Here is a 57,671-nt window from a genome sequence, read left to right as displayed (position 1 = left end):
AACACGGCAACGTGGGGAATGTCCGGCAGGATCTGGCGGGCCACCTCAATACCGTCGATGTTTGCAGGGTTGTGCAATGGTGCCAGCGGGATCAGGTCGCGGATCATTGACACAACCTGATCATTAATCAGCTCCGGGGCCGAGAACACCATGCCGCCGTGGACGACGCGGTGGCCAACTGCGGCGATGTCAACCTGGGTTGGGCCACAACCTAAATCATTCAGCATTCGCATGGACGTTTCCAAACCAACAGTGTGGTTTGCGATAGGCTGTTGCACAGCATGCTTTTCGCCGTTGACCTTGACCGTCAGGCGCCCCTGGGGTTCACCGATCTGCTCCACAACACCAGAAACAAACGGGGCATCTGAAGCAGTTGCTGCAGGGTCGACGATCTGGAACTTAATCGACGACGACCCCGAGTTAATTACCAGTGCATACGCCATTAGTTGGAACCTCCAGCCTGAATTGCGGTAATCGCAACGGTGTTGACAATATCCGGGACAGTAGCACCGCGGGACAGGTCATTGACCGGCTTATTCAGGCCCTGCAAGATCGGGCCCACCGCCAGCGCACCACCGGTACGCTGCGCCGTTTTATAGCCGATGTTGCCCGCCTCCAGGTCAGGGAACACGAACACATTCGCATGCCCTGCAACAGGAGATTCAGGCATCTTGCGCGCCGCAACTCCTGGGTCGCAGGCGGCGTCGAACTGCAGTGGGCCGTCCACAGCCAGCTCAGGGTTCAGCTCGCGGGCTTTCTCCAGAGCGGCAACGGAACGCTCTACGTCTGGGCCCGCACCGGAACTACCCGTGGAGTAGGACAAGATAGCAACCTTGGGATCAATCCCGAACTGTGAGGCGGTACGCGCAGACACCACAGCGATCTCGCCGAGCTGTTCTGCCGTAGGATTCGGGTTCACCGCACAGTCACCAAATGCCCACAGGCGGTCGCGCATGACCATCAGGAAGATCGACGACACCACTGAGGCCTCCGGAGTAGTCTTGATCACCTGCAGCGCTGGGCGCAGGGTGGCAGCAGTCGTGTTAACGGCACCGGAAACCATGCCGTCGGCGAGGCCTTCCTGCACCATCATCACTCCGAAGTAAGAAACGTCCTCAACAGCCTTGCGCGCATCTACTTCAGAAATGCCCTTGTGCTGACGCAGTTCATAGAACTTCGCAGCGAACTGGTCCAGTAGCTCAGAATTCTTGTAGTCCAGCAGTGTCGCGGCAGACAGATCCAAGCCGAGGTCGTCGGCCCGCGCCTGCATCGACGCAGGATCGCCGAGGATGGTGAGTGTGGCGATCCCCTGGCGTAGCAGCTGATCAGCGGCAGTAAGAATGCGATCATCTTCGCCCTCCGGCAGAACAATGTGAGAGCCTACAGCCTTCGCGCGTTCCAGCAGCTGGGCTTGAAACACGGGCTCAGAAATCACGGTGGGGGCCTTGATAGCTAGTGCGTTAGCAAAGCGGGCTTCGTCGTTAAGCTCGTGCTCGGTGACGGTATCCGCAACAACAGCGCCCAACTCAGCCACACGCTGTGCGGCAAGATTCGAGCGACGCTGATCACCGTCAGTCACCATGATCAGCGGAATGCCTAGGGCCGCAGCAACATCGCCGTCGAAAGTGAGGCTGCCGGTACCCACCACCAGTGCGGGGCCATCAGCCAGGGGCTTCGCCGCGTAAATGTCACCCACAGAATCGTTGTAATCGTACAGACGGATCAGGTTCAAATCGTGCTGCTGAGCAAGAGCTTCGAGGTTGATGCCCTCAAAGTTGCGGTTAATGACGGTGATCAGTGCTGATCGCTTATCTGCCATGGGCCTTACCTTTACCTTTCGTCGGTGTTCGTCTCGTCGGTGTTCGTCTCGTCGGTGTTCGTCGCGCTTGCAGGTTCATCGCCCCAGTCTAGCGGGATTCGGGGCACCTGACAGCCCAAAATAAGGTCACATTCCGCCATTGACGCAGTACCCTATACACTAGTCTGCGTAAATCCGATTTAGAACACATTAGCGTAAAGAAAGTAAAGGAATTACATGAATACTCCGCTTCGCGTTGCAGTCGTCGGCTCCGGCCCAGCCGGCATTTACGCCTCCGACCTGCTCACTAAGTCCGATGTCGACGTACAGGTTGACCTGTTTGAGCGCATGCCCGCCCCGTTCGGCCTGATCCGCTATGGTGTCGCGCCTGACCACCCTCGCATTAAGGGCATTATCAAGAGCCTGCACAACGTGTTGGACCGCGAAGAGATCTGCCTGATTGGCAATGTGAACGTCGGCCAGGATGTCACCGTGGATGAGCTGCGAGAGTTTTATGATGCCATCGTGTTTGCCACTGGCGCTACCGCCGACAAGGACCTGCCAATCCCAGGCGCGGACCTGGACGGCCACTTTGGGGCCGGCGAGTTTGTTGGTTTCTACGACGGCAACCCTGACTTCACCCGCGACTGGGACCTGTCTGCAGAAAAAGTTGCCGTAGTGGGTGTGGGCAACGTTGCCCTGGATATTTCGCGTATTCTGGCAAAGACCGCCGATGAGCTGAAGGTCACCGAGATCCCAGACAACGTCTACGACAACCTGGCTAAAAACGCCGCGAAAGAAGTCCACATCTTTGGCCGCCGTGGCCCAGCGCAGGCGAAGTTCACTCCACAGGAGCTCAAAGAGCTGGACCAGTCCGACACCATCGAGGTCATTGTCGATCCGGAAGACATTGATTACGACGAGGCCAGCGTGAAGGCCCGCCGCGAAACCAAGGCAACCGACCTAGTGTGCCAGGTACTGGAGGGCTACGCCATGCGCGACCCGAAGGAAGCACCACACAAGATTTATATCCACTTCTTCGAATCCCCCGTAGAGATCCTCGGCGAAGACGGCAAGGTTGTCGGTTTCAAGACCGAGCGCACCGAGCTTGACGGCAACGGTGGCGTGAAGGGGACCGGCAAGTACAACACCTGGGACGTACAGGCTGTGTACCGTGCGGTAGGTTACCGCCCGCAGGGTGTCGAAGGTGTGCCTTTTGACGAACAGAATTCTGTTATGCCCAACGACAATGGCCACGTGCTGACCGAACCAGGGGGCGAGATCGTTCCCGGTCTGTACACCACCGGCTGGATCAAGCGCGGACCCGTTGGCCTGATTGGCAACACCAAGTCCGACGCAAAGGACACCACCGCGATGCTTCTCAACGATTACCACGCCGGCAAGCTCGCCACGGCGCAAAAGCGCGACCCGCAGGACATCCTCGACTTCTTAGAGGAGCGCGAGATCCCCATTACCACGTGGGATGGCTGGTACAGCCTGGATGCGGCCGAGCGCAAGCTGGGTGAAGCAGAGGGACGTGAGCGGAAGAAGATTGTTGAGTGGGCGGAAATGGTCAAACACGCTCACCCCAAGGGCTAAGCGTGCGATCTTATCGCAACCATAGGGCAAACCAAATGCGTACAGGGTATCGTTGAGCATATGAAAACAATGCTGTCTGTCCTCCGCCTAGCGGACCTCTCCCCTTTCGAAATTCATTCCATGTACAAGCTGCGCGTCGACGTTTTCGTCCACGAGCAGAAAACTCCGTACGCAGAAATTGATGATGCCGACGCACACCAGGACACCCGCCACGTCCTAGCCTGGCGTCCCGACGGTCCCCACACCGAGGTGATGGGTGTTGCGCGCATCTTCCCTAGCGACGCTGAAATGGTCTTCGGCCGTCTCGTCGTCAAGCCCGAATACCGCGGCACAGGCCTCGCGGGCAAGGTGGTTCGTAGCGCACTGAAGTACGCCTATGAGAATTATCCAGGAAAGGACATCACGCTCGAGGCACAGGCGAAGCTGACGGATTATTACGCGGACTTCGGATTTGAAGCCGAAGGCGAACAGTACGAGGACACGGGAGCACCTCACCAGAAGATGCGCTTGACCTCGGCGAAACTTGCGCAGTACATTCTGAAAAACCCCGTGAAGTAGCCGAAAATCAAGGCCCGACTGTGATCACGCGGTCGGCAGCCTCCGCCCGTTGCCGCGCCTGCCCGATGGTGTCAGCGGTGGACACGACGATCCCCATGCGCCGCCCAGGGTAGGCGTTCGGCTTGCCGAAGAGCCGCACCTCTGTTTCTGGAACGGCCAATGCGGTGGACACTCCGAGGTAGCTGACGGTGTCGAGGCTTTCCGACGAATGCACAAACCGTGCTGCCCCCGGCGAGGTCAGTGTCACATCAATCGGCAAGCCCATGATGGCCCGCGCGTGCAGATCAAACTCGGAGAAGCGTTGCGTGGAGGTGGTCAGCGCACCTGTGTCGTGGGGGCGCGGGGTGACGGAAGAAAAGTAGACGTCATCACCTGCCACGAAAAGTTCAACACCGTACACGCCGCGCCCACCCAGCGCGTTAGTGATCCGTGCGGCCATGGACCGAGCATTATCCATTGCGCCTTCACTCATTGGCGCTGGCTGCCAGAATTCCACCAGCCGGCCAAGGGAATGTCGCTTGCCGATCGGCTCGCAGAACCAGGTAGCTAACTCACCTGTATTTGGATCAATGGAGCGGACGGCCAAGATAGTGACTTCGTAATCAAAGTTCACAAAACGCTCCACCACCACCTGCGGATCTATTGAGTGCGGCTCAAAAGCATCATGCCACGCCCGTTCAATCTCTTCGGGAGCTTCAACTAAGGTATGTCCACGGCCCGAGGTAGAGATCGCCGGTTTCACAATGCACGGAAACCCTAGTTCCTCTGCCGCGTCCTGCGCCTCTTCCACGGTTGCTGCGAAGCGGTAGGCGGTCGTCGGCAAGCCCAATTCTTCGGACGCAACCCGACGGATCCCTTCGCGCGACAACGTCAGTTCGCAGGCTTTAGCCGTAGGCACGACAACTGCGCGGCCATCCTCCTCTGCGCGACGCAGAGCTTCAGTTGCCACCGTCTCAATCTCCGGCACGATGAAATCCGGCTGCACCTTGTCAATCAGCATTTCCACCTGCTGCGGGTCACAAATATCCGCGATATAAGAGTAGTGCGCGGATTGGTGGGCGGGAGCGTGCTCGTACCGGTCCACGGCGTGGACTTCCAGACCGAGCCGCTGGAAAGACAACGTCAGTTCCTTGCCTATTTCACCGCTGCCCAACAACAAAACCTTCGTGGCGTTATTGGTCATGGGGGTACCAAGAGATGGGTTGCGCATACCCAGCATTATCCCATAGACACCTGAAAGCGCCGCCCGGCCCCCGGCTATCGCGGGGTCAGGCGGGTACCGTCGATAAGCTCAACCGCGTAGGCGGGAGGGCATTACGCTTCTCGACGCTGCGACAATCCTAACGCTTCATCACATCGCGGCGCACGATCGTTTGATCGCGTCCAGGGCCCACACCGATATAACTAATCGGGGCACCGGAAAGCTCCTCGAGGCGCAGCACGTAATCCTGGGCTTTCTGTGGCAGCTCCTCGAACGTGCGGCAGCCGGTAATGTCTTCCTCCCAGGCCGGCATGGTTTCAAAAATGGGTTCCGCGTGGTGGAAATCGGTCTGGGTCAGGGGCATGTCGTCGAAACGCTTGCCGTCCACGTCGTAGGCCACGCAGATCGGGATCTCACCGATGCCAGTGAGCACATCCAACTTGGTCAGGAAATAGTCGGTAAAACCGTTCACACGCGACGCGTAGCGGGCAATCACACTGTCATACCAGCCGCAGCGGCGCTTACGGCCGGTGTTCACGCCCACCTCGCCGCCGGTAGTTTGCAGGTACTCGCCCCACTTATCAAACAATTCGGTGGGGAACGGGCCCGCACCCACGCGCGTGGTATACGCCTTAATGATGCCCAGGCTGGTTGTAATCTTGGTCGGGCCAATACCCGCGCCCACACACGCACCACCGGCAGTGGGGTTTGAGGAGGTGACAAACGGGTAGGTGCCGTGGTCCACGTCCAGCATGGTTGCCTGGCCGCCTTCCATGAGCACGTGTTTACCTTCGTCGAGAGCCTTGTTCAGGACGTACTCGGAGTCAATCACCATCGGTTTTAAGCGATCGGCGTAGCCCAGGAAGTACTGCACCATTTTCTCGGCTTCGATAGCTTTGCGGTTATACATCTTCACCAGCATCTGGTTTTTCACGTCCAGTGCGGATTCGATCTTCTGGCGCAGGATAGACTCGTCGAAAATATCCTGCACACGCAGGCCCACGCGGCCCACCTTGTCAGAATATGCCGGGCCAATACCACGGCCGGTGGTGCCGATCGCCCGCTTGCCGAGGAAGCGCTCCTGCACGCGGTCCAACGTCTGGTGGTACGGCGCCACCAGGTGTGCGTTCGCCGAGATACGCAGGCGGGATGCGTCCGCACCGCGCGACTCCAGCCCGTCAATCTCTTCGAAGAGTGCCTCTAGGTTGATCACCACACCGTTGCCTAAAATCGGGGTGGCATTTTCACTGAGCACGCCTGCCGGCAGCAGCTTCAGCTCATACTTTTCGCCGCCGACAACCACGGTGTGCCCAGCGTTATTACCACCGTTAGGCTTTACCACATAGTCGACCAGTCCGCCCAGGATGTCCGTTGCTTTACCTTTGCCTTCGTCGCCCCACTGGGCGCCCACGATGACAATTGCAGCCATGGTGATCACTTCCGATCTACTCAGTACTTGTGCCGGGATTATTGTACCCGGCGCGCTAGGATCTACCGACATGCGCCTGATCTTGCTTTCTTGTGGAGTTCCGCTCCGCCCGGACACGGAAGACATCGAAACCGTCGAGCTTCCCGAGGTCCCGTCGCGCGCAGATCTTCGTTTCTTGGACGCGCTTGCCGACGACATCCTGCCGCACGATCCTACTCCCTCCCTTGATGAGATCGCCGCACAACCCGATGTGGCGCATATGGGCACCCCGCAGCTGGCACCCCAACCTATTGAGGATCCGGTCCGCGTAATCGTGCACGGTACGGACGCGGCCCTGTCGGCTGTTCTCACCCGCATGATGCGTGCCGACTACATGTGGATGCAGGTCGCCTACCTCCCTACCGATGTCTCCTCAGCCGCAGCCATCAACTGGGGGCTGACCGAGAGTAATGCGTGGGAAGTTGCGGTACGTGGCGCGGTGAAACCTGTGCCCACCATCCGCACAGACACTTCCTCTGTGGTGGCTGGTTCAGCAACCCTTACCCGCTTTTCGCGTGACGACGACGGCCCTGCCGCCGGTGGTATCGGCGAATATATTGGGGAAATTGTGGTGGATTCCCAGGTGTTGCTCCACCGGGTTGATGAGGGCGATTCTGCACGCCACTTCGGCCAATTCGGCGCGCGCTTGGTTCCCATGACTGATGCGCCGGGGATTGTGGCTGCTCCCTTGGTCACGCCGCGGGTCAGCGAGGGCCGGGCGTCGTCACGCAATCCACGCCAACTGCAGACCTGGCTGACTACGCCCGGTCTGCGCTGGTGGGCGCGGAGTCAGGCGGTAGCGACTAACCAGGTGGATGGCTCCCGCATGCTTACCGGGCGTGCGGTGCAGTCGGGCGGGCTGGATATTTTGATCACGATTGATGGGGTGGACCATCCGCGGCCGGTTAAACGCGTGACGTTTTACCGCCATCTTCGTGATACGCAGGCGGTTCGACCGTAACCCCAAAATGGCTCGCGTGACCGATATCACATTAGGTATTTTTTCTTTAAAATGGGCAGCCGGATCACAGCTTGCCTTACACTTTAAATGGTTATAAACCACTCTTTATGCAATACATTTCAGCAGGTCAAAAGATTGTCATCACGTGATTTCTGGCAATGGTACCGAAATTAAGGGAACTATGCAGCAAACTTTATGGACACTCGCTCAACTTGGCTTTAAGCCACAACCGCAATTCGCGAACCTACCTACAGTGGATGATGTTCCGCCACGCACTCCGAACTTATGGAGGCGGTGCGAGCGGAGAAAAATTTTCAACATTAGTTACAAGGAGTTATTACATGACTAACCCAAACAACCAGACCTACCGCATCGAAGACCTAGCTACGGCAACCGCTTACGACAACTCGGGCGACAAGCTCGGCTCCGTCAAGGATGTCTATATCAACGACGCAACTGGTCAGCCAGACTTCGTCGACGTTAACCACGGCCTGTTCAACATGAGCGACTCCATCGTTCCGCTGCGTGGCCACTCCCTGCGCGACGGTGAACTACACCTCGCTTTCTCCAAGGATCGCATCAAGGATGCCCCAGAAATCGGTGAGAACGGTCACCTGACCAACGAGGACCAGGACGCGGTCTACCGCCACTACGGCCTGGAAAACGTTGAGACCACCGCACGTTACGCTGACAACGCCGCAGGCGTGGCTGCTGGCGCCCCAGGCGCAGTTGACCACGAGCGCCGCGAAGCTGTTAGCAACGATGACGCAACCATGATTCGCTCCGAGGAGCGCCTCAACGTTGACAAGACCCGCGAAGAGACCGGACGAGTCTCCCTGCGCAAGTTCGTTGAGCACGGCACCGAGACCGTGGAGGTCCCAGTGGAGCGCGAAGAGGTCCGCGTCGAGCGCAAACCAATCTCCGCTGCTGAGGCAGCAAACCTCCGCGGCCAGGACCTGGGTGGCGACGAGGCATCTGTGACCCTGCACGAAGACCGCGTCAATGTGACCAAGGAATCCGTTCCCGTTGAGAAGGTTTCCCTGGACAAGGACGTTGTTCGTGACACTGAGACTGTTACCGAGGATGTTGCTAAGGAGCGCATCGAGGCTGAGCACACTGATGGTGTGAACAACCGCGACCCTCGCTAAGCCCCACTTTCCCGAAACGCCCCCGGCACTGGCTTAGAACCAGCCCTCCCGGGGGCTTTCCCCTACCCAAGCACGCATGTCTTAGAGTCGCGAAAATCACTAAAATGGGTTTCCCTGGGTTTCCCCACGCCTTTGAAGGAGAAAATATGGACAACACTCACGAGATTGATGTTCTTCTGGATGCCACAGCTTTCGATGCCAATGGCGATAAGCTAGGCGCCGTTAATGACGTTTTTCTTAATGACCGCGATGGTCAGCCGGATTTTGTTGATGTCAGCCACGGCCTGTTCGGCCGCAATAATTCGATCGTTCCGCTGCGCGGGCATACCATCCGCGACGGTGAACTCCACCTCGCCTTCGAGAAAGATCGGATTAAAGACGCACCTGAGCTTGGCGAGGACGGCCACCTCTCAGCTACTGACCGCGACAGCTTCTACCGCCACTACCAGGTGAACACCCTCGAGGACGTGACCCGCTATAAAGACGCCCGCCCAGCGCAGTCCCGCACTGGCGAGAAGCGTGGCGTAGGTGGCACGATTTTAGACGACAGCCACGCTGATGCGGATCGCGAGCGCGTCGAAGCTGGTGCCGCTGAGGATCACGAGCAAGACAGCGACCACGTACACCCCACCGAAAGGCTGCTATGAGCACTCCCTCCTCCATCGAGCAACTGACCAACGCCACCGTCTACGACGCTAACGGTGACAAGCTTGGTGCCATCAGCGACGTATTCGTCAACGACGCATCCGGCCGCCCCGATTTCATCGAAGTCAACCATGGTTTATTTGGCATGAACAGCTCGATTGTTCCGTTGGCTGGCCACTTCCTCGACGGCACCGATCTCACCGTCCCGTTCACCAAGGACCGCATCCAAGACGCACCACATATCGACGACCCGTCCGCGCTGACCGACGACGACAAAGTTGCGTTCTTCCGCCACTACGGTTTAACAAACCTCGGTGAAACCACAGACCGCCCAGCACGTGAGACGGAGGATCGTGGTCACGCAACTGAGCGCTCAACCCTGATCCGTTCAGAAGAACGCCTCCATGTTGACACGCAGCGCTACCCCACCGAGCGCGTGGTGCTGCGTAAGTACATCGTTGAGGAGACCCAAAACATCGAAGTGACGGTGCGGCGCGAGGAAGTCCGCGTTGAGCGCGAACCAATCACCGACAGCTCCGGTTACATCAGCGCTGTGGACCGCGCCGAGCTTGACGACGACGCCCGCCGCCAACTCGATGACGGTGCCGCCTCACTGGTGCTGTTCGAAGAGCGTGTGCGGGTGGAAAAGGACCTTGTTCCGGTTGAGCGCGTTACTTTACGCAAAGAGGTCGTGCGTGACACCACCACCGTCACTGAAGATGTGGCGAAGGAGCGCATCGACACTGATGGTGAAGAGCACGTCACGCGCTAACCTACCGCTGAGCACCTACAGCACTAGAGTCGAGCCACGCCAGCATCCGGTACAGCAGCTGTGTCGCACCCGGCATAAAGCCTGCACCGTGGTGGTATGAGGCATCCATCGTGGTAACAACCAATTCCGCGGCAAAGGTAGCGGCATCGTGATACAGCAAAACATTAGGATGACCGTCAACAGCGAGATAGCCGGTACCCCATGGGTCTATACCAAGCTCACTGGCCGGATCAGTATCCACCGGCACCAACACCACTAGCGCAGTAGCACCCTCTGGGGGTGCAAGTACGCCGTGGTAGTGCCAGTGCACGGAACGCTGCGAGAGGTAATCACGCCACAGCGGATGATCCTGGTTCACACTGCGCCGACCTACGTCCTCACCAGTGCGCCATGACCAAAAGTTTGTGCCACGTGGGATCTCCGTGGTCCCTGGTAGCCATTCATTGACGTGTGCGATGCCATCAATGAACACTTTGCGCCCCGGCTTCTGGAGATAGTTCACAATCTGCGGATGCTTCTCCGCAATCACCCCGGGGTGGCAGCGCGCTGCTACATACACCGCATCAAACTCACTGAAGTCTCCCTCATATGCCGGCCAATACACTGGCTGAACTTCGCGCGCCTGCACGACAGGGTCGTGCGCGGTGGCCAGATGAAAATAGGAACCGGTGTGTATAAAAGCGATGCGGCCTGTACTTGTGCGCACACCTGAGGCGGTGGGGGCGTCGTCGGCAAGCGCATGCTCATCGGCGAGCACCATATTGGTGCTGCTTGTAGTGCCCCCGGCCAAGTAGGTATTGATCTGCGCGCGTAAATCATGGGTGGACTTATCCTCATACTGAAAAGAGCCCAAGTCATTACCAGCGTGGACAATCACCTCGCCTGCACCGAGGCGATAAGAGACATCAACCGGCATTCTGTGCTCACCAATACCAGTAATCACAGAGGCGTTCTCGGGCAGATCAGCCAAATAGGCGTGGGCATAAAACCCCGCCACGCCGATACGTTGCAGCTCCTCGAAGCAATGATGCCCCGGCACACCGGTGCGCAACAACACATCCTTACGCTCGACGCCCTCCCAGATTGGGTGGGGCTCGACCGCGCTGAGCCACACATCCTTGACACCTTTGAACTGCAAGGCACGGATTTGCGGGAGCTTATCGACGAACACCTGGCGCGGATGCCCATTAACCAGCAGGCGCCCACCATTGTTGACCCAGGAGGTGAGCTTTTCTGCGTTGCGCTTTAGTTCAATTTGGTCGCAGCCCCCGCTGATAATCAGCCCTGCAACATTGCTCAAATCAGTTGCTGCGAGATCATACACATTGATCGGGGCACTGGTGTTGCTGCCGCCTTTGGTGTTGTCGGCGTTGACTGGCCGGTTGACAACTTCTCTTACTACCATCGGATTACTGCGCTACCAGATCGTAGTTCGCGCTGCCATTGTTGATATCGGTGCGCAAAATCAACTCAATATCTTCCTCGCTCAAGTCATAGTTGAAAATCCAGGAGATATTTTCACGCATCATCTTTGGCAAATCCACCTCATACTCACCTGGATAGGCCAACGCGGCCACATAGTTCCAGTACAGCGGGGACTCGGCCGAGGGAACCTGCCAACGGTACACACCAAGCGGGGCGCGGTAGACGCGGCGTTCTTTCACCGCGGTGACCTCGGACAAACGCGGATCATTATAAAGATCATCCGGGACAGCCTCATCGAAAGCAGACAGGAAGATAATTTCCGGATCCCAGTCCAAGATCTGCTCCGCAGACACAACACCATCTTGAGAAACAGCTGAGCTGGCCATGTTTTCTACCCCGGCAAGGCCAAACACGTGCTGCGCATAGTGCTTCTCGGTATCAACTTTGATGGCCTCGTCGGAATAGCTCATCTGCAAGCCGCGCACCTTGGGCTTACCTAAACTTTCAACCTGTTCAGAAACCGCCTCCTGCTCCTCATGCATCCAGGAAATCAGGCGCTCACTGCGGTCCTCCTTGCCCAGAACTTCACCGAACAGCGTAATCCACGTCTCCAGATCTTCCTGGGTGCCGTACTCCAAACCCAGGGTGGGGATACCAGCGTTATCCAACGGCGCAATGATGTCTTCAGAGCGGTCACCCCACTGAATGAACACATCTGGATCCTGCGACAGAATCGTTTCCATATTCGGTGTGAACTGCCGGTCTGACACCACCGGGGTGGAAACTGAAGCGGGGAAGATCTGCGAGATGATTCCCTCCTGATTCGCCTTTAAAAGCGATTCATTGATCCCCACAATGCGGTCCCAGGAACCATCGACGGCGGCAATGATCGTCGGAGCTGGAATAACGGCCGAGGCGATACGCTCCACCGGGGTTTCAATAGTGATCTCTTCACCTCGCTGATCGGTGACAGTGATCGTCCCCTTAGCCTGGGTGGTCTCAGTAGTGGTTGAACTCTCGTTGGAACAACCGGTAAGCAGCAAAGCAGAACCAACAACGCTTGCAATCAGCTTGTTGAGTTTCATTATTCTCCTTTAGTGATCAAAAGCTGTGAAGCTTTAGGAATCGTTCAGCCACGCAAGCATGCGCAGCATTAACTGTGTGGCCCCAGGCATAAAACCGAGCCCATGATGGAAAGAGGCATCTAACGTAGTCACAATGACTTCGGCCGCGTAAGTGGAATTGTCGTAGAACGCCAGCACATTGTCGTGGCCAGGAATCGCCAGATAGGACGTACCCCAAGGATCCACACCGGGGCCGGTCGGCTCATCCAGCTCCACCAACTTCAACAGCGGAACCGCACCGGCAGGAGGGGTGAGAACACCGTGATAATGCCAGTGCATCGCCTTGTTTGAAAGATAGTTGCGCCACATCGGATGGTCCTCATTGCAGTTGCGGATACCCACATCCTCACCAAGGCGCCAGCCCCAGAAATTACAACCGCGCGGCTCATCGTGGACGCCGGGCAACCAAGCATTAATCTCGGCCACACCATCAACAAACACTTTCGTGTCCGGTCTATCCAAGGCGGCAGCAAGCAGCGCGCCTCGCTCCGCCATCACCGTCGGATGGTTACGCGAAGCAATATAGATACTGTCAAACTCGCTGAAGTCACCACCATTGTCAGCATATTCAGGAAGATAGACATCTGTGACGTCATAGGCCTGCAAAGCAGGATCAGCCAGCGTAGTCAGATGATAGTTAGATCCCGTGTGAACGAAAGCAATAGTGCGTTTAGCCATGGTTTCCTCCTGGTTCTACTCCTGCGAGGTAGTCAAAGATCCGTCGTGGCCATCCCGCAATGGTGGTGCCAGGTTCGTTGAAAATCACCAGGTCCAGGCCATTGTGCACAATGACTTCACCGCTGCCTAAGGAATACGAAACATCCACCGGCAACTGGTACGGGCCAATGCCAGTAATCGTGGTGGCCTGATCCGGCAGATCAACTAAGTAGGCACGTGAATAAAAACCGGCGACACCAATCTTGCGCAACTGCTCAAAACTGTGTTGACCAGGCACACCGGTGCGGTAGAAGGCGTCTTTACTATCTACACCCTCCCACATCGGATGGGGGTTAACCGTGCTGAGCTCGATATCAGCCACATTCCTGAAAGACATCTTGCGATACTTCGGAATGCTCTCTACAACATCAAGCACAGGATGTCCGCAGAAAAGCATCCTCCCACCTGCGCGCACAAACTCACTTAACTGATCGTGTTGCGTGGCGAGGGCGCGTTGATCAACAAACTGTGACACGTACACACCCGAAAAACCGGCCAGATCAGTCTGTGGCAGATCATAAACATCCACAGCTGTCACATCGTCGAAAAGCGGCCGCGCCGGAGCATTACCAATCAGTGCTACAGCCTTGCTCATGAATGCCCTCCTCTGACATCAATAGCAACAGAGAAATCAGGCAGCACCACAGCTTGTGTGCCCTTGCTGAATTCCACTTCTTTTACCTGAACCGGGGTTTTGTAAAGCTCGGATAGGGTGTCGTCGAGAAGCACGCTCGCTGTTTCACCCAAGAGAATTTCTGCATCCATCACCATCGTGTTACGCGAGGTAACAAAGGCATGGGTGGGGTCATGCGTGGTGTACAAACACGACATCCCTTCTGCGCACAAATCCTGGATGATCGACAACACGCGACGCTGATTATTCAAATCCAACGCTGACGTTGGCTCATCCAAAATCAGCGTGGTCGGCTCAGCCACCAACGCCCTCGCGATCAACACCAGCTGACGCTGACCACCCGAAAGATTTGCATACGTGCGGGCACCGAAATTCTCAATGCCAACACGCTCAAGGGCATCCCAGGCGGCATTAACATCTGCTTTCGACGGCGTGGACCACGGGCGGAGATTCCGCGCCCGGCCCATCAACACCATCTCATGGACCGTGAACTGGTGGGCCGCGGCATGAGACTGGGGCACAAACCCAATCGGGCCATCAGAAGAAACCTCACCCTCCCGGGGCGTACGCACCCCGGAAATACACGTCAACATTGTGGTCTTACCCCGGGCATTGGGGCCTAAGACCGCCAGACATTCCCCCTCTTCCAAGGTGAAATTCACATCCCGGAAAAGATAGTCATCATCAGTGTAGGCGTGCCCGAGACCTTTAACCTTAAGCAAAGGACTGCCCCTTTCTGGAACGCTGAATCAGCAGGAAGATAAACACTGGCGCACCAATTGATGCGGTGAGAATGCCAATCGGGATCTCCACAGTGGTGGCGGTGCGCGCAATCGTGTCAATCAACAACAGGTAGAGCCCACCGACAAGGAACGATCCAGGAAGCACAACCCGGTTATCATGACCAACCAGGATGCGAACGAGGTGGGGAATCACCAACCCAACCCACCCAACTTCGCCAGCAGCTGAAACAGACGCGGCGGTGAGCAGGGCAACAGTTAAGATCAATATCCAGCGCATTGTCGACGGATTCAGCCCCAAAGCGCGGGCATCTTCGTCGCCAAGGCTCAAAACGTTAATCCGCCAGCGCAGCGCGTGAACGACGATCACACCCACCACGATCGGGATGACTGCAACAGCCAACTTTGACCATGTAGCGGAAGCGAAAGAACCCATCAGCCAAAAATTAATCGATGGCAGCTTCTCGTACGGGTCAGCTACATAAGTGATCAGCGAGACCATGGCCGAGAAAAACGCCGCCACAACCACACCGGCTAGCACAATGGTCAGCGTGGGTGAGTTGGTTCGGATCCGGCCAATCAGCATCACGATCAGCACAGCAGTCAGCCCGAAAAGGAAAGAGCTTCCCATCAACAGCAGGCTGGAGGAACCCAGCAAAATTGCCAGAACACCACCGAAAGAAGCGCCCGAAGACACACCGACAATATCGGGAGACACCAACGGGTTACGGAACAGTGCCTGCAGCACCGCACCAGAAGTTGCAAGAGCACCGCCCAACAGAATACTTAACAGAATCCGGGGCGCGCGGATTTGCGTGATCGCCACGATCTCCGCCTGATCTGCCTCGATATGGGCAGTGGCGAGGCCCAGCTTCGCGCCGAGTTCTTTGTAAATAATGGTGAGCACTTCAACGGGTGAAATGCCAAGTTGGCCGATACCCATCGCAATAATCGCAAACACCACAAGCAAGATAGCGGTGATTGCCAGAACGAGACCGCCGCGACGGTTTGACGCCGAAATATCTCTGCGCGCGGCCTCAGTGCCAGAATGCGACGCGCCGTCGCCTACAGATTTTTCGGTTGCTGTGTCTGGGACTAGCGTAGAGCCTTCCTCCACACTGCTAGGGGAGTTTTTACTGTGTGACGTAGTCATAATTCGCACTCACATTGTTAATATCCGTGCGCAGGATGAGGTCATAGTCCTCATCTTCGAGCTCATAGTTGTACATCCACTGAATCTTTTCCTTCATCAATTCAGGAAGATCAACTTTGTACTCCCCCGGATAGGTTAACGCCGCTACCCAGTGCCAGTACAGGGGTGCCTCCTCACACGGAACCTGCCAGCGGAACATGCCCACCGGGGTGCGGTACACACGCTTGTCTTTGACCGCAGTGATATCGGCAAAACGGGGATCATTGTAGATGTCATCCGGAGTGGTGTCACTGAAAGATGAGAGGAAAATGATTTCTGGGTCCCAGGCCAACAACTGTTCCGGGCTGACCACACCATCCGAGGTTGGTGCTTGCGCCCCCATGTTTTCAATGCCTACTGCCTCAAAAACGTCATGCGCATAGTCTTTCTGGGTACGAACAGTCATCGACTCACTGCCGTAATTCAGTTCGATGCCGCGCACCTTGTCGGCGTTCAGAGCTGCCACACCGCTGGTGACTGCCTCTTTCTCTTCCTCCATGTAGTCAAGGAATTCTTGGGCGCGTTCTTCCTTGCCAATCACTTGGCCAAAAATCTCTACCCAGGTCTCCAGATCTTCTTGAGTGCCGTACTCCAAACCGACGGTGGCAATCCCAGCGGCTTCCACCGGCTGGATGATGTCATCGGAGCGGTCACCCCATTGGATGAACACGTCCGGTTCTAGGCCAAGCAACGTCTCCATATTTGGGGTGAAGCTTTGATCGGACACGATCGGAGTTTCAAGTGACTCCGGGAAAATCTTTGCTGCAATGCCCTGCTTATTGGAATTCATCAGGACTTGGTTGATCCCTGCAATCCGATCCCAGGAACCGTCCAGGGCTGCGATCAATGTCGGTGCTGGAATGACCGCTGACGCGATCCGTTCCACGTCTGTGGGAATGGCTACGTCTTCGCCGCGCTGATCAGTGACGATCTTGGTGGCTGCATCAGTGTTTGTGGCCTCATCATTCGATGCCGATTCCGTGCCACAACTTGTGGCGAGTAGGGCTACTGCCGTTAGTGCGGCTACGGTGAGCTGTTTTGGTGCCCTCAACAGAAATCTCCTTCTAGTTTGCGACAAATATTTAGGGTAGCCTTACCTTAGTTTTTCTGCAGCCTGGGGGCAACTTTCGGTTGATACGAGCGTGTTGGGTTGACCCCGTTTGGGGTCCGATTGGAAATCAATTGCCGCGCTTTACGACGAGCAGATGGGCGCGAAGCTTTTCGGCTAGTCAGTGTCGTTTCGTGCACGTTTAGTGCAGGAGTGTTATGTCCGGGAGAAGGAATAAGGGCCAGCACCTCAGGTCTGCCCCTCGTCGAGCCGCTTAGCATGACCCGGGTTGCCACAATTTCGGATACGCCATGTGGCCCACGATTTCCTGCTGTGCTTTATTTTTGAGGAAGGAATGGGGGCTAAAAGGCGGTTTCATGCGGAACGGCCCGCAGGGTGCTTCGGTGGATAGCTGCACGCTTGGACAATGTGGACCGGAGCAAGGGAATTGGTTAGGCAGCCGGACAAATTCGAGTGAAAGTGAGCCGACATGCAAGACGGTTAGCCTGAGCGGATATGCTACGCGCAGCACTCCTCCACTAAGCGATCAGTCCAGGATTTAAACCGGGGGCACAGCTCAACAACATCGTTGAAATCAACTTCACCCAGGATTCGCTGCGAGTCCACGATCTTGCGATACGGCTTCACCCCGTGGCCTGTAACAGCAGCAAGTCGTTTGGATGGGGCTGTTTCGGGATTGGAATTAATCTCTTCAGGTTCGTACCGTTGGGCGAGGTTTTCGGCTTCTTGTATAAAGCAGTCGAAACCTTGCCCCTTTGGATGCTTCCTGAGAGCAGCCCAAATGAGTGTTTCAAACTCGTATTGGATCACGTTCGGCAGTAAGCGGTGATCGGAAAACTCTGCGCGAATTAATTGTTCCACCTCCGTGGCGGAGTGTTTCCCTGTAAGGCCTGGGATGTTCTTAGGGCATCCGTAGTAGTCCATCATCATGGTGACAACTGTCCAGTGAGATCCGCCAAGGATTTTCTGGATTCGATCTTTCCACTTTGGCCAGTCGCCACCACCTTTGGCTATAGCACCCGAAGCCAGAACGCCGGTGTGCACGATGGTTGGGCAGACATCGAGGATTATGTTGCGTCCATAGCAGCGTTGGGCCAGGTAGGGGCCCAGGATCTGTTCAGTGAAAGCCTGTTCAGTCTGCCCCTCGCAGATGATAGCAATTTGGCGATGACTCATTGGGGCGCTCCCGATTCGAAGCGCGGGTAGCCGCCGTAGAGGACATTGGTTTCCCACAATTGGCCTAGCGTGTAATCTTCCAACCAATCTTCGTATTCGGAGGCATCAGGCCGATGTAATTCAGTTGCTCCGGCCTGGCGCGAGGCGATAACAACCTCATCAATGGAGAACTGGTTGAGCATGGTGACGGATTGCGTGGCTACTACGATGCTGCGACCACGGGCGGCGGATCGAAGCAGCTCAACAAAATGCGAAATGGCCAACGGATGGAGGCCGAGCTCAGGCTCATCCAGGACGATAGTTTGAGGAAGCTCCGGCTGGTTCAGGAGCACACTGAGGCAGAGGTAGCGCAGGGTACCGGAGCTGAGGGCATTTCCTGGAAGTACCTGCCGTGCTCCCTTTTGCTTCCAGCGGAGCTGGATGCTGTCGCCTATGGGGCGCAGGACAAAATCGTCAAAGAATGGAGCCACTCCGCGCACCGCCCACACTATGGAATCGTACGCGTCCCGTTCAGTTTCCCGAAGGTGCAGCAAAATAGCGGCGATGTTGGAGGCATCGTCGGCAAGTTCCACATTGTCGGAAACAAGGGTGCTGGTTAGGGGAGGTGCATTCAAACTAGTGTCATCGAAGTGAAATGCCTGCAAGCCCTCAATCAGTGGGCGGACGTACATTCGGACGCGATTTTCGGGTGTACCGTCGTCAAAGGGGAGGTCCGGTGACGTAAGGCGAGATTCTTTTCGTCCGCGCCCCCAGTCTGGGCTAAAGGGCTCACTATGGGATGCCTTGTCCCAGTAGTAGAATTTTTCTTTGAGTAGTGATTCATCGTTCGCGGCTTCGTCGAGGCGTACCGCGTAGCCATTTTGGACCAGTCCACGAATAACCTCGCGGGGTTTCTCCCATAGTTCAATCTCGATGTGATCAGCATTGTCTATTTCTCTTGGTGCAACGTGAAGTTGTTGGGAAAATCCACCCCATCGCAGGAGAGTTTCCTGGATATTGCCGGCTGGAAGCTGGCCGATCAGCTCGAGTGCGCGAAGGACGTTTGACTTGCCGGATCCGTTCGCCCCTGCTAGCACCGTGACTTCGCTGGAGAGTTCGAGGGTGGTGTCTCGGAGGGACCGAAATCCTTTCACATGGACCTGGGAGAGTGATCCTCTGCGCTGTTCTTCCGACATATGTGCGATCCTACCAACTTCCCCCACAGCCCCGCGCCGGAAAGAGAGTTCAGGCACAGCAAATCGCGGAATGGGTACCTGAAGCAGAAAAAGCTACGACGTTGACACATTTCTTCAATGGGGCGTGGTCGACCGGAACGCAGTGTTGCACCCAGCCAAGTCGTCGCTGTTCGTTTCGCCCCCGGAAGAGATTGGTGAGCTTGTCGCTCGCGTTAGGCAGCGGAATATCAGCCGTTCTGAATTAATCCGTGAGGCTGTTTTGTGAGAATATCGCTTCATACTTCGGCTAGAAAACATGTCTTACAACACAACCAATCTTAAGATGAAGTTCCCTAGTGCGAGTTGCGTCTCGGATATGATTCAGCTGACCGTCTACGTGAGATGAGAGAACGGTGGTAGGCGCCGTTCGTCCTGCTTCTTGATTCTATGTAGAAATCTATCTAGCTTGATGTCATGAAAACATATACGATCACAGAGGCCTCACGGATCGGTGTGTCCGGTTTGGTCTCCTCGGCGGAGGCAAGTGATCAGGTCGCTTTATCCCGTCACGGGCGCATTGTCGCGCAGATTGTTTCGGTTGAGGAAATGGCGCAGCTACGCAAGGAGCGGGAACTTCTTCGGGACGCTGCGCTGGTGATGGTGCGTTTAGCCTCCGATTCCGGTGGCCGAACCGAGTTGGATCAGGCCATGGAAGCCTTCGGTCTAAGTCGGGCGGAGCTAGAGGCGGAACTCGGGTCCGAAAACTCCACCTTTTAATTAAACATGGACCACCTTCCCCAACTGCGTGCCCGAGTGCGTCTAACCGATGATGCTGTCGCAGATCTGCGCCAACTGTAGAGGAGGCACCCCCAGATCGTCAGGGATGTATTTAAGAAGATGCTCTTGCTGGATCGTTCCCCTTCTGTAGGAGAGCCGTTGCTAGGCGTACTTGTAGATTTCTGAAAATTAGTCGTAGGAAACCGGGATTACCGGATCGTGTGGAGGGAGACCACCGACGAATCCCATCAACCCGTTTTGGAGATCGCGGAGATTTGGGCGGTTGGTGCCCGGGCAGACAGTGAGATTTATGACGAGATCGTCCACCGGGTAAGACAATTAAAAGAATCCCGCCACCCGCACGCTCGGGCCTTAGCGGACGTTATCAAGGAGCTGGGACGATTTTATGGCGGGGTGGGTGCTCACCCAGAACCTTCCCTAACACATGCTTTGCCACCGTGGTTAGTGGAGGCCCTCGAGAATCAACTTCACTTGTCCTCGGAAAAGATCCAGACCCTGAACGAGGACGAAGCTAAACAGCTGCTTATCGAGCACTGGACGAAGCCCCCGCAGTAAGGAGTGAAGTGTTTTCTGTCACCTACGGGCGAAGACAACCGTGGCTGGGCAGGTTTAATATCAGGCAGAGTTTTTTGGGGTGCTCCTGATTCGAAGCGCGGGTAGCCGCCGTCGAGGACATTGGTTTCCCACAATTGGCCTAGCGTGTAATCTTCCAACCAATCTTCGTATTCGGAGGCATCAGCATCAGGCCGATGTAATTCAGTTGCTCCGGCCTGGCGTGAGGCGATAACAACCTCATCAATGGAGAACTGGTTGAGCATGGTGACGGATTGCGTGGCCACCACGATGCGGCGGTCACGTGCGGCGGATCGAAGCAGCTAAACAAAGTGCGAAATGGCCAGTGGATGGAGGCCGAACTCGGGCTCATCCAGGAAGCAGGTATCGTTTCCATCTGAACGTCTCGTTGCGGGAGCAGTACTTTAAAGTCAGATTCGTTGTTCCTACGGTGCCGAAGATGATCGGGTGATAGTCGTTTCCAGGTCCGACGGTTTGTACTAGTTCGGTTCCGGTAACCACTTTGGGTTCCGCTAATCCGTATACGTGCATCGGACCGAAGCCCTCGCTCAAAAGTTCGAGAAGAAAACCTTCCCCTGGGGTAAAGGTGAGTTTCCCTGGCGAGTCTCTTTCGGCCCCTGGAACATACCAGTAGCCAGCCCATTCATGAGGTTCTGTCGTGAGGGTCATCTGCATTGCTTACTCAGCTGCCTCAGTGTGATGTGTTGGACGGAGAGAATCCACAATTCGCACGGTCTCCACCGCCACTCGCGTGACCTTCCCAATCAGATCCACAATGTAGCGCGGGTTACCCACCTCATCCGCCCAATCGTTTGGGTCGTTCACGATCCCCGATGCCTTATCTTTCTTCACCTGGTACCGGTCAATAATCCACGCCAGCGCCGAGCGCGACCCCAGCATGTACTCATCAGCTTCCGCCGGAATCCCGGAGATCGTCACGTGTTTGTTGTAGATCATCCGCGTCACATCATTGACGTTCTTGCCGGTCTCGGGGTCTTTCTTCTTGGCCCATTTCAGTTTCAGGACCCGCCAGGTTTCCCGATCCTCCGGATCTCCCTTGACGTGAACATCCAGCGGGTATGGCTCTACGTCCTCGTATCCAACGTGGAGGCCCATCAGTTCGCGGCCCGCAGCAGCAAACTTATCGAACTCCTCGCGAGTCCCCGGCGTCTCAATATGCGGCAGCATCTTTTTCAAATCCGCCGCATACGTCTCCCGATACACCGGATCATGCAGTTTGCCGTACACAAAATAGAAAATGTCATCCTTTGTGACAGTAAAACCGAGCGCGTCACGGTAGATCGCTAAGATCTCGTCGGTGATGTTATCTACTCGCCGGTAGCCGTCCAGGACTTCGCCTTCAACGCCCTTTTCGCTTGTCGACGAAGCCCCTGCACCAAAATCAAGCTGCCCCTCAGGGGTTTCAACCGGCTCCCACGTCCACCGCGAGAAAAACTGCGATGTAGCGATTAGGTGCAAATCTGGCAAGCGATCGGTTCCTAGCGGCATGAAGCTTGCAACCTCGCCTGGGCTGACAACTGCAATACCTAGGTTGTCGTGTTCTGGGGTGGGAAACATTGAGGGGAGCTGGCCGCGGCGGTCGTTTAAGAAATCAATGAAATTTGCATGTTGCTTTACAAATGGCCGGAATTCGGCCACACGCAAATCCAAAGACGACGTTGGTGCCTTGATGGCGCGTGACAAAGACGACTCAAGAGAAGAAGACCACTTAATTCTATCTTTGGACAGAAAATCAGGATTAACCGCGAAAAATTCTGAAACTGATAGACCTGAGCTGGAAAATCTTTTGAGTGCTAAAAGATAAGTCTCCAGTAATTTCTCAGAGTTTTCAGTAACTGAACGCTTCCGGAAATTGTAATTCCATGTATCCCTGTTAGTTTTTAGTCCCCCAGAATAAGTTTTGAAGAAGTTAGTTGATTCTTGGTTTTTGCTGCCGAGTACTGGCCACGTTGCAAAATCATCGGAGCGCTGGCTAAGCCAGTCACCGTACGTATTCGGCGTAATGGACTCCCAAGGAAGTGTCTCAAGCGTCGCATGGTTGACGATCTCCAGCTTCTCCACTGTGCTGAGATAATCACCGATATCGCGGTAGAAAATAGTGCAGCTCGCATCCGAGTCAGACTCTTTCTTTACACCAACGAAGATCGCAATGGTCGCGCGTGAACCAGAACCGAAGACTTTACCGCCCTCCTTGCGAGACTGTTCTCCAGCAGTACGTTGATTCCCCCGCAGGTTAAATACGTAAACTGCGGAAAACTCCTCGGCCAAGCTCAGCCGAATACCATCGCCGGTGTTCGCATCGAGCCATCCACCATTGGACACAAAGGCGACGACACCGTGGTCGCCGATGCGGTCCGTGGCCCAGCGGAAAGCACGCAGATAGGAGTCATACAACGAGTTCTTGAGCGTTGCAGTGGATTTCGCAGCGTAGGTTTCTTCGATCCGCTTATCCAGCGATGGATACTTCAAGTTCGCGTTATTGTCATTGGCGCTTGATTGGCCAACGCTATACGGTGGGTTACCAAGAATCACGTGAATCGGGGCATTTTTCTGCCGTTCAATACGCTCGTTATTGTCTCTGAAAACCTGCAGATCCAGGGAATCATCACCCTCATGAACCTGGAAGGTATCAGCCAGGGCAATACCTTCGAACGGAACATAATCTGGTTCCGGCAAGTCCTCGCGCCGTGCGGCCTCCTCCACCAGCGCGTTATACGTTGTTTCAATATTCACCGCAGCCACGTAGTAGGCCAGCAGCATGATCTCGGTCGCGTGCAGCTCCAAGGCATACTTACGTGCCAAATCCTTCGGCTCGATCAAACCAGACTGCAGTAACCGGACAATGAAGGTGCCGGTACCCGTAAACGGGTCGAGGATGTGCACGCTTTCGTCGCTCAGCGAACGCCCAAAATGCTTCTCCAAAGCACCATTAGCAGCGCGGATGATAAAATCCACAATCTCAACCGGGGTGTACACAATTCCCAGAGCGTCGGCCTGCTTTTTGAAGGCCTTTTGGAAGAAACGCTCATAAAGTTCGCGGATCACCTGTTGCTTACCACTGGCACTGGTAACCTCCGAGGCGCGAATACGAACAGAGTCATAAAACTTATTCAGGGAATCAGTCTCAGAATCAAGATCACTATCATGCAGAGCATCAACCATGCGCTGCATCACCCGCGAAACCGGGTTCTGGGCAGCAAAGTCATGCTCCGCAAACAGCGCATTAAACACAGGCGCGGTAATCAAATGCTGGGAGAGCATACTGATTGCCTCATCGTCCGTGATTGAATCATTAAGATTGCCGCGCAGCCCCTCGACGAAGGTGTCGAATTCTTCACGCAGGCGATCGTCGGCACGCGCAAGCAAAGCCTTAATCCGGGTGATCTGTGCCTGGGAAATATCAGCCACATCATCGGCCCAATCCTCCCAGTAGGTGCGTGTACCCACCTTGTCGACGAGCTTGGTGTAGATCGCTTCCTGCCACTGCTCAAGGGAAAACACGGCAAGCTGGGTGACGGCAGAAGCATCGTCATACGCAGCTGAGTCCGTGTTGTGATCGCCTTCCCGATCGGCAGCGGCAAGCTTCTTCTGTGCCTGAAGCTCCGGGTCCGCGACATGCTGCACCTCAATAGGCAAGACCTCATCCGGGGTGGTCTCATTGAGCGCGATGGAGTTAATTTTGGCGTTGAAGCGATCATCATGGGCGCGCAACGCGTTGAGGATCTGCCACACCACTTTGAAACGCTGGTTATCGTTGAGAACTTCCGACGGAGACTTATTCGGCGGCACAGCAATAGGAAGAATAATGTAGCCATAATCCTTGCCCTCTGACTTGCGCATCACACGCCCTACCGACTGGACAACATCGACCATCGAGTTGCGGGGATTGAAGAACACGACGGCATCCAGGGCCGGGACGTCGACACCTTCGGACAAGCAACGCGCGTTAGTAAGAATGCGTGATTGGTTTTCCGGGATAGCTGATTCCAGCCAGGTCAGCTTCGTGTTACGTTCCAGGGCATTCATGGAGCCGTCGACAAGCTGGGCCTGGACCTCTAGGTCCATATTGAGTGTTTGCACGTCCTGGAGGACGGACTTCTCATGCAGGGTTTCACGGTGCGAATTGATCAGCAGTGGGAAAGACTGGGTAATCGCCTTGGAAGTTTTAATGTCCTTAGCGAAAGCCACTGTGCGCTGCATCGGGTGGGCATCTTCTTCAAAACCAGCGCGTGTGCCCTGAGCTTTACCGGTGCGTTTAGCCAGCGCATTCCACACGCCGATCATCGCAGAACCAGTAGTGAGGTTAATATCAGAGCCACCAGCGGTGTTGAACTTTCCCATGGCATCGGCAGCGACGGTCTCATCGACTGTCATCACAAGCACTTTGTAGTCAGTAAGCAGGCCCTTATCCACGGCTTCACCAAAACCGAGGCGGTGAAACTCCGGGCCATAAATACCCTCATCATCCATTGAGTAAAGCTCAGCGGAATGCTCGGTGGCTTTATCCTTGACGGTGTCGTCGAAAAGCCTCGGGGTAGCAGTCATATACAAACGCTTGGTGGCCTTGATATAGGAGTTGTCGTGGATGCGGGAGAAATTCGACGGGTCCTCGCCGGCCAGTGTTGCACCAGTAGTGCGATGGGCTTCATCGCAAATAACAAGGTCAAAGTCTGCAAGGCCGTGCTGCTGGGCGTCATGGATGGCAGGAAGAGACTGGTAAGTGGAGAACACAACCGTAAGCCCTGCAGCGCGCTTGCGTTTAGACAGGCGCTCGGCTATATCTCTGCCGTCGGTAGAAACTGGGACCTCAAGATCATACGAAGCGATGTCCTCGGCTTTCTTACCCACCTTCGTGTCGGAACACACCGCGTAGCTGCGCAGATCAAGCCGGGCCTGGGCCGTCCACTCTTTGAGCGTCTGGGACAGCAAGCTAATCGACGGCACCAGGAAAAGCACCCGTGCCTTTCCATGAGTCTGCTCCGCGACGCGCTCCGCCAGGCGCAGCGCAGTAAAGGTTTTTCCAGTACCGCAAGCCATAATGAGTTTTCCGCGATCATGGGTTTTAAAACCTTGGAGAGTTTTCTCAATAGCGGTTTCCTGGTGAGGGCGGGGCTCATAGGTCTCACGCAGCGTGAGGTTGACTGAGATCTCGGAGCCCGGATAGGCAATGTCCCAGTTAATGGGGGACTCCGAAATGGCTGCAGTACCAATGCGGTTAGTGGCAATGATTTGGTTTTCCAGCATGGATTCCGCGTTAGCAGACCAATTATCTGTCGTGGAAATGATCAAGCGATTGGCAAACTGCTCTGTGCCGTTCTCTGTTTGGAAGGAACGGCCCGATGCCTCGAAGAAGGAATCCAGCTGCCCCTTTTGCATGTAGGTGGTGGGCTGATAGAACTTGCACTGGATCGCTGTCCAGGCACCATCGTCGGCACGCTTTGCGACGAGATCAATACCGGTATCCGCCTTGCCGCCGTTGTAGGGCCAATCCACCCAGCGGTACACCTCTGAATATTCACTAGACAGCGTGGGATCCGTTGTGAAGTAATTGACCATCAACTTTTCGAAGGCCAACCCCTGCTCCGATTTAGAAAGGAGGGTGCGCAGCTGGTCGATCGCGTCAGTGAATGTAGCCATAGGGGACATTATGCCTTGTTGGCAGTGGTAGTATTCCCACAACATCCGCGTAACACTTTATCTCGCTCATTCCGGGGATTAGAATTCCGGAGGATGAACCCCTGCCATCTGTAGACGAGAATAGATTAACTCCCTCGCCCATTTCCCAACTTCTGGCGTGCCATGATTCTGGTGGACAGTGAAACTCACTGATCTGGAAGGTGAGTGATCATGCCTCGTCAATATTCTTCAGCAGTTCCGTCAGCAATGTGTTGACGCTGTTGTTGTGTTAGGTAAGACCCGGGCTGAGGTCGCTGTCGAGTATGACATCGCTACCTCGACCTTGGGTCGCTGGGTCGCCCAACAGCAAGGCACCGCTGGTACCGGTTCAGGCAGTCATCGCCGTAAGGCTGACCCGAACTTGGATGACCCTGCCGAAATGACCAAACGTATCGCTGAGCTGGAACGAGAAAACGAGTTTTTAAAAAAGCAGCCGCCTTGCTTGCCAAGGAGCACTAACCCCGGACATCTATCCGGTGATCTACCACTTTGGGCAAACAAGGCGCCGTAAACCCAAGGTTTCCGGTGACCATGATGCCCAGACTGCTTGAGGTATGAAAAATTCGTCTGGTATTTCACTGCTGTTTCTGAGGAAGAAGCACTAGGCTAGTCCACATCGAACTAGCAGTGAAAGGAGTCTTCAATGAGAATACGATTTGCTTCGTCTCGTCCGACTACCACTGCGATAGTAAGCCTACTAGTTACAATAGTTACAGTCTTTGGGTTTATCGCTTCCGCATCGGAAGCGCAAGCCGAACCTTCAGAGAGTGTGGCTTTAACCGAAGAATCGGTTACCGCATTTCCAGACGAAAAGACCATCCAGTCCACTCTTGATGAGTATCTACTAATCGGGTTAGATGGTTCGAAAGGATTCGATACGAAACGAGCTGCGGAGAATAATGTAGACCCACGTATCGTTGAAATCGGAGAACAAGCTAATTACCTACTGGTCGACTATAATACCACTAAATCCGATAAGCAGTTACGAGATCTGAATCCGACTAACTATGGTAACTGGTGTGGTAAGAACAACTCTGGCCCTGGAGACCCAATTAATTCATTGGATCGGGCCTGTATGGGTCACGATCATTGCTTGAATATTAAACGTCCAGTCTGTGATTGCGATCGTGAATTTGTTAGAAAACTGCGAGAGATTAGAAATCACTACTCTGGATGGTCACGAACCTACCTTGAAGCGGCTATCGTGGCTGTACCTTTGTGGCATGGTTGCAAGGTCTAATAAAAGGATACGGAAATGGGAATTGACGACTCAGCACATCAAGACTTGTCATACCTAAGGTCCGCCCGTTTACTTGGGTGGGGCGCAATGGCTGTTGCCTTCGTCTCCAGTTATCTATTTTGGATTATCGGCAGACAGTGGTGGTGGCCTTCGGTGGTTATTACTAGTCTAGTGCTAGTCGCTATCTGTGTTCTGAATTGTTATTTGGCACATAAGGCAAGAAAGTATGACCTGTATATAGCAGCGTTTCTAACTGTACTATCACCGGTGATTATTATTACCATAGCATTTGGGTTCTTTTTCTCTGGTCCCCCGTCCTAGCGTAGGGCTTGATGTCACATTGAGCGCATGACCGGATGTATCTCAACCCGCCAGAAAAGAGGGTGTCAAGTTGTTTGTGTGTGGGGTTGATTTTATAGGTAGTTTTGGAAGCGGTCGGGGTAGGCTACGGACATTTGGTTGATGGCTTGTTTCCACCCTGCCACGCGTGCACCTTCTATGAGGCGTCCGGCTGTGGCAGCAACCTTTTTGCCTTCTTTGGCTCGTTTGGCGGCACGGCGATCTTCGATATTGCAGATCATCAACCACAGCGTCTTGACTGCGGATTCATCGTTAGTGAACTGCACCCTATTACGGGTGGCTTTACGTAGTTGATTGTTAAACGATTCAATCGAATTCGTCGTGTAGATCACCTTCCTCGCTGCTGGCGGGAACTGTAGAAACGGTATAAACCGATCCCACGCATCGCGCCACACTTTCACTGATTGCGGATATTTCTGCCCCAGCTCAGTTGCAGCAAAGTGTTCTAACGCTTGCGCTGCCTGGTCCTCATCAGCAGCGGTGTAGATCTGCTTTAAAGCCGCTGATACTGCTTTACGGTCCCCGTACGCAACCCACCGGTTGGCTGCCCTGATCAGGTGGACGATACAGGTTTGAACCATCGAGTTCGGCCAGGTCGCTTCGACTGCTTCTGGCAGGCCTTTCAACCCATCACAGCACACGATGAAAACGTCTTTAACACCCCGGTTAGCCAGGTGGGAACAGACCTGTGCCCAGAACGAGGCTCCTTCTTCTTTGGCAATCCAAATACCCAGGATGTGCTTAATACCGTCCATATCCACCCCGATAGCCAGATAAGCAGACTTGTTGACCACTCGCCCACCATCACGGACTTTGATACGCAGTGCATCGAGGAACACCACGGGGTAGAACTCATCTAGCTGGCGGCTTTGCCACTGCAGTACTTCGTCGAGCACTGCATCAGTAACCGCAGAGATCGTCTCATGCGACACATCGATCTTCAAGGCTGTGGCTAGGTGGTGTTGGATATCACGGATGGTCATCCCACCGGCATACAAACTAACGATCATGTCATCGACATCGGTCAGGCGACGTACTCCTTTAGGCACCATCGTCGGAACAAACGTCCCCTGCCGATCACGGGGCACATCAATGGTGACAGGCCCATAGTTAGAATCCACGGTCTTTGGATAGCTGCCATTGCGGTGGTTATCAGCCCGAGCAGCGTTTTTGGCTGCCCTGTCACCAGACTGATAGCCGAGGTGGACATCCATTTCCGCCTGCAATGCTGCCGATAGCGAGGCTTGCAGCATGCCCCTGACCAGTTCATTGGCATCCGTAGTAGAGGTTGCAAGCTCCTTGATGATTTTAGCTACCTCAGGATTGGCAAGCAGTTTCTCCTCAATAGCATCAATCCGAGCTTTATCCTCTGGATCACGTCGCGTCATAGTCGTCATTGTGGTTCATCTCCTCATGCAGGATCGGTATCCCACACACAAACCATCTGACACCATCCCAGAAAAAGCTGTGGTGTTATGTGTTGATGAGAAATCCTCGATCCAAGCATTAGACCGGACCCAACCATCCCTGCCGATGACACTGGGGCATGCAAAAACCATGACCCATGACTACAAACGCCATGGAACCTCCAGCTTGTTTGCTGCGTTGGATGTCGCTACCGGGAAAGTGATCAGCCAGATGTCCGCACGCCATCGCCACCAAGAATTTATGACCTTCTTAAAACGTATCGATGCAACAGTACCTGCCGATCTCGATGTCCATATCGTGTTAGATAACTACGCCACCCACAAACACTCTAATATCAAAGCCTGACTCGATACCCATCCCCGGTTCCAATTCCATTTCACCCCCACATCATCATCGTGGCTCAACCAGGTAGAACGCTTCTTCGGGATCTTGACGACCAAGGTCATCCGCAATCAAGCATTCACCTCAGTAAAACACTTAGAAACCACCATCCACGAATGGATCGACAAACGAAACACCAACCCACAACCATTCACATGGGTCGCCGACGCAGAATCCATCCTCAAAAAGATCGAACGCGGCCGCCGCACCCTCCACGACGTTATAAACAAACAACAACTAGACACTTAATTAAAGGACACTACACTAGGCATCAACCCAGAGAGAGTCGAGGCGTATGCCGCCACCGGCACACAACGGTGGTAGCTCAAGGGAACCAAAAACACTACGTGGCCGACTGTTATCAATCGCTTCCGAAATTCACACGCAGTGCATGTACAAGCACTATCCGCTACGACGGGTCCCATCCACATGCATCACTGCTGACCTGGATCATCACTCGTCTACAACGCCTCCGGATCTTCACTCCACCCCACACCAACCACAACCAAAACCACGATGAAAAATCCGGGCTAGCTAAGGACACCGCCACAGTATCGAGGTTCATCGCGCAGCACTCATGTTGCGCTAACGAGATGAGCGTGCGCGACTACCCAAATCACAAGCACCTATCCCAGAGAGAACTCCGCAACGACTTTGGAAAAGCACTTCAGCTGTAAGCGAGGGGCAGTCTTTTCTTATCACCGACAACGGGACGCCCGTCGGAAAGCTGGTCCCGCCAGATTCGGCCCGACCTACGCTGCCGATCACACGTCCCACGAAACGAGTCGGCGGTTGGTTAGAACTAGCTCCGCAGCCATGAGGGGCGACAAGCGAGTGTATGTCGACACCTCGCCGCTGCGGGACAGGTTCGACCGTGCAAGGTTGTAGGCTGGCGGGCTCCGTCTCTCGCCCGGATTCTGCCCCTTAAGCCGAAAAACGAAGACCTGGACTGTGCCAAGTTCGACGCCCGATTCGACGTCGGGTAGAAAACCCCAGTTCAAGCAGATCTTGGTACAGCTATAGATCTTGGGTAACACACTCGTCTTTCCCACGCTTCGGGCGCGGCCGGGCGTCGTAAAGCGCTCTTATTCTTCCCACAACTCCGGCGGGTAGGCCGGCGTATCCGAGGTCGGGGCCAACACCGCCATCGAGGATGCACGCGACATGCCACAAATCTGCAGCAAGTCAACGATGACAGAACGCGACTGCGCCAACACCACGTAGGCGCTGAGCACGCTGTCATCGTCCACAACATCCATGGAGACCTCCGACCCCAGCTTGCGCAGCTGGTTGACCAAGATCGGGATTTCGGTGGCCTGATTCAGCTTAGTGCCCACCTCGAACACATCCGACAGATCTAGCGTGTACTTCGCCAGCGCGTCGATGATCTCCAGCTGCCGCTCGCTAACACTGTCACCGTCCTGCACAAGGACCATTGCGCGCCGCACCAAAACGCGGACATTGCGCACCACGTTATCGGCAGGTGCTACGGTGCGCCCCATCGAGCGCACGTAACGACGAGCCCCCCACAGGAATGGGGATAATTGGGCCGACTCCGTGCCAGAGCGGGTGGCTTCCAGCATCTTGTCGATATCGTTTTGGGTGCCGCGGATGGCACGCAGCGCCCCCTCAATGAGTGAGGCATCTTTGTTGCGTAAGCCATCGGCGACGTCGTCAAGCACTGACGACGAAATACCCAGCAACTTGGACAATTCATGGCGCGCCGACGCCAACGGCGAAGACGGCAACAATGCAATGGTGAGCAACCCGATGGTCGAGCCGATAATGGCGTCGATGGTGCGGTCTACACCAGTAGTGGCGGCATCGGGGCTCATAATGGTAGCGATCAAAATCGAACCGATAGCCACCTGGTTGTTCACCAAAACAGAACTTGTCAAAAATGATGCGATGATCAGGCTAATGCCCACCGCCAACGCGATCTGCCAACCACCCGCACCTAAATTGGCAAACAGTAAATCACCCAGGAGCACTCCGACGACACACCCAAAGGACATGTCAAGGGCTCGCTTAATGCGGTCGCCGCCAGTAAAACCCAGCACGATAACAACAGAGATCGGAGCAAAAAACGGGAGGTGGTGGCCTACCACTTCACTGGCCACCCAAAACGCCAGGCCCGCCGCCAGCGCAGACTGCAAAATGGCGAAAAAGCGCTTCCGCACCCGCAGCGCCCGTGATTGCAGAGAGCCCTCAACCACCTTCAGGCGATCGAGCGTGCTCATGCGTTGTTTAGCCATCATCACTCCAGTGCTAGTTCATGCCCGTGCTAGTTCATGCCCGTGCTATTTCACCTCTGCATTGATCGTAGCCTTCGCCATGGCGATCTCTGGGGGCCGGGAAACCGAAAGCGTTAAACGATAAGGCGGGTGGCTCGGGTCGTCGTCAAGCTCAACGCGATCCCCCACCTTAAGCCCAGGAATACACAGGTCGGTGAAATCGATCTCCACATCCGCCGTCGCTTCGGGCCCAATCCACAAATCCGAGGAAAAATCGCTGGTTAGTGGGAAGATTTGGTCTACAAGTGTGCGTCTGGTGGGGACGTGCCCGCCAAGCGGATTGGTGAGGCAGGGCTCCATTTGCTCGGCGGAAGCCGCACGCGTTTCGGTGTCCCCCTCAGGGGTGGTCACGGTGGTTACCGCCCGCGATGCCTTACCCAGATCGCGCCATGTGCGGCCCTGCTCCTTCCATGCCGGCGGGGCTTCCACCTGGCTGGAATCGAATTGCAGCAGATACCCCCATGCCCCCGATATTCCCGGCTGGGCAAACTCCGTTGCCATGGACGCGCGGTAGGAGCACAAGCCGTTGGCGTTTTTCGCCCCGGTCATTTCCACTTTTTCATCAAGGGTGCGCAGGTCACGGTCAACCACGCGCCCTACCTCAATTGTTGCTTCAGCGTTGAAAGAATCCGCGCCGTGTTGCACGGTGGCAGGAATAGACAAGGTGATCTCACTGGGGGCGTCATAGGCCATGCGTTGGAACGGGAAACCAAATTCACGGAAATGCGGGTGGTTCTGATTCGTGCGCACAATTCCTTGATCTGGGTCCCACGCCTGGCCAAACAACGCAACCCAGCAACCGGGTGTGCGCCCCGGCACAACCTGCACGCTGTTGACTTCGCCACCGGTCCAACTCACGTCGTCGGCGGTGGGGTCGCGGTCAAAGGGAACATCTGGATCTTCACACACCACCAACGTGGTCCAGGTTTGAGCTGTCCAATCGCCCGCGTCGTGGACATGCATACCTGGGGTGAACGTGAACTCGTAGGAGGTTTTCTGCCCCGGCTTCACAGGCCCTCTAATGGTAGTTTCCGCTTGGGGTTTGAGTTTGTCCATCTCCTCGTCGCCGACTTTATTCCAGCCAGGAACGACTTTTTGTTGGTAGGGCTGCGCACCGGACGACGGCAGGGCGACAACCGCAGCAGCAATCACGCACGTGGCCGCCAACGCTTTACGACGAAACATGCGCCCCACTGTAGTAGTAAAAGAAAACGTTCGAGATATTTTTGCCGAAACCGCCCGCGAAAGGCGGCGGTAAGCAGGGTGCGGCGCAATCTCGAACGTCGTTCTGTGCTACTTTTTCAACTTACTTAGAAACTGATTTACCTGCAGAGTTTAGGTCATTGCATGCCTCAATGATCCGCTCGGACATGGACTGCTCAGCCTTCTTCATATAAGAACGTGGGTCGTAGACTTTCTTGTTGCCCACCTCACCGTCGATCTTTAAAACACCGTCGTAGTTCTCAAACATGTGGGACACAATTGGGCGGGTGAACGCGTACTGGGTGTCAGTATCCACGTTCATCTTGATGGTGCCATAGGACAGTGCTTCGTCGATCTTCTCCTTCTCGGAGCCGGAGCCACCGTGGAACACAAAATCGAATGGCTGGGCCCCCGCTTCAAGACCTAGCTTCTCCACCGCGGTTTCTTGGCCCATCTTTAGCACCTCTGGCTTCAGCTTCACATTGCCTGGCTTGTACACGCCGTGAACATTGCCGAAGGTTGCTGCCAACAAGTAACGTCCGTCCTCGCCGGTACCAATCGCGTCGATGGTCTTTTCGAAGTCTTCCTTGGTGGTGTACAGGTTAGCGCCGGCCTTTGCCTCCACACCGTCTTCTTCACCACCAACAACACCGATCTCGATCTCGAGGATGATGTTGGCTTTGCGTGCCTTCTCCAGCAGCTCCTGAGCAATCTCGAGGTTTTCTTCGATTGGAATAGCGGAGCCGTCCCACATGTGGGACTGGAACAGGGGAAGCTCGCCGCGGTCAACGCGCTCCTGCGAAATCTGGATCAGAGGGCGGACGTACTCGTCCAGAACTTCCTTCTGGCAGTGGTCGGTGTGCAGAGCCACGTTAATGCCGTAATGCTTCGCAGCCTCGTGTGCGAAAGCAGCCAGTGCCTGAGCACCTGCAACCTTGTTCTTCACAGCCAGGCCGGAACCGAACTCGGCACCACCGGTGGAGAACTGGATGATGCCGTCAGACTCCGCTTCAGCGAAGCCCTTCAGTGCAGCGTTGATGGTCTCAGACGAGGTGCAGTTGATGGCTGGGAAGGCGTAGCCGCCTGCCTTAGCCTTGTCGAGCATTTCGTTGTAGACCTCGGGAGTTGCGATAGGCATATGCTTTGATTTCCTCCATTGTCGCGAAATTGGGATACACCACCAGTATGCCCCTTTTTCCCTCCGCGTGCCTAGCAATGCGCAAAGTAGTGCGCCAGCCCGCACACCGCGGTGCGCCGGCCTACTTCTGGCCCTCCACACGGGCAGCAGCCTCAAGCAACATCCAGCCTGATAGCTGCACAGACAAGTCACGCTCGTCGATACGCACCAACCCCATCGCCTCGCTCACAGTAGACGGGCCCATGCCATAGTTGTGGGGCAAGCGAGCATCTGTGGTCCAGTCTGAGGAAAAGATGGGCAGCCCGTCGATCTCAAGGCGGTGGTTCCACACTGATTCCGCGCTGGCCAGCACTAAACGACGAGCCACCTTTCGAGTCGCAATATTCGCCGGCGAGTCTTCAGGCAGGCGCACAGCAACATCAGCCAAATAGCGGGCCAAAATCCCCTTGAACAGGCCACCGTCACCGTCTCCCCCACCCAATATCACAGACTTCGGCGACGCCATGTGCAGCGCAATCGACTGCACCAACGAGCGAATGTGGGTGACATACTCCATGAATTCACTGGCTTCCTCAGCAGCATCGTAGGAGTCGATGGCCTCATCGTCGTCAAGCCCTGCCGCCTTGCGCAAAGCCAGCACAATCTCCAGCGACGCGCCCAACAGCACCCCCTGGTTGTAGGTGTACTGCGTTTCGACGATTTCGGGGCCATGCATGCGCATACGCACACCATCCATCACCAAACCGTTGTCGGCGATGAGATTGGCATAGATCCAGTCGACGATCTCGCGTGCCTGATCCAACCGGCCAGTACGCGCCATCATGATCGCCGACGGACCATTCGACGGCACGTTATAAAACGTCTCGCCACTGCGCCACGGAAGCACACCAGTAATCGAATCAATGCCCGCCAACAGGTTAAATTCCAGCTCATCGAGCTGCTTTTCCCGCTTAAACTTATCCAGATCTGCCACCCGGTCCATCGCTAACGCCAGCCACGCCTTGTCATCGTAGTAGCGATTGCTTTGCAGCTTGCCCAAGTTACGGATCTTGATGCCGCGGATCGTGGACGCGATGCGCTTGCGGCGAGTTTTCGTATCGCGGCGCAACGAGGCATCCACCTGACAATCCAAGTAATGGGCCTGCCACCAGTAATGCCAATGAATGAACAACCGCTCCTTATTAGTGGGAGGCCAGCTGACCATCGCCAGATTGGTGCCTGGAATCCGCCACAAACGCGTGGCATGGCGCTCAGTAATAGCGGCTTCAGCTAGATCGGCGCGGTGCGCCCAAGTCTCTGGCACAGTTCTCCTACTTAGTGTTCTTTCTCTCGTCGGCTCACAGCCATGAGTTATTCAAGTCCGCATGCTGACGAATCCACGTGTGCATCGCGATGCCCGCAGCCACGCCAGCGTTGATCGAACGCGTCGACCCAAACTGGGCAATCGAGCACGTCATGATCGCCGCACCCTGGGTCTCAGCAGTCACACCCGGACCTTCCTGACCGAATACAAGCATACATTTCTCCGGCAGTGACACAGTTTCTAGAGGAATACTGCCGGGCGTGTTGTCAATCGCCACGATCGGCAGATCACGCTGCGCACACCACTGAACCAGCGCATCAATATCTGTGTGATGGGCTAAGTGCTGATACCGGTCCGTCACCATCGCACCCCGACGATTCCACCGCCGCCTACCCACAATATGCACCGTATCCACCGCAAACGCATTGGCCGTGCGCACCACCGTGCCAATATTCGCGTCGTTTTCAAAGTTCTCGATCGCGATGTGCAACGGGTGGCGGCGCCGATCAATATCGGCCACAATCGCCTCACGCGACCAGTAGCGGTAAGCATCCACCACATTCCGAGTATCCCCGTCAGCCAAGAGTTGTTCGTCGTAACGCGAATCCTGCGGCCACTCACCTTCCCATGGACCTACACCATGCCTACCTTCTCCCCATTCGGTAGGGCCGGGGTGCTCGTCGTTACGCAAGGCCTAAATCCTCAAGTCCAAGCACGTAGCGGTACTCCAGGCCCGCCTCGGCCAGCACCGAGCCAGCACCTGTCGCGCGATCCACCACCGTGGCCACAGCCACAACCTCGGCCCCTTCCGCACGCACAGCCTCCACCGCAGTCAACGGCGAATTGCCCGTAGTCGTTGTATCTTCCACAACCAGAACACGCTTGCCGACGATCGACGGGCCCTCAATGCGACGCTGCATCCCGTGCTTCTTCGTCTCCTTGCGCACCACAAAAGCATTAATATCACGGCCGGGGGCGTGCATCACAGCCGTAGCAACCGGATCTGCACCAAGCGTCAGCCCACCCACAGCCACATAATCTAAGTCAGCAGTAAGCTCACGCAACAGCAAACCAATCAGACGCGATGCCTCATGATGCAAAGTCGCGCGGCGCAAATCAACGTAATAATCCGCCTCTTTGCCCGACGACAACGTGACCTTCCCATGGACCACCGCTAACTCCTTGACCAGCTGCGCTAGCTGCCCCTTAGCCTTGGAATCTATTGTGTGTGCAGCGGGTGAATCTGCATGTGTGCCTGCATGTGTGTGAGCCATGTGCCTCATCCTAGTCGCTTACTGCTCGTGGCCTGTTTGCTCGTGGCCTGTTTGCTCGTGGCCTGTTTGCTCGTGGCCTGAGCCCTGCGTCTCATCATCGAAAATGCTGGGCGGCTTCTTCTCGCGTGCCACACGCGTTCCATCATTCACCGTGGTCTGCTCACGTCCGTCGGCGATGGCTTCCACCTCATCGCCACCGATCGCGTGTGGAACCATCACGCCACGCACTGTCCCTGTCGTGCGGGTGGGCATCTCCAACGGCTCCTCGGGGCGCACCACATTCGGGAGCACATCTGCCTCTTGCTCCGGCTGAGGCTCCGTCCGGATCGACACCGGCTCACCCATCTCGCGGGTGGGATGATCAAACTCCAGGATCTGCCACGTCTGTGGCGGAAGCACCCGCGCCGCATCCGCAAGCAGGCCCAAAGGTGCCAGCATCTCGTCCCAATCCTCGGGGCGGAGCCGCGCTGCGTTTGCGCCAGCACCCAATCTGATTCGAACCACACCGCGCTGACCACCTCAGGCAGGTTCTCCAGCGCCGTAATCACCCGGTCGTCGATCATGCGTTCCGCTGGCCCCACCTCCGTGGCATACACCGTGAAGCCCTCAATGTGCATCACCTGAAGCAAGTCATGAGACGGACTGGTATGGAAACCATCGCGACGCATATCGACGACCACATCACTGGCAACACCCGTCCGCATGGCCATGGTGTTCACCCCACCCAAGTCCATCAACAGCATCTCATGGCCGTACACAAACCCGTGGACGATGTCCTTCGGTGCCGCCCCCGTCGCAGCCGCACCACGTGACCACTCATCAATCAAGTACTCGTCAGTGCGGCGGAATTCGAACTCTCGCTGTTCCGCCCAACCGCGACGCTCCCGACGCGTCGATCCCGGAAGCTGCAGACCAGACCGGCGCATCGGCCGCGGCGTTGGCTTTGGATGTGGAGCTGAAGTTGGTTCCGGCTCGCGCACCGGTTCCGGATCCGGTTCTGATTCTGGTTCCGGGTCCGGTTCGCGCTCTGGTGCCGGAGCAAGTTCGGGTTCCGGGTCGTGCTCGTCGACCAGTTCCGGCTCGTGTTCATTGTCGAGCTGTGAATCAGCGTGGTGCACGTCGTCACGCTTCAGAATCTCGTTCTCTACCTGCGGAAACTCCTGGGATGGAGTGGGGCCAAGGGCTTCTGCGTGCGGAGCAGCAGTCTGAGAGATCTGCTCGGCGTTCTTCTTGCCTAGGTACAACAAAACGCCCGCTCCGATCAGAGCGAGCACTGCAATAATAAGCGCTACGTATGCCATCGGAAGTGATTTTAGCGCTTCACGAGGTCCACGGCACTTTTCATGGCCGACTTCCGGCGTGTTCGGCCCTGTTACCGCCCGGCGATCGTCACTTTGGCGTAATTTCGCCGAGGGTGGACCGAAAAATCAGCCAATGCGATCCCGAATGCTATGGATGCGGGCCGCCTAGATGTTGCGGGCCACCTTGTTGTTCACGTTGCCAGCCCACTGTGACCAGCCCTCAACGTAGTGTGTGATGATGGGCAGCCCGGCGTGCGCCATCACTGCCAGCAAAGACGAGGAGTGGTTGCCCGAGCCGGAGTAGGTGATCACGGAAGCCGGGTCGGTATTCTGTGTGATCCCCACCTGGGCAAACCTGTCACGAATTTCGTCTTCAGACCTCACGCGCATCTTGTCATCAAACAGATCTGGCATCGGAATGTTCACAGCCCCGGGAATGTGGCCAGACTTCAGGTCTAGGATTTCGCGGCGGCCAGCGAAACGGGACTCGTTGCGTGCATCAATCAGGAGGCCTTCGAACTTGCGGACCTCGTCCATTGTGGCGGTAGGCAGCGAGTTCGGCTCAACCTCCATATCAGAACCCACAACTATATTGCCTGGGCCCGCAATGGTGTCGTAGCCTTTCCGGTCCCATTCGCGCAGTCCACCGTCGAGAATGCGCACATCCTCCACGCCTGCCCAGCGCAGCGTCCACCAGGCGCGGGAGGCGTAAACATTGTTGCCTTCGTCGTAAACCACAATGGGGCGGTCCTTTTCTAGGCCCCACTCGCGGAACGATACTTCGAGGTGTTCTACAGGCGGCATGGGGTTGCGGCCTGCTTCCGATCCCGGCAGCCCTGCCAGGGAATAGGCAACATGGCAAAAGACAGAAGTAGGGATGTGGTGCGACTGGAATTTTGCTGCGGCGCCACCTTCGTACGGGCTCCACAGTGAAGCCATGATGGTTAGCTTCTTGCCGTTTCGGATGTAGTCATTGAGAGTGTCTGCTGAGATGAAGACGTTCATAGACCCGAGTGTAAGCGGTTTAAGCCGTTCCCGCCGTATACCCGGGAGCTACTTGGATCACGACATCGTCGACAAGCGATTTAAGCCACTCCGCAATCCCCTCGTACGGGCAATCCGCGCCGATCGACGCTGCCAGCCGAACGCGAGTAAGGTGCCAGCATCTCGCCGACAGCCAGTGTGGTGCCCACAAACGGCGCACTAGCCACAATAAAGTGGCCCCCGCCGAGGGCATGAGCTTCCAGCTCTTCATTATTGATTCCGGGGATTGGGACCCGGGTGACAATCGTTGTTGGAGGCGACAGGGGCGGCCGTGACCGTAGTGACTATCCCTAGCAATTTTCATCTACAATTCTCCAGCAGAGAAGTTCGTTTGAAAAAGAGGAACATGCCACGTGTTTAAGTTGAGAAAATTGTCGGTAGTTGCCCTGTCTGGTGTGCTGGTGCTCCATCATCCTTTCGTCGCCGAGGCTCAAGAAGTTGGCGGTGGCCCTGTCACTTATGTATTACCAGACGGCTACCTCACCAGCTCACACCCGTCAAGCCCGGTCGGAGCTACTTACGCCGCTTTTAACGGTATGTTAGGGCAGATCAATGCTACGGCTAATGCCATTCGCAATATCCCACACGCAATTGATAGCTTTGTTGTTCAAGCGAACCACGGTAGTTCTCAGGCTGTTGCCGCTGCAAACCAGGCTGCGTCGAACGCGGCTAATGCGGTTCAATCTTCGATTGACAATGCGTTGAATACCGCCCAAAATCTTTCTCGATAATCTGGTTGAGCGAGTTGAGCGGGAATGCGTAGGCCCGCCTAGTTGAAAAAGAATTGGATTAACGCGGAAGCGCCAATTGTTCCGGCAAGGGCAATTGCCCCCAGGATTGCTGACCCCAGTAGGATCCGGGGCGAACGAATCTTCATTGCGGGTGCACTCTGCCCGAACCGGATAGCTTTGTCGAGCAAACTCATGCGAAGTTTCTGCGATTGAAGTGCGGAACGGTGATCCTTTTTCGGCGGGCGGGTTGTGCTCACGGCGGGGCTGTCCCCGCTTTGACCTGCCGACTCTGGCGCTTTATCCATGTGAATACTCCACTGTTATCTAAGTGTTATCAACGTAGGTCGACGTATAGCTGGCCGGGCCCAATAGGAACACTGATTCTATCGGGAATGCTGGGAAGCTGGGGGCCCGGATTGGGTGGTGGAGGCGGAGGTGGGGGAGGCGGAGGTGGCTGCCGCTCAATGATGGTGACTCTCTCCGGCGGAGGTGGTGCATCTTCCTGATCCCCTCCAGACGCCTCGGGCGCCGGTATCGGACTAGGTTCTGGGGTTGGCACCTCAGCCGGTGATTCCTCTGGTGTTTCAGATTCGGATTCTGGCGGTGGCGGGAAATAATGAGCGGGTAACTCTGGTAGCTGTCCAAGTGGAGGAACTTGTTGGGCTATGTCTTCCTGTTTGGCGCTGCCTGGAGCACCGCACGCTGCGGTTGATACTGCGGTTGATACTGTACCTGCGACTAGTAAAGCTGCGAAAACAGAGCGGTTCATCGCGAATACTCCTTCGCTACAGCATGGATTTCTTTCACTGTTTCTGGATCATCAACAATAGCAGTAATACCTCGATCCCATCCGTCTGGTGTGGTGAGGTCACCTCCTTGACACACGATGATTGCCGTTGTCAATGCCGCATCATCAATGTCATCGGGATTTGCTGGCTGATCTGCTTCGGTGCTGGTGGCGTATTGTTCCCAGCGCGAGGGCATGATTTGGAACGGGCCTACAGGCACATCACGGTTGGTAGTTCCGTCAATTTGTCCACCGTCTGTGTCTTCAACCATCTCATTGGGTTTGAGGGCGGTACCGAGACCGCGAAGCTCAGTAGTAGTTGTCCCGTCTTCGTTAAGTGTTGTTCCTTGAGCTTGGCCGTGGTCTGAAAGAACGGTTCCTAGGGCCGCTATTGTCGGCCAGCCAACTTCGCAGCCGGAGTCTTCGCGCACTTTCCATGCAGCAAAGGCGTAGGCCCGCAAGGCGCGTTCGGGAATGTCATAAGGTTCTGACCGATCCGCAGCCCATGAAGAAAACTGATCCACTTGCTGATGGGTTTCCGGTTCTGGCGCTTCCACTCGGGCGGAACAACCTGTGAGGAGTAAAGCGCCCACCACGGCAACACTCAGGTGTTGTAACTTCTTCATTGCTCATGCCTTCGCTAGCGGTTTGGCCCAGAAAAGTCTTGCGCGATGGTCGCTGCTAATTCCCGATAAGCTTTAAGGGTGGGTGTCGCTAAGAGGTCTAAATCAATGCTGCCACCTTCGGACAGATGTGGGTCGAAAGGAATGGTGTGGACGGCACGTGTTCGTGAGCGGAAGTGTTCGACAAGCTGCTCGAAGTCTACGGAAGACTGCTGTGGCGAGGATGAGGAGACGACGACTACCGCGTTGGCCGCTAATTGTTCGTACCCGTGCAGGTTGAGCCAGTCCAACGTTGCTGCAGCTGATTGCGCGCCGTCGAGCGCTGGGGAGGTGACCAAAACGAGCATATTGGAAAGCTCGAGAACACCGTTCATTGCCGAATGCATGAGACCGGTGCCACAGTCGGTCAGGATAATGTTGTAGTGGTATTGCAGAATCTCAATGGCGCGCCGGTAGTCATAGTCGCTAAAGGTTTCCGACACTGCCGGGTCACGTTCTGAACCGATCACTTCTAGGCGTGAGTTTGCCTGTGTGGTGTAGTTACGCACCAGTGGGTACCGTGACGTGTCAGTGGCGGCGAGGAGCTCACGGATAGTAGGGGCACCGTCAGCAGATACGCGTTGCGCGAGCGTGCCAAGGTCAGGGTTTGCATCTATCGCGATGACTCGGTCTCCCCTGGCTTCCGCGAACACTCCGCCGAGGGTGACAGTGGTCGTTGTTTTACCCACACCACCCTTTAAAGACATGACAGCGATTCTGTAGTCGCCCTGCAGGGGCGTTCGAATCTTTTCGAGTAGTGCGTTTTCTTCTTTTTCCCTTTTCGACGACCCTAAATTGATTGCGCCGAACGTGAGAGTGTACAGCACCTTTCTCCAGCCCCTCTGCGGGGCAGGCTTGACGGTGTTGACAAGATTCGATTGGTCGAGCGCGGCCGGAGGGCTAAGTTCATAGGTTTCTTCATCGCCTGCAGGGTTCCATTGCCTTTTGCGGTGAGCACCACCCCCGGTTCCACGGCGAGATGCTTGTCGACGACTCCCCGTTTCACTCTCGGCTGGTGCGGCGGTGTGGTTCTGCCAGGTTTTGCCACTTGTGGTGTGTTCTTTTTGCTGAGTGCTGGTGGTTACCTCAGGTTCGCGTGGCAAATCTGCGCTACTCACTGGCGTATCTACATCCGGAGTTCCTGTTTCGATATCTTGGGTGGGCGCTTCCGGAGCTTCCTGCGCTTCCGGAGCTTCCTGCGGAACAACAGAAGCCTCCGCCGGTTCTACTGCGCGTGGGGGTTCTTCTTCGCGCGCGGGCGCGGCCTGCGCAGGCTGATCGCTAGCGGTATCTACTTTTAGCCAGGCTGGAATTTCTCCGGCTCCATCATTCATGTGCGTCATTATGTAGATCCTGTCGCAGTAGTGTCGGCTCAGTTGAACGTTTCTTATCCTATAATTATTTATAGCCTTGTCGAGTTTCATCGCAAAAGGAGATTGATGACCATGTCATTTCTTACTCAATCGCGCGGTCTTCGACACCTTTTTTGGTCCAATGCGGTGGCTCATGCTCAAAGGAAACCTCCTGTTGAAACTGATCGACCGATTTCTGTTGCGGTCGCTGCACTCAATAAGAGAATTCTTACCTCTCCGGTGTCGGCCACAATCGGGATGGTGATGAATGCTGTAGCGGAGCAACCTGTCGCGCTGGTGGACGGAGATGGCGTGAACCGGCCATTACATAGCATGCTTGGCTCTCGGGGCGAGGCCGATCTCGTTGGGTTGGTTCAGTCTCCGACAGAAAGCTTGCGCCGCGAGCATATTGAAAGATTTGTGGATAGTACTGGTGCGGTTCCACTGTTGACCACGTGGAGTGGCAGCCCTGGCACTATTCTGCCTGAGGTTCTCGATGCTGCCGTTACTCGTCTTTCTCATCGCTGGCCGGCAGTGGTCATTGACTTACCTTTCACGTGTCCTAGCGAGACCCTTTCGGCCGGCACCGCGTTGGCGAAGCATGTTGTGCTAGTAACAGACAAGCACCACGAGGGCCACGAGTGGCTCTACCGAGATGGGCACCAACTTTCAGAAGCTGCGCAAAACAAACGAGTGACCGTTGTGATGTATGGCGCGACTGCAGATACTGAGCTGCCACCCGATACGTGTGCCTTGCCTGTTGTGAATATGAATACACAGGCACGCGAGAAAATCACGCTACCAATTGATCCGGAATCGCTGAGCCTATACCACAAACTTTTATCTCACTTGTACCCAGCCGAGTGAGCTAGATAATTTTCGCTAAGTGGTTACCCAGTAGTAAGTAAAAACTCCTTGAGCTGCAAGAATTACCGGTATTATGGCAACCGATACGACGATGTCGACGGCAGAGAACACTCGAACAATTCGTGCTTCTTCTAGTTCATCGATCTCTTTCTGGCACCAGAAGATATAACCAATGCACAGGACGTATGTGACGATGCCTGCCACGATCCAGGAGCCGGCGTGTCCCCCCTGCCCTGATGTGAACCAGGGTTGACCGGATTCAATGGTTTCCCACCCGCGGGCACCCCACTGCGCTACAGACCCAGCTACAAGCACTAGACCGGCGCTTCCTGCAAGCATGAGTGGAATGATGATTCGTGCATCAGCAAAGCCATTTGTCCGCAGGATAAGCGTCAGGCTAAGCAAGAGGGCTACTGTCCCATGTTGCCAGAATGGGCTAGCTGCAAGCACAACAATGATAAGAAATGCGCTGGATACAGCCGCCCAGACGATTCCCCTACTCACTGCTTCACTGTGATGAGCTTTCTCAAGAATCAGTGAGCGTTCAATTTGTTCGCCTGTGTCATTGACTCTTAATAATTTTGCCAACCCTGTCGAGTTGATCGACACGGTTGGGGCGACAAGGAGCGCAAGAATGGGAAGCCATGCACCCCATGCCGATAGTGCATAGATATCAGCCCCCAAGGCTGTGCTGATCGCAGCAGTACCTGCAACTACGAAAACAATGAGACTTGCGGTTATGCTGGCAATTCCCTTCCCCGGCGTGCCACGGCCAGCGAGAAACGCAGCTAGGGAACTTAGCAGCGCCACTATTGAGATTAGCACTGTGACTCGAGTGTCTAGGGATACTGTATCTGTTTGCTGCCAGGTGATAGAGAGCCCGGCGATCGGCAGGCCTATCCCTAACCAACGCATCCATGCGTGGGGGCGCCACCAGGCAAGACCGGCTAGGAAAAGCGAGCTGAGGCCAAGGCAGCCGATGAGAAATCCTGCTGATTCGCTTCCTGGTTTGTCGAGGGCGAGTCCTGACAGAAGCCCGAACACGGCGATAAGGGTTGACGCTACGATGAGAAATCCTGTGGACCGCCCTTCGCCCGTCCACTGCAATTGGTTGGTGTCAACTGTGGCTCGTACTTCTGTAATCGCATCGTCGACAAATGGCGACCGGGCAGCTTCATGCCTGCTGGTTAGGTACAGCCTCTCTCCGTCTTTCACCCCGCGTTCATCTAGTGATTCGTGAGGGTCGATAACCCCGAGTGTGGGTGATGATAGAACCCACGTATGGGCTTCCGGGACTGACATTCCTGGACTGGTGCTGTCACTCTCACTCGACTGCTGGGACAGCAGGGAGACGATATCGTCAGTAATGTCCACCGTAGGGCGTTGTGAAGGCAGACTGACATCCAGTTGGCGTCCATCGTGAAATACGCTCACTCGTACAAACATCGCGCTCATGTGGACTATATTTGCACAAATAAATAGTAAAAGTGTTTTAGGGTTCTCAATAGACTTTGATTTTGCCGCCTAACTGTTGGGTATCGCTTGCCAGAAGAGAGATTATGAGTACGCAGATTGTTCACCGTCCCGCCCGGTTGCATCGGACGATCGCAGAGCAAGATCCGATCGCGGTTGCTCCTGTACCGACGATTAGCCAAAGTGGTCAGCGAGGCAACATCATGATGTTAATCATGCCGATTGTTGCCGGTACGGGCATGGTATTGATGATGTTTGCCTCGGGCAACCCGATTCGCATGGCTGTCGGTTCGGTTATGTTTGTTGCTGTTCTTGTCATGGCGATCGGCATGTTCATTCGTCGAAGTACTGGTTCCCGCAAGAAGGCGGAGGAAGATCGAGAGCGGTTCCTTGAGCATCTTGAGGAAGTGGAGGAGGAGGTGCGCAAAGTCGCGTTGGAGCAGCGTTCCGAGTCACTCTCGCGTAATCCACAGCCCCGGGCTTTGACGGATGTGGTGCGCGATCCTTACCGATTGTGGGAGCGTCGACGCGGGGATGAGGATTTTTTGGTTGCCAGGATTGGTACTGGCGTGGGCACGATGGCGCGGGGTCTACGCGTTCCTCCTGAGACGAATCCGCTCAACGTTGCTGAGCCTTTGGCCCAGGCGCATTTGGATCGGATGCGGCGGCGCACCTGCACGATTGAGCATTTACCGATTGCGATTCCGCTTCGTGGTTCTGTTTCTTTAGTTGGGTCGCCTGAGTTGACTTCGGAAGCTGTCCGCGCTCTTATTTCGCAGGTGTCAGTTTTTCATGCTCCGGACGATGTCCGGTTGCATCTTGCTCTCCCGCTGGCGGATGTTCATGATGATGCGCGCTGGGCGTTATGGCTTCCTCATTTGCTCAATCCGGACGAGTTCGATGGGCCGATTGGTAAGCGTGGAGTTTCTCATGATGCAGATTCAGCTACTTCGCTGATTAATGAAATTAATGCTCGCGCAACGGAGTTGAGTACTCGTTCCAAGCACCGGGTTACTCCTTTAGATAAACCGCATCTCATCGTTGTGGTGAATATGGATTCGGAGCATGGCCGTGATCTCGCAGACCGGATGAACTCAATTTTGTCTCTCGATGCCGCACGTATCACGTTGATTGCGACAGCTTCTGTTCAGCATAATGAGCCTTCGCACGTTGATGTGCGTGTTGTTGTTGACCAGAATCGTTCTTTTCGTGTCCAGTTGCTTGATCGCGGTGAGATCCGCGAGCCGAAAGAGGGGGCGGCTGGTTACGCTGAACGTGTGCTATACGGAGGCAATTCAGGGCTTATCGACGATGTCCCCTCTGGTACTGCGGAAGCGATAGCTCGTGCGGTTTCTCCTCTTCGTTTGGTAGAAGATGCAACCCCGGACGCTCCTCTCGAGCAAACTATTGGGCTGGACACCATGTTGGGTGTGGACGATTTTGCAACCTATCGCATCGATGAGGCCTGGGAGCCTCGCCCGATCAATGATTTTCTTAATGTTCCGTTTGGGCTCGGTGCGGATGGGGAACCGATCTATCTTGACATTAAGGAATCCGCTAAGGGTGGAATGGGGCCGCACGGGTTGTGTGTTGGTGCGACAGGTTCTGGTAAATCAGAGGTTTTGCGCACGCTCGTTCTCGCACAAGTGGTCTGCCATGCTCCAGACCAGCTTTCTTTGGTGCTTGTAGACTTTAAGGGTGGCGCAACGTTTGCAGGCTTGGAGCCTCTTCCACACACTGCAGCGATTGTGGACAATCTTGAAGACGGGGCAGGGTTGGTTGATCGCCTGCATGATGCGATTTTGGGCGAGATTCAGCGTCGCCAACGTGTGCTTCAAGAAGCTGGCAACTTGGCCAACGTTGGGGAGTACAACCAGTTGCGGGATGAGGGTGCTGATCTTGACCCTCTGCCGGTTTTGTTTGTGGTCATTGATGAGTTTGGTGAGCTTCTTGCTGCTAAACCTGAATTTATTGAGTTATTTGTCCAGATTGGTCGCATTGGACGCTCCATCGGCGTGCATCTCCTGCTTGCGTCCCAGCGTTTAGAGGAGGGGCGTCTCCGCGGCTTGGAGTCGTATCTTTCTTATCGCATTGGGTTGCGTACATTCTCTGCTGCTGAATCGCGGGCTGCGATTGGTGTGCCTGATGCCCACGACTTGCCCCCAATACCTGGTTCAGGGTTTTTGAAGGTGGACCCCGATCTCTTTGATCGTTTTAAGGCGGCGTATGTTTCTGGGCCGTATCTTTCCTCTGCTCAAAGTTCTGAACGCCAGCTCCCCCCTGTTCCCATGCCGTTGGGGTTGAGTAACACGACGGAACAGTGGCTCCATGACCGCCAGTTGGCTTTTGAGGCAGAATTGGAAAAACACTCTGAATCGACCCCCTCTACAACAACGCTCGATTTGGTTGTGTCACGCCTTTCTACAGCAGCTAAGAAAACTCGTCAGATTTGGCTTCCGCCTCTTCCTACTTCAGTGGATTTGATTCCGGCGCTCGGCGAGGTTGATTTGGATTCTATTGCTGGCCTGCATGCTCAGTCACATGGACATCTCGTGATTCCCATGGGTGTGAAAGACAAACCGTTGGAGCAATGGCAGGGACCTATGACCATTGATTTGTCTGGTTCAGGAGGCAATGTTGCGATTTTGGGTTCGCCCCAATCTGGCAAAACCACGGCTGTACGTACTCTTGTGACCGCGGCTGCGCTGACCCACCGCCCGACGGATGTGAATTTCTATCTTATTGACATGGCTGGGTCGCAGCTGAACTATTTGGAGGGATTGCCGCATGTTGGCGGTGTTGCTACGCGTTTCGACGAGAACAGGTTGCGCCGCACCGTCGCTGAAGTAACTATGTTCCTGCAGCAGCGAGAACAATTGTTTAGCAGTTATCAGATTTCTGGGGTCGACGAGATGCGAGAGCTGCATGCCCAGGGCAAACTTCCAGAGCTGCCTGCCGCTGATGTTATTTTGGTCGTCGACGGATGGTCAACCTTACGCAAAGATTACGACGATGTGGCTGACGCTGTGACTGAGTTGGCTCAGCGTGGCCTCGGGTTCGGGGTACATGTGATTTTCGTCTCCGGCCGGTGGGCAGACTTTCGGCTTCCTTTACAAGCGGTTATTGGTACTCGTTTGGAGTTCGAGCTCAACGATCCGATCGATTCATCAATGGGTAAAAAACCTGCCGAAGGCCTGAAAGGCCAGCCTCTCGGTCGGGTTCTCACTTCTGATTCTTTGTATAGTCAGGTCTGTCTGCCTTTTATCAATCAACCCATGGTTGTGCGTCAGCAGAATCCACTGGCAACTGTCAATGCTATTGCTGATGCTTGGCATGGGCGTTCCGCTCCTGTTGTGCGTATGTTGCCTGAACAAATTGATCAGGAGCAATTGCGCAGTACCCATCCAGATGCTCCCCCTGTTCTTCTTGGTCTTGCAGAAACAACCTTGGAGCCCGCCCATTTTGATCTTGAGGGCGATGAGCGCCATATTCTCATAGTGGGCGATTCTAAATCCGGCAAGACAACGACGTTACGGACCTTGATCGGTGAGATTATTCGCGACAAGGAGCCCGGCGATCTCATGTTTGGGGTGTGGGATTTGCGGCGTAATCTTCTTGGTGTCATTCCCGACCATTTCCTTGGGGGCTACGCCGGTACCCGCCCAGGTTGCGACACTTTGGCGAAGGCTATCGCTGAGGAATTAAAACGTCGGTTACCGGGCACGGGGGTGACAATTGAGCAGCTTCGCAACCGGTCGTGGTGGGAGGGGCCGGAAATCTATCTTGTGGTTGACGATATTGACATGATAGAGGGATCTGCGAACCCGCTTCGCCCGATCATTTCTTTCCTCCCGCAAGCTGCGGATATTGGCTTGCATGTGATTGTTGCTCGTCGCTCCTCGGGTATGGCGCGGGCTTCTTATGATCCTCTCATTCAGGGGATCAGGGAGGCTGGGGCTGCTGGAGTCTTGCTGTCAGGCGATCGTCAAGAGGGGGCAATCTATCCAAAGATTCACCTCAAGCCGTTGCCTCCTGGCCGTGCACAGTGGGTGCAGCGTTCAGGCCGGGTGGAGATGATTCAGGTTGGGTTTACCCCCGAAGAACACCCCCAGACCGACCCCACTCTCCCATAAGGCGGTTTGAATATCAAGGCTTTAGGTGGGTGATTGGTTACTTTGTGGAGAGTTTTCGGACGTTATATGTTGAACGCACAGGGTTTTCTTATGGCGCTTTTCTTGGTGGGCTATTACGCTAAGGGCTTGTTTAGGTAACTATCACACTTTTTATCAACCTTATTTCCGTTAGCCTGTCGCCCATTGTGGTGGTTGCGGGGAAGGAGTTTAAAAAGACGATGAAATCAGGAGAAGGTAGTTCTGATATCTCACGGTCGTCTTTGCCGGAGTCGTCTGGTGTGCCGTTGGTGAGGTTTCATCCTGATGCGCCTCGGCCACCGTTTTTGTGGTCGGCGCAGCTTCCTGTGACGTGGCGTGTGATTGATACTCATCCTGCTCAGTGGCGGTTGACGGTTGAGCGTGTGGCTGATGATTATCTTGGTGGGGTTCGTTTGTCGTCGGCCCAGAAGCGTGCGGTGAAGCAGCAGTTAGAGCAGGTTGTTCAGCAGTGCCAGAAGGCTGGTGTTCTTGTGGCGTTGGTACTGCCTGGTGTTGTTGGCGAGGATGTTTCTGCTGCGACGTTGTTGTTTCGGTGGGTGGATTCTTCTCCTGCACCGGCAAGTATTGTGGCGGCTGAGCGGCAGCTTCAGGGTAAGGCACCGGTGGTGGAGTCGACTGGGCGTGGTGATAGTTTTGTGTTTGCGTCGATGACTGGGCAGGTCGGGCCTGTGTCGAATCGTCGGACGGCGTATACGTATCAAGCGTTGTTGCCTGTTGCTGGTACGTCGTGGACGTTGATGGTGTCAGGTTCAGCGCCGAGTCAGGACACCGGTGAGATTGTTGCTGATGTTGTGCGCCGGGTGGTTGCCAGTGTGCGTCCGTATCCGGATACGGTCGGTGAAACGCTTTTCGACGATGCTGGCGCTACTGACGCTGCTGACGGTGCTGACGGTGCTGGTGTGGGGCAGGATTCTGATTCTTATATCGCGTTGATTACTGGTGATGGGGTGTTTAAGTAAATTGTCATCTGATTATTGGAATGTGCCGTTGGCTGATCTTGAGGCGATTCAGACCAGTCTTGATGCGATGGCGCAGACGCTTCGCGGCGTTGAGGATGGTGCTTATGGCATTGATGGTCCTGATGATATTTTTGGCGGTGAGATGGTGGCTGCGGTTGAGGAGTTTTTCGCTGATTGGAAAGGTTCCCGGCGTGTTTTGATTGACAATATCAACACGATGGGCACTGTTTCTGGTGAAATTGCCTCAGCGGTTCGGCAGTTTGATACTGAGACTGCCTCAGGACTAAGCCAGATGGGTGCCCAGCTTCGTGGTGAGGGGCAGCAAGAGTGATGGCGGATCATTTTTCGTTGAGTACTGGCGATAGTACTGATTCAGCGGCCAAGATTTTGCATGTTCAGGAAAGGATTCGTGAGACGTTAGATGATATTGAGCAGTCGTTGACTGATCTTCAGCCGTATTGGGAGGCATCTGAGTCGGATCTGTATCAGCAGATAATGGCGTCGTGGGTTGAGGGTGCTGAGGGGTTGCGTGGTGTGTTGACTGATGTGCGGTCCGCGTTGGTGACCACGCGTGATGGTAACTCTGAATTACGAACCGCGATCCAAGACATTTTAAATAAAACAACGTGATCCTCACCATCATCACTTGTCATCTCTGTACTTCAGGTTTTCTGTGTGCTTAAGGTGAGGGGTCGGAAATCCCTCACTGTGTTTTGTCCGTGTGGTTCTGTGTTTTGTTAGCTGGTGTCCTGAAAGAGTTTTTGTTGTTTGGATACCTGATCATATGTAAAGGAATGAATTGTCATGTCACAGTCAGACAATATGTCAGTTGAGCATTCAGCTGTTTCTAGTCATGTGTCTTCTCTGCAGAATAATTTCGAGCAGTTGAACACTCAGTCCGATCAGTTTCTGTCTGCTATTGAGCCTTTGAAGGCGTCGTGGAAGGGTACTTCTGTTGATGCGTGGAACAATATGACTGAGGCTTGGAACGATAATATGGAGCAGGTCAAGTCTGCGCTTGAACAGTTGACGGGCCGTGTGGAGCAGGCTGGTAAGGACTACCAGGCAGGTGAAGAAGAGCAGACCTCGACGTTGCAGCAGCGTTTTGCGGGCATGGATTTCCAGTCCGGCCCGATCTTGTAATCCGCTTTCACTGCACTACGTACTACCTCAATGAATGACGACTAGAAGGAGACTTTATTATGTCTGTGTATTCCTATAAGCGTTCGGTTGCTGAATCTGCTAGCGAGGAATTGAATTCTGTGATGAATGCGATCGAATCGACGTTGTCGGAGATGGATTCGGATATTCAAAAACTTGCTGGTGATTGGGAGGGCTCGGAGCAGGAAACCTACCAAGGCATCCACGGTAAGTGGTCGTCGGCTGCGAATAATTTGAAGTCGATTTTAGGCCAGATCCGTGGTGCTCTTGATGAAAATACTGCTGCTGTGTCAGAAACCCGCGGCCGTGTGGCTAGCTCACTAGCTGGGGAATAACCCCTGGGCGTTCGTTGTTGTTTGTGCTGATCACCACAGGTCATGCTGATTCTGTGGTGTCGGTGCTGGTAAAGGGATGTCGTTTTTATGCCTGCTATTACTCTTGGCCCATTTGAGGGATACCGGTTACAGCATTTCCATATTGGTGGCAGCGTTAATGCGTTGTTGGGTTCTGCGCGCCGGTGGTCGACGTTTGCTGATCATGCTACAGAGACAGCAAGCATGCTGCGTGGTATTGATGATGGTGGTTTTGTTGGAACTGAAGGTGATCGTTACCGCCAGTTACTGAACGCGGATTTCCCTCAGCAGTTACAAACCACCGCTGATGCACATGCCGGTCTGGCGCGTGCTTTAGAAACGTATGCAGGCCAGCTGCAGGCACGGTTGATAGAAATGGCTGGTATTCGTTTTACTGCGTTGACCAACCATACGGCGGTTAATTCGACTGCCCAGGAAGTGTATGCGGCGGAAGCAGCAGTAGTAGCAGCACCTGATGCGGCATCGAAAGCTGCAGCAATCACCGCCCTCGGTATCGCCCAAGCCGCCCACGATGCTGCTGTTGCGGCGTGGGAAGGCAGTGTTTCTGCCGGTGAAAATCTGAAAGCATCCTTTGGTGACCAAGTATCACAACGTGTGGCTGATATCGCTGCCCAGGCACGTGAAGCGTTCGAAGAAAACCCGAATATTTTCGAATCGGCCTGGGACGCGATTAAAGACTTTGTTCATGAACACGCCGATATCCTCAAAATCATCTCTGACGCACTACAGCTGATCGGCGGGATTTTGATGTTCATCCCCGGGCTACAAGGTTTGGGGATCTTGTTAACTGCTGTGGGCGTTGGTTTGAAAGGTTTGCTGGCACTGTGTGGAGAGGTCAGTTGGGCGGAATTCGCGTTTGATTTGTTAACCAGTGGTGCTGTTGGAGGGTTGGCAGGATTAGCCAGGGCCGGAAAACTAGGCAATCTTGGCAGCCGCGCCATCAAAGGTATTGACGGGGCAATGGATGGTGTCCGTGCCAGTGCGTCTGCTGTGAAAAACGCGATGAAAGCCGGTGCTGATAACGTCGCGATGAAACTTGCTGACGGAGCGTCGCATGCATTCGGTGAAGCTGGCCAGCAGATTGCCAATAAAGCCTACAAAAAGATCACCCGTGGCAGCGAGATCTGTTTTGCGGCAGAACCGGTGGATATGGCCACCGGAAATATGGTTGATTTCGTTGAAGATATCCGTATTTCCGGTACGTTGCCGTTGGTTGTTGACCGTAACGCTAATACCGCCCACCAGCTAGGCCGGGCACTGGGCCCACGGTGGGTCTCGACGATGGATACCCATATCGAAGTCCTTGCTGATGAGGTCTTGATGGTAGCGCCTGACGGTGCACTGCTAACCTTCCCGCCGGCACCGGAAGATGGCTCTGAAGTCCGTGGTGATGGCCGGGGGTGGTTATTGTCCTATGGTGATGGCACCTACCGGGTACGAAACATTACTGCAGGCCTCACATACGAGTTTGCGGTCTACGACACCACCGACGAACTCGATGACCCTACCTCACCACAACGCGAGGATACCTCCCCCGCGTTGAACCGGTCTCATATCGGGATCGGGATTCCACCGAACTCGGTGGCTGATCGTTTCGATGTCGGCATCGAAATCGGCCTGTCAGCCCAAATCCATCACACTGGTCACCGCATCGACTACGTCTGGGATAACGCGACTGGCCATATGACCTCAATGGTGCGCTCAGATGACACACGCCTAGATATCACCTGGGATGACGCAGCCAACCGAGTAGCAAGTATCTGGGTATCAAACCCGACCACCCACCCCGAGAATGATCCCCAGCGTTTAATCTCCTACCAGTACGACACTACAGGGCAGTTAATCCGTGTGATCAACTCCCATGCTGGTGTGCTGCGCTACCACTACGACAACCAGGCCCGTCCTTGTGGGTGGACAGACCGCAATGGGGCGTCCTACTACTACCGCTTCGATGACCACGGCCGAGTCACCGCCCAGGTCGGCACAGGCGGAATGTTTCCGAATATTTTGTACTGGGGTGACGATACCGGAGATGATGCGCCCCTTGGCGGCCAGGTCTGTGTGTTGATTGAAACGGCTGCACCTTTCCCACAGGATCCTCTTGCACTCGGTGATGATGTTGTCGAGGACTATATGGAGCGGCTGCATCAATTGCCGCTGTATCAGGCGCTTGTCGACGGCGGCCTTGACGCTGCGGGCCTAACTGGGCGGGGCCGGTGTGGTGGCCGTGATGAGCAGTCCTGGACTGTACCTGAGGAGTGGCTTCACGACGAAGTACTAGGCGATATCCGCCCGACCGTCTATCGCTCGACGATCTCTGGGGACGTGTGGCGCATTATTACACCTGAAGGTGGTGTTGAGGACCGTGAATATAACGACTACCACCAGATCACCACACGGATTAGTGCTGCCGGTGCGGTGACGCGCACGGACTATAACGATGATGGGCTAGTAGTTGCCACGGTCTATCCTGATGGCACCACGACCTATGTTGAACCTGGTGCGTGGGGTGTACCCGTGCGTGTTGTCGGCCGTAACGGCCAGTCCACCGAGTATGAGGTCGATGCTTTCGGCATGACCACCGCCATCACCGATCCTTCCGGGGCACGCACCACCATTGAGTACGAGATTCGCCCCACCGGTGCGGTGATCACGTCAACCACCACCCCAGATGGGCACACCAGCCTTGTTGAGTGTGATAATGCTGGGCGTGAGCTTGTGGTGACTGACCCGGCTGGCAGGCGCACCAGCTTTGAACGTGACGTGCGTGGGTTAGTTGGCTTATCCATGGACCCAGCAGGCAATACCACCACCATTGACTACACCCCCGAGGGCTGGCCCACCCTAGTAACCAACCCGGATGGGACAACGATCACCGCAACCTATGATGGTGAAGGCAACCAACTAACACTCACCAACGAGTGTGGGGCAACAACCACTACTGAGTACACAGTCTTTGACAAACCCGTGGCTACCACCGATGCAACCGGCGCAGTGACCAGGCTTGCCTACAACACGCAGATGCAACCCGTCGCGTTGACCAACGAGGACGAACACACCTGGAACTATGAGTATGATCTCGATGGGATGATCACCCGCGAGACGGACTACAACGGAATTACCACCGACACCACCCTCACCCCTGATGGGTTGATCAGCCGGGTCACCACCCCAGCAGGCATGACCACCATTACTCGTAATGTGTTGGGCTTGACGGAAACAATTGTGGATGGTTCCGGTACGACGACCTATGGCTATGACGAGCTGGGGCGTGTGACCACGATCACGAACCCGCATACAACGATTACGTATGACCGGGATGAGTACGGGCGTGTCACCGCAGAAACCGTCACCCTGGCCTCAGGTGAGTCCACAACCAGTGCTATAGATCTGACTCCAGCGGGGTTGGTGGCATCACAACATCTCAGCCTGCCCAGTGCCGATACCATCACCACCACTTTTACTCGTAACAGTGTTGGTGAAGTATCCTCCTCCCAGATCACCCACAGGGTCCATCGGTCTGAGGTCCCAGTCACCATAGCGGATCTGACTTATAGTCGTGGTAGTCGCGGCCAGCGAAACAAGATCACCACAGGGGCGTTGGTACGTTCGTTTGATCATGATGTTCGTGGCCGGATCACTACTGATCACACCACACGACTCACCACCAGCACCGAGACCATTACTGGTACTGGTGCGGGTCTAGAAGAGATTGCAGGACGTGACTTTACCTGGCGTGCAGATAGTGCCCTGATAGGTATTGTTGACCAGTTGCGTGGGACCACAAGTTTTGATGTTGACCCCCTCGGACGCGTCACAAGTGTGACCCGGGACAAGACACGTACCACCACACCATCACGACCTCCTGGAGCCGGGAATCTGCAGGACAATGATCCGGGACACACAACTAACCCACCAGGTAGCACTGGTCAAGAAACTGTCATGACTGAGTCCTATGGGTTCAGTCCTGCGGGTGTGTTGAGCTCTATTGCTACACCAACAATAAGCACGTCGTCTGGTGCGGTCGCACCGGCAGCGACTTCAGTAGCCCCAGCCCAGACTGCGGCTACAGCAACGGCGGATGCCCAGGTTGATTTCCAGGGCACCATGCCTGTTCGGGTGGGGCGTACCACCTACACCTACGACAAGGCAGGACGAGTCACCCACACAGTAACCAAACGTGTGAGTAAGAAACCGCTGGTGAAGCACTTCTACTACACCACCAGTGGCCAACCTATTGGGTTCGACACCTCCGATGAACCTGGTGTGGGCTATCGCTATATCTATGATGGACTGGATCGTCGTGTAGCAAAAGAACGCGTCGACACCACCACCGGGCGGGTGCTGGCTCGTATGGTGTTTGCCCATCGCGGTAACCAACTCGCTGCCCAACAGGCCACCCTTGGGCCCGATCGTGGGACTGGGTATGTGTGGACCCATGATCCGGCGAGTGGTGAGATCATCGGCCAGATCACCCTGACCGGCACCCACACACATCACCCGACCACCATCACCAACACAGACGCTACTCCTGGTGATGTGCGTGACTGGGATCAAGACCGGGTGGATGCGGAATTCTTCGCTCTTGTTGCTGATCTGGCGGGCGCACCACACGAGATTATAGATCCAGCTACCGGTGATGTGGTCGGACAGTCGTCACAGACGTTATACGGTAAACGTGTCTGGAGAGGTCACCAGTCCTCACCACTGTTGTTTGCGGGCCAGTACTACGACGATGAGTCAGGCTGGGCATACAACCGGTACCGCTACTACCATCCTGATGCTGGTGTCTATAATGCCCAAGACCCCTTAGGGGCCGCACCCCGTATCGCTAGCGCCCAAGGATACGTCAACCACCCAGCACATTGGGTCGATGTTTTAGGGCTGAAGGCTCATGGTGTGGGCAAGCACCTTGATCCGAAAGCACAGCATCCCGATTTTCCTGGCAGAAACGTCGATGGCACTTTCCGAGGTGAAAATGGTGCAGCAGCCAACGGTCGACGAGCTCATGACTCCTATTCAGGTTTCATGCAGAACCAAGGTTATGAAGTGAATCGTCAACTCCCCGGTGATACTCGACTTCGACCGGATGCGTATGCTATTGATGACAATGGTTTTATAACCGAGATCCGAGAGCTAAAGCCAGATACAGCGTCAGGACATCGAAGAAGTGGGCCTCAACTCAATCGATATTCTGAATATGCACAGCAATATAACGCGGGTCGTGCGGCTGATACTGGCTTGCCAGCGCCAACAGTTCGGACCTTTGCTGATTGGTACACTCCTTGAGACTAAGGTGGGAACGTATTAATGAGTTCTATTGGTGAATTTCGCCGAGTTTTGATCAACGCCGCTAATGCATCTTGGACGCGGATAGGTCGCAAGATGATGTGGTACTGCCAACCAGGCGACGTTGTTTTTCTTCTAATCCTGGAAAGAAAAAATGACGAACATTACTTCGAACTCACTCTTCGCTACGCACTACGGGAATGGATCGGCGACGATCTAGTCGCCACTCAATGTGGAGCCATTGCTCCTTTCCGTAGGCTCGTCAACAAGCACGATTTGGAACTGGTAGCTCACTATCCCGGCAACGAAAAGAACTTCGAATCCCTCCTGTTCGACAGCATGACCGGAAATGATCGCTTTACTCGGCTCTGCCGAGAGTCTTACCCCGATATGACTAACCTTGACAAACGCGCTGCCGATCTCACAGGA

General features: G+C 55.2%; 49 protein-coding genes and 1 pseudogene (2 of these 50 cut by a window edge). 21 read left to right on the top strand and 29 right to left on the bottom strand.

Features of this window, described 5'->3' with window-relative positions:
* A protein-coding gene (locus CKV99_RS00560; RefSeq protein WP_092259854.1) for an acetate kinase crosses the window boundary here: on the bottom strand, positions 1–443 show its start. It extends 754 nt beyond the left edge of the window; the window shows 443 of its 1,197 coding nt (coding positions 1–443); its start codon is at positions 441–443; its stop codon lies off the left edge, out of view.
* Positions 443–1,819: a phosphate acetyltransferase gene (gene pta, locus CKV99_RS00555; RefSeq protein WP_092259852.1), complete on the bottom strand. Its 1,377-nt coding sequence runs from the start codon at positions 1,817–1,819 to the stop codon at positions 443–445. The genes CKV99_RS00560 and pta overlap by 1 nt, the downstream gene beginning before the upstream one ends.
* 216 nt (positions 1,820–2,035) lie before the next feature.
* Between pta and CKV99_RS00550 the strand changes: the two genes are divergently transcribed.
* Both CKV99_RS00550 and CKV99_RS00545 read left to right on the top strand, forming a co-directional pair.
* A complete protein-coding gene (locus CKV99_RS00550) occupies positions 2,036–3,397 on the top strand; it encodes an FAD-dependent oxidoreductase (RefSeq protein ID WP_092259850.1) in 1,362 nt (453 codons plus the stop codon).
* Between the two features lie 60 nt (positions 3,398–3,457).
* Positions 3,458–3,955, top strand: a complete 498-nt coding sequence (locus tag CKV99_RS00545) for a GNAT family N-acetyltransferase (RefSeq protein WP_092259848.1) — start codon at positions 3,458–3,460, stop codon at positions 3,953–3,955.
* Positions 3,956–3,962: 7 nt separating this feature from the next.
* Here CKV99_RS00545 and purT read toward each other — a convergent pair whose 3' ends face one another.
* Positions 3,963–5,165 carry a formate-dependent phosphoribosylglycinamide formyltransferase gene (gene purT, locus CKV99_RS00540; RefSeq protein WP_169872586.1) on the bottom strand — a complete coding sequence of 401 codons (1,203 nt, stop codon included), beginning with the start codon at positions 5,163–5,165 and terminating at the stop codon, positions 3,963–3,965.
* A gap of 130 nt (positions 5,166–5,295) precedes the next feature.
* Complete coding sequence (locus CKV99_RS00535) at positions 5,296–6,585, bottom strand: adenylosuccinate synthase (protein WP_092259846.1); 1,290 nt, start codon at positions 6,583–6,585, stop codon at positions 5,296–5,298.
* 70 nt (positions 6,586–6,655) lie between these two features.
* On the opposite strand from CKV99_RS00535, the gene CKV99_RS00530 reads away from it, so the two are divergent.
* From CKV99_RS00530 to CKV99_RS00515, 4 genes are all read left to right on the top strand, one after another.
* Positions 6,656–7,585 (top strand): hypothetical protein, encoded by a 930-nt coding sequence (locus tag CKV99_RS00530; RefSeq protein ID WP_092259844.1) that lies wholly within the window; start codon positions 6,656–6,658, stop codon positions 7,583–7,585.
* A gap of 341 nt (positions 7,586–7,926) precedes the next feature.
* Positions 7,927–8,733, top strand: coding sequence for a DUF2382 domain-containing protein (locus CKV99_RS00525; RefSeq protein ID WP_092259842.1), 807 nt, complete (start codon positions 7,927–7,929; stop codon positions 8,731–8,733).
* Positions 8,734–8,879: 146 nt separating this feature from the next.
* The gene (locus tag CKV99_RS00520) at positions 8,880–9,380 is read left to right on the top strand and encodes a PRC-barrel domain-containing protein (protein ID WP_092259840.1); all 501 of its coding nucleotides are present in this window, start codon (positions 8,880–8,882) and stop codon (positions 9,378–9,380) included.
* A complete protein-coding gene (locus CKV99_RS00515; RefSeq protein ID WP_092259838.1) occupies positions 9,377–10,150 on the top strand; it encodes a PRC and DUF2382 domain-containing protein in 774 nt (257 codons plus the stop codon). Before CKV99_RS00520 ends, CKV99_RS00515 begins: the two co-directional genes overlap by 4 nt.
* 1 nt (position 10,151) lies before the next feature.
* Here CKV99_RS00515 and CKV99_RS14520 read toward each other — a convergent pair whose 3' ends face one another.
* The 9 genes from CKV99_RS14520 to CKV99_RS00470 all read right to left on the bottom strand — a co-directional run bounded on the left by CKV99_RS14520 (position 10,152) and on the right by CKV99_RS00470 (position 19,402).
* Positions 10,152–11,555 (bottom strand): hypothetical protein, encoded by a 1,404-nt coding sequence (locus CKV99_RS14520; RefSeq protein ID WP_177178130.1) that lies wholly within the window; start codon positions 11,553–11,555, stop codon positions 10,152–10,154.
* A 4-nt stretch (positions 11,556–11,559) separates the two neighbouring features.
* Positions 11,560–12,660, bottom strand: a complete 1,101-nt coding sequence (locus tag CKV99_RS00505; RefSeq protein ID WP_092259836.1) for an ABC transporter substrate-binding protein — start codon at positions 12,658–12,660, stop codon at positions 11,560–11,562.
* Positions 12,661–12,693: 33 nt separating this feature from the next.
* A complete protein-coding gene (locus CKV99_RS00500) occupies positions 12,694–13,377 on the bottom strand; it encodes a hypothetical protein (protein ID WP_092259834.1) in 684 nt (227 codons plus the stop codon).
* Positions 13,370–14,011 carry a hypothetical protein gene (locus tag CKV99_RS00495; protein WP_092259832.1) on the bottom strand — a complete coding sequence of 214 codons (642 nt, stop codon included), beginning with the start codon at positions 14,009–14,011 and terminating at the stop codon, positions 13,370–13,372. Before CKV99_RS00495 ends, CKV99_RS00500 begins: the two co-directional genes overlap by 8 nt.
* Positions 14,008–14,772 carry an ABC transporter ATP-binding protein gene (locus CKV99_RS00490; protein WP_092259829.1) on the bottom strand — a complete coding sequence of 255 codons (765 nt, stop codon included), beginning with the start codon at positions 14,770–14,772 and terminating at the stop codon, positions 14,008–14,010. Before CKV99_RS00490 ends, CKV99_RS00495 begins: the two co-directional genes overlap by 4 nt.
* Positions 14,765–15,943 (bottom strand): FecCD family ABC transporter permease, encoded by a 1,179-nt coding sequence (locus CKV99_RS00485; protein WP_092259827.1) that lies wholly within the window; start codon positions 15,941–15,943, stop codon positions 14,765–14,767. Before CKV99_RS00485 ends, CKV99_RS00490 begins: the two co-directional genes overlap by 8 nt.
* The gene (locus CKV99_RS00480; protein ID WP_092259825.1) at positions 15,924–17,033 is read right to left on the bottom strand and encodes an ABC transporter substrate-binding protein; all 1,110 of its coding nucleotides are present in this window, start codon (positions 17,031–17,033) and stop codon (positions 15,924–15,926) included. Before CKV99_RS00480 ends, CKV99_RS00485 begins: the two co-directional genes overlap by 20 nt.
* 516 nt (positions 17,034–17,549) lie before the next feature.
* Positions 17,550–18,227: a DUF4276 family protein gene (locus CKV99_RS00475; protein ID WP_092259823.1), complete on the bottom strand. Its 678-nt coding sequence runs from the start codon at positions 18,225–18,227 to the stop codon at positions 17,550–17,552.
* Entirely contained in the window at positions 18,224–19,402 is a 1,179-nt protein-coding gene (locus CKV99_RS00470) for an AAA family ATPase (RefSeq protein WP_092259821.1), read from the bottom strand. The genes CKV99_RS00475 and CKV99_RS00470 overlap by 4 nt, the downstream gene beginning before the upstream one ends.
* Before the next feature lie 124 nt (positions 19,403–19,526).
* Between CKV99_RS00470 and CKV99_RS15030 the strand changes: the two genes are divergently transcribed.
* Complete coding sequence (locus tag CKV99_RS15030; protein ID WP_197697200.1) at positions 19,527–19,667, top strand: ribbon-helix-helix protein, CopG family; 141 nt, start codon at positions 19,527–19,529, stop codon at positions 19,665–19,667.
* Between the two features lie 188 nt (positions 19,668–19,855).
* A complete protein-coding gene (locus CKV99_RS00465) occupies positions 19,856–20,158 on the top strand; it encodes a type II toxin-antitoxin system Phd/YefM family antitoxin (RefSeq protein ID WP_092259819.1) in 303 nt (100 codons plus the stop codon).
* Between the two features lie 488 nt (positions 20,159–20,646).
* Here the strand turns inward: CKV99_RS00465 and CKV99_RS14155 are convergent, their stop codons facing one another.
* The 3 genes from CKV99_RS14155 to CKV99_RS00455 all read right to left on the bottom strand — a co-directional run bounded on the left by CKV99_RS14155 (position 20,647) and on the right by CKV99_RS00455 (position 26,410).
* Entirely contained in the window at positions 20,647–21,021 is a 375-nt protein-coding gene (locus CKV99_RS14155; RefSeq protein WP_157728315.1) for a hypothetical protein, read from the bottom strand.
* A gap of 79 nt (positions 21,022–21,100) precedes the next feature.
* Positions 21,101–21,427: an ApeA N-terminal domain 1-containing protein gene (locus tag CKV99_RS14150; RefSeq protein WP_157728313.1), complete on the bottom strand. Its 327-nt coding sequence runs from the start codon at positions 21,425–21,427 to the stop codon at positions 21,101–21,103.
* A 3-nt stretch (positions 21,428–21,430) separates the two neighbouring features.
* Complete coding sequence (locus CKV99_RS00455) at positions 21,431–26,410, bottom strand: DEAD/DEAH box helicase (RefSeq protein WP_092259815.1); 4,980 nt, start codon at positions 26,408–26,410, stop codon at positions 21,431–21,433.
* A 265-nt stretch (positions 26,411–26,675) separates the two neighbouring features.
* Between CKV99_RS00455 and CKV99_RS00450 the strand changes: the two genes are divergently transcribed.
* Both CKV99_RS00450 and CKV99_RS14145 read left to right on the top strand, forming a co-directional pair.
* Positions 26,676–26,960: a transposase gene (locus CKV99_RS00450; protein ID WP_157728311.1), complete on the top strand. Its 285-nt coding sequence runs from the start codon at positions 26,676–26,678 to the stop codon at positions 26,958–26,960.
* Between the two features lie 258 nt (positions 26,961–27,218).
* Positions 27,219–27,689 carry a hypothetical protein gene (locus tag CKV99_RS14145; protein WP_143063456.1) on the top strand — a complete coding sequence of 157 codons (471 nt, stop codon included), beginning with the start codon at positions 27,219–27,221 and terminating at the stop codon, positions 27,687–27,689.
* A 413-nt stretch (positions 27,690–28,102) separates the two neighbouring features.
* Here the strand turns inward: CKV99_RS14145 and CKV99_RS00440 are convergent, their stop codons facing one another.
* A complete protein-coding gene (locus CKV99_RS00440; RefSeq protein WP_197697175.1) occupies positions 28,103–29,437 on the bottom strand; it encodes an IS256 family transposase in 1,335 nt (444 codons plus the stop codon).
* A 67-nt stretch (positions 29,438–29,504) separates the two neighbouring features.
* Here CKV99_RS00440 and CKV99_RS14615 point away from each other — a divergent pair.
* A pseudogene (locus tag CKV99_RS14615) lies at positions 29,505–30,107 on the top strand (IS630 family transposase); the annotation flags it as partial.
* Positions 30,108–30,943: 836 nt separating this feature from the next.
* Here CKV99_RS14615 and CKV99_RS00420 read toward each other — a convergent pair.
* From CKV99_RS00420 to CKV99_RS00380, 9 genes are all read right to left on the bottom strand, one after another.
* Positions 30,944–32,113 carry an FUSC family protein gene (locus CKV99_RS00420; RefSeq protein ID WP_092260997.1) on the bottom strand — a complete coding sequence of 390 codons (1,170 nt, stop codon included), beginning with the start codon at positions 32,111–32,113 and terminating at the stop codon, positions 30,944–30,946.
* 45 nt (positions 32,114–32,158) lie between these two features.
* Complete coding sequence (locus tag CKV99_RS00415) at positions 32,159–33,337, bottom strand: hypothetical protein (protein ID WP_092260995.1); 1,179 nt, start codon at positions 33,335–33,337, stop codon at positions 32,159–32,161.
* Between the two features lie 121 nt (positions 33,338–33,458).
* Positions 33,459–34,493 carry a class II fructose-bisphosphate aldolase gene (gene fbaA, locus CKV99_RS00410; protein WP_092260993.1) on the bottom strand — a complete coding sequence of 345 codons (1,035 nt, stop codon included), beginning with the start codon at positions 34,491–34,493 and terminating at the stop codon, positions 33,459–33,461.
* 121 nt (positions 34,494–34,614) lie between these two features.
* The gene (locus tag CKV99_RS00405) at positions 34,615–35,796 is read right to left on the bottom strand and encodes a glycoside hydrolase family 76 protein (protein WP_092260991.1); all 1,182 of its coding nucleotides are present in this window, start codon (positions 35,794–35,796) and stop codon (positions 34,615–34,617) included.
* Between the two features lie 34 nt (positions 35,797–35,830).
* Positions 35,831–36,487, bottom strand: coding sequence for a TrmH family RNA methyltransferase (locus CKV99_RS00400; protein WP_092260989.1), 657 nt, complete (start codon positions 36,485–36,487; stop codon positions 35,831–35,833).
* Positions 36,480–37,070, bottom strand: coding sequence for an orotate phosphoribosyltransferase (gene pyrE, locus CKV99_RS00395; protein WP_092260987.1), 591 nt, complete (start codon positions 37,068–37,070; stop codon positions 36,480–36,482). The genes CKV99_RS00400 and pyrE overlap by 8 nt, the downstream gene beginning before the upstream one ends.
* Positions 37,071–37,088: 18 nt before the next feature.
* The gene (locus CKV99_RS14140) at positions 37,089–37,289 is read right to left on the bottom strand and encodes a hypothetical protein (protein ID WP_157728307.1); all 201 of its coding nucleotides are present in this window, start codon (positions 37,287–37,289) and stop codon (positions 37,089–37,091) included.
* Entirely contained in the window at positions 37,286–38,371 is a 1,086-nt protein-coding gene (locus tag CKV99_RS14135; protein WP_157728305.1) for a hypothetical protein, read from the bottom strand. The genes CKV99_RS14140 and CKV99_RS14135 overlap by 4 nt, the downstream gene beginning before the upstream one ends.
* Positions 38,372–38,536: 165 nt before the next feature.
* Positions 38,537–39,376: a sulfurtransferase gene (locus CKV99_RS00380; RefSeq protein ID WP_092260983.1), complete on the bottom strand. Its 840-nt coding sequence runs from the start codon at positions 39,374–39,376 to the stop codon at positions 38,537–38,539.
* A 392-nt stretch (positions 39,377–39,768) separates the two neighbouring features.
* On the opposite strand from CKV99_RS00380, the gene CKV99_RS00370 reads away from it, so the two are divergent.
* Positions 39,769–40,146, top strand: coding sequence for a hypothetical protein (locus tag CKV99_RS00370; RefSeq protein ID WP_092260982.1), 378 nt, complete (start codon positions 39,769–39,771; stop codon positions 40,144–40,146).
* Between the two features lie 765 nt (positions 40,147–40,911).
* Here CKV99_RS00370 and CKV99_RS00360 read toward each other — a convergent pair.
* Positions 40,912–41,559 carry a hypothetical protein gene (locus tag CKV99_RS00360; protein ID WP_231910117.1) on the bottom strand — a complete coding sequence of 216 codons (648 nt, stop codon included), beginning with the start codon at positions 41,557–41,559 and terminating at the stop codon, positions 40,912–40,914.
* Between the two features lie 14 nt (positions 41,560–41,573).
* Positions 41,574–42,938 carry an AAA family ATPase gene (locus CKV99_RS00355; RefSeq protein ID WP_231910116.1) on the bottom strand — a complete coding sequence of 455 codons (1,365 nt, stop codon included), beginning with the start codon at positions 42,936–42,938 and terminating at the stop codon, positions 41,574–41,576.
* Between the two features lie 102 nt (positions 42,939–43,040).
* Between CKV99_RS00355 and CKV99_RS00350 the strand changes: the two genes are divergently transcribed.
* Complete coding sequence (locus CKV99_RS00350; protein ID WP_143063491.1) at positions 43,041–43,814, top strand: CpsD/CapB family tyrosine-protein kinase; 774 nt, start codon at positions 43,041–43,043, stop codon at positions 43,812–43,814.
* A 15-nt stretch (positions 43,815–43,829) separates the two neighbouring features.
* On the opposite strand, the gene CKV99_RS00345 is transcribed toward CKV99_RS00350, so the two are convergent.
* The gene (locus CKV99_RS00345) at positions 43,830–45,269 is read right to left on the bottom strand and encodes an EsaB/YukD family protein (RefSeq protein ID WP_092260976.1); all 1,440 of its coding nucleotides are present in this window, start codon (positions 45,267–45,269) and stop codon (positions 43,830–43,832) included.
* Between the two features lie 104 nt (positions 45,270–45,373).
* Here CKV99_RS00345 and eccCa point away from each other — a divergent pair, with 104 nt between their 5' ends.
* The 8 genes from eccCa to CKV99_RS00305 all read left to right on the top strand — a co-directional run.
* Positions 45,374–49,420: a type VII secretion protein EccCa gene (eccCa, locus tag CKV99_RS00340; protein ID WP_092260974.1), complete on the top strand. Its 4,047-nt coding sequence runs from the start codon at positions 45,374–45,376 to the stop codon at positions 49,418–49,420.
* A gap of 218 nt (positions 49,421–49,638) precedes the next feature.
* Positions 49,639–50,418, top strand: a complete 780-nt coding sequence (locus CKV99_RS00335; RefSeq protein ID WP_092260972.1) for a hypothetical protein — start codon at positions 49,639–49,641, stop codon at positions 50,416–50,418.
* Position 50,419: 1 nt separating this feature from the next.
* Positions 50,420–50,749, top strand: coding sequence for a hypothetical protein (locus tag CKV99_RS00330; protein WP_143063490.1), 330 nt, complete (start codon positions 50,420–50,422; stop codon positions 50,747–50,749).
* Positions 50,749–51,048: a WXG100 family type VII secretion target gene (locus tag CKV99_RS00325; protein WP_092260968.1), complete on the top strand. Its 300-nt coding sequence runs from the start codon at positions 50,749–50,751 to the stop codon at positions 51,046–51,048. Before CKV99_RS00330 ends, CKV99_RS00325 begins: the two co-directional genes overlap by 1 nt.
* Before the next feature lie 174 nt (positions 51,049–51,222).
* Positions 51,223–51,561: a WXG100 family type VII secretion target gene (locus tag CKV99_RS00320; RefSeq protein WP_092260966.1), complete on the top strand. Its 339-nt coding sequence runs from the start codon at positions 51,223–51,225 to the stop codon at positions 51,559–51,561.
* Between the two features lie 59 nt (positions 51,562–51,620).
* On the top strand, positions 51,621–51,914 hold the full coding sequence (locus CKV99_RS00315) for a WXG100 family type VII secretion target (RefSeq protein ID WP_092260964.1): 294 nt from the start codon (positions 51,621–51,623) through the stop codon (positions 51,912–51,914).
* Between the two features lie 87 nt (positions 51,915–52,001).
* Positions 52,002–57,242, top strand: coding sequence for a DUF6531 domain-containing protein (locus CKV99_RS00310; protein WP_095114635.1), 5,241 nt, complete (start codon positions 52,002–52,004; stop codon positions 57,240–57,242).
* 21 nt (positions 57,243–57,263) lie between these two features.
* Positions 57,264–57,671 carry the 5' portion of a hypothetical protein gene (locus tag CKV99_RS00305; RefSeq protein ID WP_092261181.1) on the top strand. The gene runs 147 nt beyond the window's last position, so 408 of the gene's 555 nt are visible here — the first part of the coding sequence; the start codon lies at positions 57,264–57,266; its stop codon lies beyond the right edge, outside the window.

This window comes from Corynebacterium cystitidis (assembly GCF_900187295.1).
GTDB lineage: Bacteria > Actinomycetota > Actinomycetes > Mycobacteriales > Mycobacteriaceae > Corynebacterium > Corynebacterium cystitidis.
The sequence above is the reverse complement of the archived record's forward strand: the minus strand, read 5'-3'. Positions and strand labels throughout refer to the sequence as shown.

Excerpts from the sequence above, each read along its gene's own strand:
- CKV99_RS00350 (WP_143063491.1), top strand. The coding sequence starts at position 43,041 with ATGTCATTTCTTACTCAATCGCGCGGTCTTCGACACCTTTTTTGGTCC.
- CKV99_RS00455 (WP_092259815.1), bottom strand. The coding sequence starts at position 26,410 with ATGGCTACATTCACTGACGCGATCGACCAGCTGCGCACCCTCCTTTCT.
- CKV99_RS00485 (WP_092259827.1), bottom strand. The coding sequence starts at position 15,943 with ATGACTACGTCACACAGTAAAAACTCCCCTAGCAGTGTGGAGGAAGGC.
- CKV99_RS00420 (WP_092260997.1), bottom strand. The coding sequence starts at position 32,113 with ATGGCTAAACAACGCATGAGCACGCTCGATCGCCTGAAGGTGGTTGAG.
- CKV99_RS00505 (WP_092259836.1), bottom strand. The coding sequence starts at position 12,660 with ATGAAACTCAACAAGCTGATTGCAAGCGTTGTTGGTTCTGCTTTGCTG.
- fbaA (WP_092260993.1), bottom strand. The coding sequence starts at position 34,493 with ATGCCTATCGCAACTCCCGAGGTCTACAACGAAATGCTCGACAAGGCT.
- CKV99_RS00500 (WP_092259834.1), bottom strand. The coding sequence starts at position 13,377 with ATGGCTAAACGCACTATTGCTTTCGTTCACACGGGATCTAACTATCAT.
- CKV99_RS00520 (WP_092259840.1), top strand. The coding sequence starts at position 8,880 with ATGGACAACACTCACGAGATTGATGTTCTTCTGGATGCCACAGCTTTC.
- pta (WP_092259852.1), bottom strand. The coding sequence starts at position 1,819 with ATGGCAGATAAGCGATCAGCACTGATCACCGTCATTAACCGCAACTTT.
- CKV99_RS00550 (WP_092259850.1), top strand. The coding sequence starts at position 2,036 with ATGAATACTCCGCTTCGCGTTGCAGTCGTCGGCTCCGGCCCAGCCGGC.
- CKV99_RS14135 (WP_157728305.1), bottom strand. The coding sequence starts at position 38,371 with ATGGCATACGTAGCGCTTATTATTGCAGTGCTCGCTCTGATCGGAGCG.
- purT (WP_169872586.1), bottom strand. The coding sequence starts at position 5,165 with ATGCGCAACCCATCTCTTGGTACCCCCATGACCAATAACGCCACGAAG.
- CKV99_RS00310 (WP_095114635.1), top strand. The coding sequence starts at position 52,002 with ATGCCTGCTATTACTCTTGGCCCATTTGAGGGATACCGGTTACAGCAT.
- pyrE (WP_092260987.1), bottom strand. The coding sequence starts at position 37,070 with ATGGCTCACACACATGCAGGCACACATGCAGATTCACCCGCTGCACAC.
- CKV99_RS00545 (WP_092259848.1), top strand. The coding sequence starts at position 3,458 with ATGAAAACAATGCTGTCTGTCCTCCGCCTAGCGGACCTCTCCCCTTTC.
- CKV99_RS14520 (WP_177178130.1), bottom strand. The coding sequence starts at position 11,555 with ATGGTAGTAAGAGAAGTTGTCAACCGGCCAGTCAACGCCGACAACACC.
- CKV99_RS00535 (WP_092259846.1), bottom strand. The coding sequence starts at position 6,585 with ATGGCTGCAATTGTCATCGTGGGCGCCCAGTGGGGCGACGAAGGCAAA.
- CKV99_RS00355 (WP_231910116.1), bottom strand. The coding sequence starts at position 42,938 with ATGACGCACATGAATGATGGAGCCGGAGAAATTCCAGCCTGGCTAAAA.
- CKV99_RS00325 (WP_092260968.1), top strand. The coding sequence starts at position 50,749 with ATGGCGGATCATTTTTCGTTGAGTACTGGCGATAGTACTGATTCAGCG.
- CKV99_RS00525 (WP_092259842.1), top strand. The coding sequence starts at position 7,927 with ATGACTAACCCAAACAACCAGACCTACCGCATCGAAGACCTAGCTACG.
- CKV99_RS00530 (WP_092259844.1), top strand. The coding sequence starts at position 6,656 with ATGCGCCTGATCTTGCTTTCTTGTGGAGTTCCGCTCCGCCCGGACACG.
- CKV99_RS00465 (WP_092259819.1), top strand. The coding sequence starts at position 19,856 with ATGAAAACATATACGATCACAGAGGCCTCACGGATCGGTGTGTCCGGT.
- CKV99_RS00515 (WP_092259838.1), top strand. The coding sequence starts at position 9,377 with ATGAGCACTCCCTCCTCCATCGAGCAACTGACCAACGCCACCGTCTAC.
- CKV99_RS00315 (WP_092260964.1), top strand. The coding sequence starts at position 51,621 with ATGTCTGTGTATTCCTATAAGCGTTCGGTTGCTGAATCTGCTAGCGAG.
- CKV99_RS14150 (WP_157728313.1), bottom strand. The coding sequence starts at position 21,427 with ATGCAGATGACCCTCACGACAGAACCTCATGAATGGGCTGGCTACTGG.
- CKV99_RS00360 (WP_231910117.1), bottom strand. The coding sequence starts at position 41,559 with ATGAAGAAGTTACAACACCTGAGTGTTGCCGTGGTGGGCGCTTTACTC.
- CKV99_RS00440 (WP_197697175.1), bottom strand. The coding sequence starts at position 29,437 with ATGACGCGACGTGATCCAGAGGATAAAGCTCGGATTGATGCTATTGAG.
- CKV99_RS00475 (WP_092259823.1), bottom strand. The coding sequence starts at position 18,227 with ATGAGTCATCGCCAAATTGCTATCATCTGCGAGGGGCAGACTGAACAG.
- CKV99_RS00495 (WP_092259832.1), bottom strand. The coding sequence starts at position 14,011 with ATGAGCAAGGCTGTAGCACTGATTGGTAATGCTCCGGCGCGGCCGCTT.
- CKV99_RS00380 (WP_092260983.1), bottom strand. The coding sequence starts at position 39,376 with ATGAACGTCTTCATCTCAGCAGACACTCTCAATGACTACATCCGAAAC.
- CKV99_RS00345 (WP_092260976.1), bottom strand. The coding sequence starts at position 45,269 with ATGAGCGCGATGTTTGTACGAGTGAGCGTATTTCACGATGGACGCCAA.
- CKV99_RS00470 (WP_092259821.1), bottom strand. The coding sequence starts at position 19,402 with ATGTCGGAAGAACAGCGCAGAGGATCACTCTCCCAGGTCCATGTGAAA.
- eccCa (WP_092260974.1), top strand. The coding sequence starts at position 45,374 with ATGAGTACGCAGATTGTTCACCGTCCCGCCCGGTTGCATCGGACGATC.
- CKV99_RS00335 (WP_092260972.1), top strand. The coding sequence starts at position 49,639 with ATGAAATCAGGAGAAGGTAGTTCTGATATCTCACGGTCGTCTTTGCCG.
- CKV99_RS00415 (WP_092260995.1), bottom strand. The coding sequence starts at position 33,337 with ATGTTTCGTCGTAAAGCGTTGGCGGCCACGTGCGTGATTGCTGCTGCG.
- CKV99_RS00320 (WP_092260966.1), top strand. The coding sequence starts at position 51,223 with ATGTCACAGTCAGACAATATGTCAGTTGAGCATTCAGCTGTTTCTAGT.